Annotated in this window: 50 protein-coding genes and 2 riboswitches (2 of these 52 running past the window's edge); of the genes, 28 read left to right on the top strand and 22 right to left on the bottom strand. The window is 44.0% G+C overall.

What is annotated here, in order from left to right:
• A protein-coding gene (locus tag I8J31_RS02310; protein WP_199466598.1) for a type I glyceraldehyde-3-phosphate dehydrogenase crosses the window boundary here: on the bottom strand, nt 1–789 show its 5' portion. It extends 228 nt beyond the left edge of the window; 789 of the gene's 1,017 nt are visible here — the first part of the coding sequence; its start codon is at nt 787–789; its stop codon lies off the left edge, out of view.
• Between the two features lie 114 nt (nt 790–903).
• The gene (gene tkt, locus I8J31_RS02305) at nt 904–2,904 is read right to left on the bottom strand and encodes a transketolase (protein WP_199466597.1); all 2,001 of its coding nucleotides are present in this window, start codon (nt 2,902–2,904) and stop codon (nt 904–906) included.
• Nucleotides 2,905–3,123: 219 nt separating this feature from the next.
• Nucleotides 3,124–3,199: riboswitch (SAM riboswitch) on the top strand.
• A 78-nt stretch (nt 3,200–3,277) separates the two neighbouring features.
• Between tkt and metK the strand changes: the two genes are divergently transcribed.
• The 6 genes from metK to I8J31_RS02275 all read left to right on the top strand — a co-directional run bounded on the left by metK (nt 3,278) and on the right by I8J31_RS02275 (nt 9,471).
• Nucleotides 3,278–4,441 carry a methionine adenosyltransferase gene (metK, locus tag I8J31_RS02300; RefSeq protein ID WP_199466596.1) on the top strand — a complete coding sequence of 388 codons (1,164 nt, stop codon included), beginning with the start codon at nt 3,278–3,280 and terminating at the stop codon, nt 4,439–4,441.
• Between the two features lie 91 nt (nt 4,442–4,532).
• On the top strand, nt 4,533–5,264 hold the full coding sequence (locus I8J31_RS02295; protein WP_199466595.1) for a 16S rRNA (uracil(1498)-N(3))-methyltransferase: 732 nt from the start codon (nt 4,533–4,535) through the stop codon (nt 5,262–5,264).
• Between the two features lie 136 nt (nt 5,265–5,400).
• Nucleotides 5,401–6,906 (top strand): TolC family outer membrane protein, encoded by a 1,506-nt coding sequence (locus tag I8J31_RS02290; protein WP_199466593.1) that lies wholly within the window; start codon nt 5,401–5,403, stop codon nt 6,904–6,906.
• A complete protein-coding gene (locus tag I8J31_RS02285) occupies nt 6,900–7,526 on the top strand; it encodes an OmpA family protein (protein WP_233402533.1) in 627 nt (208 codons plus the stop codon). The genes I8J31_RS02290 and I8J31_RS02285 overlap by 7 nt, the downstream gene beginning before the upstream one ends.
• 129 nt (nt 7,527–7,655) lie before the next feature.
• Nucleotides 7,656–8,603 (top strand): glutathione synthase, encoded by a 948-nt coding sequence (gene gshB / locus I8J31_RS02280; RefSeq protein WP_199466591.1) that lies wholly within the window; start codon nt 7,656–7,658, stop codon nt 8,601–8,603.
• A 7-nt stretch (nt 8,604–8,610) separates the two neighbouring features.
• Nucleotides 8,611–9,471, top strand: coding sequence for an energy transducer TonB (locus I8J31_RS02275; RefSeq protein WP_199466589.1), 861 nt, complete (start codon nt 8,611–8,613; stop codon nt 9,469–9,471).
• Between the two features lie 66 nt (nt 9,472–9,537).
• On the opposite strand, the gene rpoH is transcribed toward I8J31_RS02275, so the two are convergent.
• The 4 genes from rpoH to ftsY all read right to left on the bottom strand — a co-directional run bounded on the left by rpoH (nt 9,538) and on the right by ftsY (nt 13,503).
• Nucleotides 9,538–10,404, bottom strand: a complete 867-nt coding sequence (gene rpoH, locus I8J31_RS02270; RefSeq protein WP_199466587.1) for an RNA polymerase sigma factor RpoH — start codon at nt 10,402–10,404, stop codon at nt 9,538–9,540.
• A gap of 129 nt (nt 10,405–10,533) precedes the next feature.
• On the bottom strand, nt 10,534–11,541 hold the full coding sequence (gene ftsX / locus I8J31_RS02265) for a permease-like cell division protein FtsX (protein WP_199466586.1): 1,008 nt from the start codon (nt 11,539–11,541) through the stop codon (nt 10,534–10,536).
• The gene (gene ftsE / locus I8J31_RS02260) at nt 11,542–12,213 is read right to left on the bottom strand and encodes a cell division ATP-binding protein FtsE (RefSeq protein ID WP_199466585.1); all 672 of its coding nucleotides are present in this window, start codon (nt 12,211–12,213) and stop codon (nt 11,542–11,544) included.
• 63 nt (nt 12,214–12,276) lie between these two features.
• Nucleotides 12,277–13,503 carry a signal recognition particle-docking protein FtsY gene (gene ftsY, locus I8J31_RS02255; RefSeq protein WP_199466584.1) on the bottom strand — a complete coding sequence of 409 codons (1,227 nt, stop codon included), beginning with the start codon at nt 13,501–13,503 and terminating at the stop codon, nt 12,277–12,279.
• 174 nt (nt 13,504–13,677) lie between these two features.
• Here ftsY and I8J31_RS02250 point away from each other — a divergent pair, with 174 nt between their 5' ends.
• The 11 genes from I8J31_RS02250 to I8J31_RS02200 all read left to right on the top strand — a co-directional run bounded on the left by I8J31_RS02250 (nt 13,678) and on the right by I8J31_RS02200 (nt 26,931).
• Nucleotides 13,678–14,979, top strand: coding sequence for an insulinase family protein (locus tag I8J31_RS02250; RefSeq protein ID WP_199466582.1), 1,302 nt, complete (start codon nt 13,678–13,680; stop codon nt 14,977–14,979).
• Nucleotides 14,976–15,611 (top strand): 16S rRNA (guanine(966)-N(2))-methyltransferase RsmD, encoded by a 636-nt coding sequence (gene rsmD, locus I8J31_RS02245; RefSeq protein ID WP_199466580.1) that lies wholly within the window; start codon nt 14,976–14,978, stop codon nt 15,609–15,611. Before I8J31_RS02250 ends, rsmD begins: the two co-directional genes overlap by 4 nt.
• A gap of 186 nt (nt 15,612–15,797) precedes the next feature.
• The gene (locus I8J31_RS02240; RefSeq protein WP_199466576.1) at nt 15,798–17,684 is read left to right on the top strand and encodes a methyl-accepting chemotaxis protein; all 1,887 of its coding nucleotides are present in this window, start codon (nt 15,798–15,800) and stop codon (nt 17,682–17,684) included.
• Nucleotides 17,685–17,946: 262 nt separating this feature from the next.
• A complete protein-coding gene (metX, locus tag I8J31_RS02235; RefSeq protein ID WP_199466575.1) occupies nt 17,947–19,116 on the top strand; it encodes a homoserine O-succinyltransferase MetX in 1,170 nt (389 codons plus the stop codon).
• Entirely contained in the window at nt 19,116–19,706 is a 591-nt protein-coding gene (gene metW, locus I8J31_RS02230) for a methionine biosynthesis protein MetW (protein WP_199466574.1), read from the top strand. Before metX ends, metW begins: the two co-directional genes overlap by 1 nt.
• 35 nt (nt 19,707–19,741) lie before the next feature.
• Nucleotides 19,742–20,347, top strand: a complete 606-nt coding sequence (rdgB, locus tag I8J31_RS02225; protein ID WP_199466573.1) for an RdgB/HAM1 family non-canonical purine NTP pyrophosphatase — start codon at nt 19,742–19,744, stop codon at nt 20,345–20,347.
• Nucleotides 20,344–21,513: a radical SAM family heme chaperone HemW gene (gene hemW, locus I8J31_RS02220; RefSeq protein ID WP_199466566.1), complete on the top strand. Its 1,170-nt coding sequence runs from the start codon at nt 20,344–20,346 to the stop codon at nt 21,511–21,513. Before rdgB ends, hemW begins: the two co-directional genes overlap by 4 nt.
• Nucleotides 21,514–21,906: 393 nt before the next feature.
• Nucleotides 21,907–23,493, top strand: coding sequence for a BCCT family transporter (locus tag I8J31_RS02215; RefSeq protein WP_199466561.1), 1,587 nt, complete (start codon nt 21,907–21,909; stop codon nt 23,491–23,493).
• 91 nt (nt 23,494–23,584) lie between these two features.
• A riboswitch (yybP-ykoY riboswitch) is annotated at nt 23,585–23,773 on the top strand.
• Nucleotides 23,774–23,780: 7 nt separating this feature from the next.
• On the top strand, nt 23,781–24,347 hold the full coding sequence (locus tag I8J31_RS02210) for a TMEM165/GDT1 family protein (RefSeq protein ID WP_199466560.1): 567 nt from the start codon (nt 23,781–23,783) through the stop codon (nt 24,345–24,347).
• A gap of 13 nt (nt 24,348–24,360) precedes the next feature.
• A complete protein-coding gene (locus I8J31_RS02205) occupies nt 24,361–26,217 on the top strand; it encodes a DUF294 nucleotidyltransferase-like domain-containing protein (protein ID WP_199466559.1) in 1,857 nt (618 codons plus the stop codon).
• Nucleotides 26,218–26,232: 15 nt separating this feature from the next.
• Entirely contained in the window at nt 26,233–26,931 is a 699-nt protein-coding gene (locus I8J31_RS02200) for a 3'-5' exonuclease (protein ID WP_233402531.1), read from the top strand.
• A 16-nt stretch (nt 26,932–26,947) separates the two neighbouring features.
• On the opposite strand, the gene I8J31_RS02195 is transcribed toward I8J31_RS02200, so the two are convergent.
• The 7 genes from I8J31_RS02195 to I8J31_RS02165 all read right to left on the bottom strand — a co-directional run bounded on the left by I8J31_RS02195 (nt 26,948) and on the right by I8J31_RS02165 (nt 36,045).
• Complete coding sequence (locus I8J31_RS02195) at nt 26,948–28,009, bottom strand: LacI family DNA-binding transcriptional regulator (protein ID WP_199466557.1); 1,062 nt, start codon at nt 28,007–28,009, stop codon at nt 26,948–26,950.
• Between the two features lie 102 nt (nt 28,010–28,111).
• Nucleotides 28,112–29,731, bottom strand: a complete 1,620-nt coding sequence (locus tag I8J31_RS02190; RefSeq protein ID WP_199466555.1) for an alpha-glucosidase family protein — start codon at nt 29,729–29,731, stop codon at nt 28,112–28,114.
• 97 nt (nt 29,732–29,828) lie between these two features.
• Nucleotides 29,829–30,929, bottom strand: a complete 1,101-nt coding sequence (locus I8J31_RS02185) for an ABC transporter ATP-binding protein (protein WP_199466553.1) — start codon at nt 30,927–30,929, stop codon at nt 29,829–29,831.
• 74 nt (nt 30,930–31,003) lie between these two features.
• Nucleotides 31,004–32,146 (bottom strand): carbohydrate ABC transporter permease, encoded by a 1,143-nt coding sequence (locus I8J31_RS02180; protein ID WP_199466551.1) that lies wholly within the window; start codon nt 32,144–32,146, stop codon nt 31,004–31,006.
• 1 nt (nt 32,147) lies between these two features.
• Nucleotides 32,148–33,158, bottom strand: a complete 1,011-nt coding sequence (locus tag I8J31_RS02175; RefSeq protein ID WP_199466549.1) for a carbohydrate ABC transporter permease — start codon at nt 33,156–33,158, stop codon at nt 32,148–32,150.
• Between the two features lie 114 nt (nt 33,159–33,272).
• Nucleotides 33,273–34,625, bottom strand: a complete 1,353-nt coding sequence (locus tag I8J31_RS02170) for an ABC transporter substrate-binding protein (RefSeq protein WP_199466547.1) — start codon at nt 34,623–34,625, stop codon at nt 33,273–33,275.
• Nucleotides 34,626–35,073: 448 nt separating this feature from the next.
• Entirely contained in the window at nt 35,074–36,045 is a 972-nt protein-coding gene (locus tag I8J31_RS02165; RefSeq protein WP_199466546.1) for a carbohydrate kinase family protein, read from the bottom strand.
• Nucleotides 36,046–36,282: 237 nt separating this feature from the next.
• Between I8J31_RS02165 and I8J31_RS02160 the strand changes: the two genes are divergently transcribed.
• The 7 genes from I8J31_RS02160 to ushA all read left to right on the top strand — a co-directional run bounded on the left by I8J31_RS02160 (nt 36,283) and on the right by ushA (nt 44,907).
• Entirely contained in the window at nt 36,283–37,017 is a 735-nt protein-coding gene (locus I8J31_RS02160) for a response regulator (RefSeq protein ID WP_199466544.1), read from the top strand.
• Nucleotides 37,007–38,470 carry an ATP-binding protein gene (locus tag I8J31_RS02155; RefSeq protein ID WP_199466542.1) on the top strand — a complete coding sequence of 488 codons (1,464 nt, stop codon included), beginning with the start codon at nt 37,007–37,009 and terminating at the stop codon, nt 38,468–38,470. Before I8J31_RS02160 ends, I8J31_RS02155 begins: the two co-directional genes overlap by 11 nt.
• 242 nt (nt 38,471–38,712) lie before the next feature.
• Entirely contained in the window at nt 38,713–39,960 is a 1,248-nt protein-coding gene (locus I8J31_RS02150; protein ID WP_199466541.1) for an ABC transporter substrate-binding protein, read from the top strand.
• Nucleotides 39,961–40,050: 90 nt separating this feature from the next.
• Nucleotides 40,051–40,980 (top strand): carbohydrate ABC transporter permease, encoded by a 930-nt coding sequence (locus tag I8J31_RS02145; RefSeq protein ID WP_199466540.1) that lies wholly within the window; start codon nt 40,051–40,053, stop codon nt 40,978–40,980.
• The gene (locus I8J31_RS02140) at nt 40,973–41,857 is read left to right on the top strand and encodes a carbohydrate ABC transporter permease (RefSeq protein WP_199466538.1); all 885 of its coding nucleotides are present in this window, start codon (nt 40,973–40,975) and stop codon (nt 41,855–41,857) included. The genes I8J31_RS02145 and I8J31_RS02140 overlap by 8 nt, the downstream gene beginning before the upstream one ends.
• Before the next feature lie 87 nt (nt 41,858–41,944).
• Nucleotides 41,945–43,054, top strand: a complete 1,110-nt coding sequence (locus tag I8J31_RS02135; RefSeq protein ID WP_199466536.1) for an ABC transporter ATP-binding protein — start codon at nt 41,945–41,947, stop codon at nt 43,052–43,054.
• Nucleotides 43,055–43,299: 245 nt separating this feature from the next.
• Nucleotides 43,300–44,907 carry a bifunctional UDP-sugar hydrolase/5'-nucleotidase UshA gene (gene ushA, locus I8J31_RS02130; RefSeq protein ID WP_199466534.1) on the top strand — a complete coding sequence of 536 codons (1,608 nt, stop codon included), beginning with the start codon at nt 43,300–43,302 and terminating at the stop codon, nt 44,905–44,907.
• Nucleotides 44,908–45,006: 99 nt separating this feature from the next.
• Here the strand turns inward: ushA and I8J31_RS02125 are convergent, their stop codons facing one another.
• Nucleotides 45,007–45,516: a hypothetical protein gene (locus tag I8J31_RS02125; protein ID WP_325101159.1), complete on the bottom strand. Its 510-nt coding sequence runs from the start codon at nt 45,514–45,516 to the stop codon at nt 45,007–45,009.
• A 212-nt stretch (nt 45,517–45,728) separates the two neighbouring features.
• Nucleotides 45,729–46,448, bottom strand: coding sequence for a ribonuclease PH (rph, locus tag I8J31_RS02120; protein ID WP_199466532.1), 720 nt, complete (start codon nt 46,446–46,448; stop codon nt 45,729–45,731).
• A gap of 148 nt (nt 46,449–46,596) precedes the next feature.
• Between rph and I8J31_RS02115 the strand changes: the two genes are divergently transcribed.
• From I8J31_RS02115 to I8J31_RS02100, 4 genes are all read left to right on the top strand, one after another.
• Nucleotides 46,597–47,463, top strand: a complete 867-nt coding sequence (locus I8J31_RS02115) for a YicC/YloC family endoribonuclease (protein ID WP_199466531.1) — start codon at nt 46,597–46,599, stop codon at nt 47,461–47,463.
• A gap of 69 nt (nt 47,464–47,532) precedes the next feature.
• Nucleotides 47,533–47,910 carry a type VII toxin-antitoxin system MntA family adenylyltransferase antitoxin gene (gene mntA / locus I8J31_RS02110; RefSeq protein ID WP_199466530.1) on the top strand — a complete coding sequence of 126 codons (378 nt, stop codon included), beginning with the start codon at nt 47,533–47,535 and terminating at the stop codon, nt 47,908–47,910.
• A complete protein-coding gene (gene hepT / locus I8J31_RS02105; protein ID WP_199466529.1) occupies nt 47,907–48,311 on the top strand; it encodes a type VII toxin-antitoxin system HepT family RNase toxin in 405 nt (134 codons plus the stop codon). The genes mntA and hepT overlap by 4 nt, the downstream gene beginning before the upstream one ends.
• 197 nt (nt 48,312–48,508) lie before the next feature.
• Nucleotides 48,509–49,822 carry an ATP-binding protein gene (locus I8J31_RS02100; protein WP_199466528.1) on the top strand — a complete coding sequence of 438 codons (1,314 nt, stop codon included), beginning with the start codon at nt 48,509–48,511 and terminating at the stop codon, nt 49,820–49,822.
• On the opposite strand, the gene I8J31_RS02095 is transcribed toward I8J31_RS02100, so the two are convergent.
• The 7 genes from I8J31_RS02095 to I8J31_RS02070 all read right to left on the bottom strand — a co-directional run.
• A complete protein-coding gene (locus I8J31_RS02095; protein WP_233402530.1) occupies nt 49,805–50,401 on the bottom strand; it encodes a virulence RhuM family protein in 597 nt (198 codons plus the stop codon). The two genes, I8J31_RS02100 and I8J31_RS02095, sit on opposite strands and share 18 nt — an antisense overlap.
• An 84-nt stretch (nt 50,402–50,485) precedes the next feature.
• The gene (locus I8J31_RS02090) at nt 50,486–51,847 is read right to left on the bottom strand and encodes a type II toxin-antitoxin system HipA family toxin (RefSeq protein ID WP_199466527.1); all 1,362 of its coding nucleotides are present in this window, start codon (nt 51,845–51,847) and stop codon (nt 50,486–50,488) included.
• On the bottom strand, nt 51,837–52,127 hold the full coding sequence (locus I8J31_RS02085; RefSeq protein WP_199466526.1) for a helix-turn-helix domain-containing protein: 291 nt from the start codon (nt 52,125–52,127) through the stop codon (nt 51,837–51,839). Before I8J31_RS02085 ends, I8J31_RS02090 begins: the two co-directional genes overlap by 11 nt.
• A 198-nt stretch (nt 52,128–52,325) precedes the next feature.
• Nucleotides 52,326–55,469 (bottom strand): DEAD/DEAH box helicase, encoded by a 3,144-nt coding sequence (locus tag I8J31_RS02080; RefSeq protein ID WP_199466525.1) that lies wholly within the window; start codon nt 55,467–55,469, stop codon nt 52,326–52,328.
• A 75-nt stretch (nt 55,470–55,544) separates the two neighbouring features.
• Nucleotides 55,545–56,426 carry a HEPN domain-containing protein gene (locus tag I8J31_RS02075; RefSeq protein ID WP_199466524.1) on the bottom strand — a complete coding sequence of 294 codons (882 nt, stop codon included), beginning with the start codon at nt 56,424–56,426 and terminating at the stop codon, nt 55,545–55,547.
• Nucleotides 56,427–56,476: 50 nt separating this feature from the next.
• On the bottom strand, nt 56,477–56,599 hold the full coding sequence (locus I8J31_RS20990; RefSeq protein WP_267905877.1) for a hypothetical protein: 123 nt from the start codon (nt 56,597–56,599) through the stop codon (nt 56,477–56,479).
• 351 nt (nt 56,600–56,950) lie between these two features.
• Nucleotides 56,951–57,671 carry the end of a hypothetical protein gene (locus I8J31_RS02070; RefSeq protein ID WP_199466523.1) on the bottom strand. It continues 854 nt past the right edge of the window, so the window shows 721 of its 1,575 coding nt (coding positions 855–1,575); its start codon lies off the right edge, out of view — the gene reads right to left on this strand; the stop codon is at nt 56,951–56,953.

Here is a 57,671-nt window from a genome sequence, read left to right as displayed (position 1 = left end):
TTGTGCGTTTATTTGTTCAACAGTGACATCAACCTCTGTACGTAACACAACATCGATCACAGATACATTCAACGTAGGCACCCTGATTGCGTTACACCCCATTTTTCCATCAAGCTCCGGCATCAATCGTGTGATACCTTTTGCTAATCCCGTATCCACAGGAATGATTGAACTTAATGCCGCACGGGTTAAACGCAAATCTTTAGTATGATAAGCATCAATTATCGGTTGATCATTCATCGCAGAATGAATCGTTTGTGTTGTTCCATGCAACACACCAGCAAAATTTTTTATCACGTCTAAAACAGGAATCAAACAGTTTGTCGTGCAGGATGCGGCGGAAACAATCGTATGCGTTTTCTCTATGTCATGCTGATTAAACCCATGAACAATCGTTGCATCTACATCCGCCGCCGCTGGCTGAGAAAGTAAGATTCTCGGCACTCCAGCGTCTAAATAAGCTTGAGCGCCATCTCGCCCTGAAAAGCTTCCTGAACATTCTAAAACCATATCTAAATCAAGAGAAGTCCAATCCAGCTCATCCGAGCGAACGCAAGAAAAACATAAAATATCATCGTCACCGATCACTAGAATATTGCCTCTAGTAACAACAGACCTAGGAAACCGGCCATGAGTTGTGTCATAGCGCGTTAGATAACTCATTGTCTCAATATCAGACAATTCATTAATTGCCACCACTTGAATGTGATCGCGATAGCCATTTTCATAAAGTGCTCGTAAAACCGAGCGCCCTATTCGGCCATAACCATTGATAGCGACTCGCAACATAGTCCTACTACTTCATCGCAAAGAAAAACGAGACAATCACCTCGTCGCCCTCTTAATAAATGAAAAAAGAGACATACAAATTGCACATCTCTTTTCTTATCTTATTGCAGAAAGTTATGCCGCTAAGATTTTTTCAGCGGTTTCAACAACATTCTCAACAGTGAAACCAAAGTGCTTAAGCAAATCACCACCGGGTGCCGATTCACCGAAGGTCGTCATACCAACCATAGCCCCTTCAAAGCCAACATATTTGTACCAGTAATCAACGTGAGCCGCTTCTATGGCAATACGCTTAGTTACATTACTCGGTAAAACAGACGCTTTATAAGCCGCATCCTGAGCATCAAACACACTCGTCGATGGCATAGAAACAACTCGTACTTTCTTACCTTTTGCACTTAACGCTTCAGCAGAAGCCATTGCTAAACCAATCTCAGATCCTGTTGCTAGCAAGATAATATCAGGAACTCCCGCACAATCTTGTAAAACATAGCCACCTTTCGCAACATTGGCTAACTGTTCAGCACTACGAGCTTGGGCTGATAGACCTTGACGACTGAAAACCAAAGACGTTGGTCCATCACGACGCTCAATTGCCGCTTTCCAAGCAACGGCCGTTTCAGCGGCATCACATGGACGCCATACAGACATATTGGGTGTCATACGTAAATTAGCTAACTGCTCAACTGGCTGGTGAGTTGGACCATCTTCGCCCTGACCAATAGAGTCATGGGTGTAAACAAAAATATTCTGGATTCCCATCAAGGCCGACATACGAACCGCATTACGTGCATATTCCATGAACATCATGAAGGTCGCACCATAATTAATGAAACCACCATGCAAAGATGCACCGTTCATAATGCCGCTCATACCAAACTCACGAACACCGTAGTAAACATAGTTACCTGCAGGATCGTTTTGAATGCCTTTAGAACCAGACCATAGAGTAAGGTTAGACCCAGCTAAATCAGCAGAGCCTCCTAGCAACTCAGGCAACATAGCACCAAAGGTACCGATGGCATTTTGCGATGCTTTACGACTGGCAATATTCTCACCTTTGTCTTGGCATTCTTGAATGAATGCTTGCGCTTTTGCTTCAAAGTCCGCAGGTAAGTCGCCCTTCATTACACGACGTTCAAATTCTGCCGCTAAGTCAGGGTAAGCAGACTGATATGACGCAAACGCACTATTCCATTCAGTCTCACGAGCAGCGCCAGCTTCTTTCGCATCCCAACCAGAATAAATATCAGCAGGAACTTCAAATGGCGCATGTTTCCAGCCAAGAAATTCGCGAGCGGCTGCAATTTCGGTATCCCCTAGAGGAGCACCATGACAATCATGGCTACCAGATTTGTTTGGTGATCCAAAACCGATAATAGTCTTACAGCAAATCAGTGTAGGTTTACTGGTTTCCGCTTTTGCCGCTTCAATTGCTGCTTTTATGGAGGCGGGATCATGACCATCCACATCTGCAATGACATGCCAACCATAAGACTCAAAACGCTTTGGTGTATCATCTGTAAACCAGCCTTCGACATGGCCATCAATAGAAATACCATTGTCATCCCAAAAGGCGACCAACTTACCTAAGCCTAGAGTACCAGCCAATGAGCAAGCTTCATGGGAAATACCTTCCATCAAACAACCATCGCCAAGGAAGCAATAGGTATTGTGATCAACCACATTATGACCGTCACGGTTAAACTGAGCCGCCAAGGTTTTTTCAGCAATAGCCATACCGACTGCGTTACTAATACCCGCGCCAAGTGGCCCAGTTGTTGTTTCTACACCATCGGTATAACCGTATTCTGGGTGCCCAGGGGTCTTAGAATGCAGCTGACGAAACTGTTTCAATTCACCAATTGGCAAGTTATAACCAGAAAGGTGTAATAACGAGTAAATCAGCATAGAACCATGACCGTTAGACAGAACAAAGCGGTCACGGTCGACCCATTTTGAATTGCTAGGGTTGTGCTTCAAAAAATCATTCCACAATACTTCAGCAATATCAGCCATCCCCATTGGAGCACCTGGATGACCTGAGTTAGCTTTTTGCACAGCATCCATACTCAAAGCGCGTATGGCGTTAGCAAGTTCTTTACGAGACGGCATTGTTATTCCACTCCTGATAGCTTAACGAACAATAAAAAGTCATTTTCCACCCTAATGGGTCCTTCTAGCAATCTTCAGTCAAAAGTTAACCCCAAGATTAGACAGAAAAATGAAACGACATAAGTTTGCACGATATCCTAGCAAAAAAGCAGGGTATTTACTCACTAATCTCTCTTAATTGGGTTGATATTTCACCAAAGGTAGTAGATCATTTACTGACTTAAAAACAGCGTCGATTTGTCTCGGCTTGCGGACGCTATATAAAATCAGCTAAACAGAAACATAATCACCTGTTTAGCTGACCCAAATGCTAAGCGGGTTTTTTTATACCTATTTAGCGCTTATCCATCATAAGTTGATAGAGGCTCTAAACATGTCAGAATATTCTTTATTTACTTCAGAATCTGTCTCTGAAGGCCACCCAGACAAGATTGCAGATCAAGTCTCTGATGCCATTCTAGATGCCATTCTAGAAAAAGACCCAGAAGCTCGCGTTGCCTGTGAAACGCTCGTGAAAACAGGCATGGTACTCGTTGCTGGCGAAGTTCGAACCAATGCTTGGGTTGATATCGAAGAAATTGCCCGTGGTGTTATCCGTGAAATCGGCTACAACAGCTCAGAGATGGGATTCGATTGGGAATCTTGCGCGGTCATGAATGCTATTGGTAAACAATCAGCCGAAATTGCCATGGGAGTTGACGAAGCAGAAGAACACGAACAAGGTGCAGGCGACCAAGGTCTGATGTTTGGCTTTGCTACCAACGAAACAGACGTATTGATGCCAGCTCCTATCACCTATGCCCACCGTTTAGTTCAGCGCCAAGCAGAAGTACGTAAAAGCGGTGCCTTAAACTTTCTACGTCCAGACGCAAAGAGCCAAGTTACTTTCCGCTACGACGAACATGGCAAGCCTTGTGCTATCGACGCAGTAGTTCTTTCTACACAACACAGTGCAGCCGTAAAACAAGCTGATCTTCGTGAAGCGGTTATGGAAGAAATCATCAAACCAGTTCTTCCTGCAGAATGGCTATCAAAAGAAACCAAATACTTCATCAACCCAACAGGCCAATTCATTATCGGTGGTCCAGTCGGTGATTGCGGCCTGACCGGTCGAAAAATTATTGTTGATACATACGGCGGCATGGCTCGTCATGGCGGCGGGGCTTTCTCTGGCAAAGACCCATCAAAAGTTGACCGCTCCGCCGCTTACGCTGGTCGTTATGTGGCGAAAAACATTGTTGCCTCCGGCCTTGCAGACAAATGTGAAATTCAGGTGTCCTATGCTATTGGCGTAGCTGAACCGACTTCTATCAGCATTAATACTTTTGGTACTGGGAAAATTAGCGACACCAAAATTGTTGAATTAGTACGTGATATCTTCGAGCTTCGCCCTGCGGGCTTGATCAAGATGCTGGATTTAAAACGCCCAATCTACTTACCTACTGCGGCTTATGGGCACTTCGGTCGTACCGGTGAAAACTTCACTTGGGAAAAAACAGACAAAGCAGACGCATTACGTAAAGCAGCTGGTTTATAATCTACTGACTTTTCGTTATAAAGCCTTCTTTTCAGCTAACGCAAAAGAAGGCTTTTTTATTTCTGTGGTTTTATTTTATATGAGGTAAGGCATGCGTATTCCAAGAATTTTTATTGATTCAGAACTCAGCGAAAACACTATAGTTGCCTTACCTGACTCTGCTTTTCAGCATCTATGTAAAGTATTACGTTTGAAATCTGACCACCCTATTCGGGTCTTTAATGGAAAAGGCGGTCAATTTCATGCTGTCTTGTGCGACGTCGAAAAACGCTCTGCGAACATTGCTATTTCTCACTTTGAATCACTGAATAATGAATCGCCAATAAAGGTAACAATAGGGCAAACCTTATCTCGTGGTGAACGCATGGATTACGCCATACAAAAATCCGTTGAAGCCGGCGTCTATGCTATTCAGCCTTTGTTCAGCGAACGCTGTGAAGTAAAACTACAAGAAAATCGTATAGAAAAGCGTATCCAACATTGGCAACAAATCGCCATCAGTGCTGCAGAACAGTGTGGCAGAGGAATAGTCCCGCATATTCATCCTCCAATCGGTTTAAAGGAATGGCTGATTAATTGTAGCGATATGTTAAAGTTTGCCCTGCACCATCATAGCCCAAAGCCCATCCATTCATTTTCATGCCCTACGAATAATCAAATCGCGTTATTAATTGGACCTGAAGGCGGGTTAACTGAAAATGAGGTAGAAGGCGCTAAAATACAGGGGTTTCATAGTATTTCCCTAGGGCCTAGAATACTCAGAACAGAAACGGCTCCTGTTATTGCTTTAAGCGTAATTAATAGCCTGTGGGGAGATATCTGATTTGAGCTCTATAATTAAGAAATAGAAAAATACGTTTCTTATCAATTTTTAGGCGCAATTCACATAACAACAACATACCCATTAATACAATGGCCCTAGTATCAAGCAATATAATACATTATAGGATCTATCGATCATGTTATACCGCACTTATCTAACCTGCGTCATTTCATTGGCTGGAGCCTTCATACTCCCCAATAGCTTGCAGGCCATGACATTGGAAGAAGCAACCTACATTGCTATTGAAAATAGTCCAACTGTCAGGGGAGCCATTGCCAAATACAGAGAGTCTAAAGCAAATGCTGAAACGACCCGACACTCAGGCTACTTCCCAAGTGTGGACCTCTCTGCAGGAGTAGGGCATGAAACGACTTATGCGGACGAAACAAGCTCTGATGATGTGAAGCTGACGAGAAGAGAATTAAGCCTATCGCTTAACCAGCCAATATTTAATGGCTTTTCCACAAAAAATGAAATTGAAAGGTTAAGGCATGAAGCTGAGGCTGACCGATGGGAAGCACTTATTTCCGTTGAAAATACGGCGCTGGAAGTCGCGCAGTCCTATGCTAATGTATTACGCTACCGTGAACTCGTTGCACTAGCAGACTTAAACCTAAGAACTCATCAGCGTATTTACAAACAAATCAAATTAAAAAGTGATACCGGTGTCGGCCGTAAATCTGATTTAAGCCAAATTACAGCGCGCCTTGCTAAAGCTCATGCCAACCACTTCGCTGCAATAAACAACCTTAGCGACGCAGAAAGTAACTACAAAAAAACCGTTGGTGAGCTCCCACCAAAAGACCTTATTTACCCAGTACCAGACCAAGATTTATTACCTCATAATTTAACGGACGCCATTAACCAGGCCCTTAAAAAGAACCCTGCTATTGAAGGCGCAAAATGGGATGTCGCAGCAACAAATAGCTTTATTGAAGCGACTAAAGGCAGTCTATATCCAACAGTGAATTTCACTCTAGAGCGCACGTGGAACAACAACATAGATGGTTCAGAAGGACCAAAAGAAGACTTGCTCGCCATGGTCAGGCTAAATTACAACCTTTATAGCGGCGGCTCATATAAACATCAAAAAACCGTCGCGGTTCAACAAAACGCCCAAACTTCTGAGATTCATCGCAACACTATCCGTGACACAGAATTAACGGTACGACTCGCGTGGGCGGCTTTTGAGGCTACGACAGGTCAAAAGAAGCATATACAACAATATGTTATTGCCACAAAAGAGTCTCAAGTCGCCTATGAAAAACAATTCCGCCTAGGACGCCGAACGCTATTAGACGTATTGGATAGTGAGAACGAGTTATTTCAAGCCCGCCAAGATTATGTGAATGCCGATTATGACGAGCTATTTTCTGAATTCCGTTTATTTAACGCAAAAGGCGAACTCATGCGCGCATTTCGCATTTTCCGCCCACAAATACTTGGCTTTGACGACGAATTTAACAACGATATCCCTCCTCCAGTATCAGGCCCAAGCGCAATTGAAGAACTTCAAGCAGCAGAATTCAATGCCATAGATATCGATTCTCCTGTAGACAATGCAGAGCCAAGCAAGCAAAATACCAAAGCACTAGAAAAAGAATTATTTATTGACGCTGATAAGGGATCTGGGTCTTGGTAATAGCTACTAGCTGGTTAATAATACTTTTAGCTATGGGACTGAGCTTATACCAACCCCATAGCGATACCTTGCTCAGTAATAGTTTATATGATCACCGCCCAGAAAATACTTCATTAAAAGATGATGACCATGATGGTGTAATCAACGCTCGGGACCACTGTGAATACACCCCTCTTGGCGCCAAAATAGATAACCTTGGCTGCCCTTCAACCAAAACACTGCTACTCTCCGTAGAACTCAAGGTTTTATTCGAATTCGGTAAAAGTGATATTAAACCTCGCTTTTATAGTGAAATAAAAAAGCTAGCGGACTTCTTACGCGCCAACCCGGGGAGTGATGCTGAGATAAATGGCCATACAGATGAGATTGGCAGCACCTCAGCAAACCTTAAGCTTTCGCAAGACAGAGCCAATGCAATATCTTCTATTTTAATAAACAGCTTTAAAATTCCCGCCAAACAAGTCATCGCCATTGGCCATGGTGAAACAAGCCCAATAGCCGATAATAGTACCCCTGAAGGTAGGGCAAAAAATCGCAGAGTCGTGGCAGAAGTCTTTGCCAAAAAAGTCATAGTTAACGAAAGGTGGAATATATATAGCGTGGACAAAAATATTCAATAAACACACAAAACTATATGTGATTTAAGGGTGTTTTTTCTTCTCACCGCCCCCATACTCTATAGCATCAAACTCTACTAACCGACTTTTCAAAATAACTGATAAGCCGCTTCTTATTTTAGGAATCGCCATATGACTATCAAACTTGGTATTGTTATGGATCCCATTGCATCCATTAACTATAAAAAAGACACTTCACTAGCTATGTTATGGGCCGCAGCAGAAAAAGGCTGGCAGTTGGTTTATATGGAACAAAAAGATCTATTTTTAGAGAATGGTAAAGCCTATGCGATGGCACGCCCACTCACTGTATACAAAGACCCAGCACATTTTTACGATCTCGGTGAAGAAAGCAGAATCCCAATGGGAGATTTAGATGTGATCTTAATGCGTAAAGATCCGCCATTCGATAGCGAATTTGTTTATAGCACCATGATCCTAGAACAGGCTGAACATGATGGTGCCATGGTAGTCAACAACCCAAGAAGCGTACGAGACTGCAATGAAAAGCTCTTTGCCACTCAATTTCCACAATGTTGCCCTCCCGTTCTAGTAACACGCCGAGCGGACCTGTTAAAATCTTTTCATAAAGAACATGGTGATGTGATTTTTAAACCACTAGATGGCATGGGCGGCACGTCCATTTTTCGCCTTAAGCCTGATGATTCAAACGTCAGTGTCATAATAGAAACCCTAACCAAACTGGGCAACGAACAAACGATGGCACAAAAATTTATTCCCGAGATTAAACAAGGTGATAAGCGTATTCTCGTGGTTAACGGGGAACCTATCCCATTCGCCTTAGCACGTATCCCTGCATCAGGAGAAACCAGAGGCAATTTAGCCGCTGGTGGACATGGTGAAGGTAGGCCATTAACCGACCGTGATCGTTGGATCTGTGATCAAGTCATTCCATCATTAAAAGAAAAGGGCCTGATGTTTGTCGGCCTAGATGTGATTGGCGATTACCTGACTGAAATAAATGTTACTAGCCCAACCTGCGTACGTGAGCTAGACACACAGTTTGAGCTCAACATTGCGATGACATTAATAGACTCCATCGAATTACGCCTTCAATAATGACTTCATGCGAATAATAGATAGGTTTTCCGTTGCCCTTTTTATCGCCATTAGCCTACATGTGCTAATGGTGATGACACTTGGCTTCGATTTTTCTCCACCTGCCGAAAAACCTAAAACTTTAGAAGTTACCCTAGTTCAGCACACCTCCAAAGCGCCTATTGAGGCCGACTTTATTGCCCAAGCCAATCAACAAGCAAGTGGTACAGAACTGAGAAAACAAAAACTCACAACCACAGAAACGGCCGAGTTTCTCTCTGACGAGATTCAAGAAATCACGTCGCCGGTCCAGCCCCAACTGGCCTCGGCGATACCTATTAATGAGCCGACTGTTCTAGCAACAAAGGAACAAGAATCTGTTCTAGAGGTCATTGATAATCCAGAGCAAGAACCAAAAACTTTGGAAGAGCAATTCCTCGGGGAAACTCAAATCCCAAGCCATTTGTCTAATGACATAGCAACACTGGAGGCGCTGCTCGATCAACAACGACAATCCTATGCAAAACGCCCTCGTATTCGACGTCTAACCTCGGTCTCAGCCAAAGCGGCAATAGATGCTCAGTACCTTGATGATTGGCGACGAAAAATTGAAAGAATAGGTAATATCCACTACCCAGAAGAAGCAAAACGTAATCATTTATACGGCGAATTGCGTTTAGCTGTCATCTTACAACCCAACGGTTATGTGGACGATATTGAAGTACTACACTCCTCCGGTGTTAGAGTCTTGGATGATGCCGCCATGCGTATCGTGCGTCTCGCTGAACCTTTCCAAGTCTTCCCTAAAGCACTCAAAAAAGATGTCGATATGCTTGAAATCATTCGGACTTGGCGATTTGTTCCCGGCAACCAATTACGCAGCCAGTAGGCATCATAAATTTGGGCATAAAAAAGCCCTCACATAGAGGGCTTTACTCATGCTTGCGGCTGATGATTAGTCAAATTGACCATCACCCATAGCAAGACGTATCTTCTTCATGGCATTTTTTTCAAGTTGACGAATACGTTCTGCCGATACGCCGTATTCATCAGCCAATTGGTGTAAAGTAGATTTACCTTCAGTCAACCAGCGCTGCACTAATATATTTCGGCTACGCTCATCAAGGTCCGCCATGGCTTCTTCAAGACGAGAGTTAGAATCAGCCTCCCAGTTACCATTTTCAAGTAAGGTTGCTGGGTCATAACGATGGTCTTCTAAATATTGAGAAGGCGCTTTAAAAGCACTGTCGTCATCGTCATCAGCAGACGCATCGAAGGTCATATCTGAAGAACTTAAACGGCCCTCCATTTGGCGTACTACTTCAGGTGTTACACCCAAATCACTCGCCACAGACTCGACTTCCGAATTGCTAAACCAAGACAAGGTTTTCTTAGCACTGCGTAGATTAAAAAACATCTTACGCTGAGCTTTAGTCGTCGCCACTTTCACGATGCGCCAGTTTTTCAGGATAAACTCATGAATTTCAGCTTTAATCCAATGCACAGCAAAAGACACCAAACGAACACCCACTTCAGGGTTGAAACGTTTTACCGCCTTCATCAGACCGACGTTACCTTCTTGGATCAAGTCGCCTTGAGCTAAACCGTAACCTGAGTAACTTTTCGCGATGTGTGCAACAAATCTTAAGTGCGACATAACCAATGTACGAGCCGCTTCAAGGTCTTCCTTGTAATAAAGACGCTCAGCTAAGGCTTTTTCTTCCTCAGCTGTCAAAATTGGAATTCTGCTAACGGCCTGCATGTATGACTCAAGGTTTTGACCTGGAATCATAATATCAGTTGGCTGGAGAGCTCTACCCATCTTTATTTCCACCTCTTATTGTTCATACTCTGTATGACAAAATACTATCAACTAAGTTCTGTTTTATGTGTGACATAAATGTGGATAAATCATGGCTATCGCCAAAAAGATGATTTATCCACTGCAGCCTCACTGCAATTCAATATTAGCAATATGTCGATTAACGGCAATCCAAGCCCCAATCACACCCACTAATGCGCTAATAGTTAAACATAAAACGACCTCATCTGCATTAAAAGTCTGCAACTGAAAACCACCTTGGTAAAGCTCTATTAGCCGTTCTACTGGGGCACTCACCCACCAGCTCAGCAAGAGAATACAAAGGCTAGCAAAAAAACCGCCCAACACACCGAACCAAAATCCCATATACAAAAAGGGTCGACGAATATAAGCATCTGTCGCGCCAACTAACTTCATTACCATAACTTCATCACGACGGCTTTCTACCGCCATACGAATGGTATTACCAACAATAAGCAGCACAGCAACGATCAACAATATAGACAAAGCATAGGCAAATCGCTGTCCAAAACTCAGTATATTGGCAAGGCGCTGTAACCATTGTGCATCTAATTCGGCGTACTCAACTTCTTTCTGAGAAGCCAACCCATCCCGTAACGCTTGTAAGCTGGCTAGTGAGTCCAGATCAACGGCTTGCTTGGGAATAACTCGTAATACAATAGGTAAAGGGTTCTCAGACAGAGAAGATAGAATTTGCTCGTAACCACTAGATCGCTCGAAATACCTTAACCCTTCTTCTTTTGATATATATTCAACTGACGCTACATCCGCCTGTGCAGAAATTCGATGGGACAAGGCCAATGCCTGAGTATCTTCCAATTGTGAAAATAAATACAAGGTAATAACCGACTGCTGCTCCCATTGATCAGTCACTGACTCGACATTTTTCAACAGTACATACAAACCGCCCGGTAAAGAAAGCGCAATGGCAATCACCATAATCGTCATCGCACTGGCTAGAGGGTAACCAACCAAACGAACGAAACTCTCTGTTAACGTTGCTTGATGTTGAAGTAAATATTTACTCAGGCTAAAAGAAGAACGCGAAGACCACTGATGCTTAGACACCTTTATGGATTCGCGGGTAGCCCCTCGCTGATTCGGCTTCTGTGACATCTAACCGAAGCCTCCATCATTAACCATCCGCCCTTGATTCAACGTCAGCACGCGATGTCGCATACGCGCAACCAAAGCCAAATCATGGCTGGCAACCAATACCGTCACCCCCACTCGATTAAACTCTTGAAACAAATTCATAATTTCGGTCGATAACTTAGGATCCAAGTTACCGGTAGGCTCATCGGCTAAAAGTAATTGTGGTTTATTCACAACAGCGCGAGCAATACCGATACGCTGTTGCTCGCCGCCAGAAAGTGCCATCGGATTGTATTTTTCTTTACCCAGCAAACCGACTTTATCAAGCGCAGCGCGAACACGTTTACCAATTTGCTGAGGGTCGGCACCACTCACCTGTAATGGCAGGGCAACATTATGAAAAACACTGCGATCCAACAACAACTGGTGATTTTGAAATACCACGCCAACACGACGGCGATGGGATGGAATAGCCCTGCGACTTAAGGTTCGTAGATCCACACCATCCACTAAAATTTGGCCTGAGGTTTGGCGTTCAATCATCATCATAAGCTTCATTAAGGTACTTTTACCCGCACCAGAATGACCAGTAAGAAACGCCATTTCACCTTCATGGAGGTGAAAGCTCACTTGCGACAAAGCCTCTTGACCACTATCGTATTTCTTACCTACTCGTTGAAATTCGATTTCCACGCTTGCCAAATATCCTTAAATAAAAGAAAGAAAGCCGATTACTCTTTTGCACAGCTAATAGTTTTACTCACTATCAAACAAGGCATCAACAAATTCTTTCGCAACAAAGGGTCGTAAGTCATCTATTTGCTCACCCACGCCGATATAACGGATGGGCAGACCAAATTGTTTAGCAATCGCGAAGATAATGCCACCCTTGGCTGTTCCATCAAGCTTCGTCAATGAAATACCACTTATGCCAACGGCTTCAGAGAATAATTTAGCTTGGCTAAGTGCATTTTGGCCAGTACCGGCATCAAGCACCAACATAACTTCATGGGGCGCTTCTACATCTAGTTTTTTCATCACCCGAACAACTTTTGACAGCTCGTTCATCAAATTGCTCTTATTCTGCAAACGCCCAGCCGTATCCGCAATAATCACATCCACGCCCTTGGCTTTAGCTGACTCTATCGCATCATAAATAACCGATGCTGAATCTGCACCAGTATGTTGAGCCACCACAGGAACATTATTGCGCTCTCCCCATACTTGTAGCTGCTCCACCGCTGCGGCACGGAAAGTATCACCAGCGGCCAACATGACGCTTTTGCCCTCTGCCTGATATTTTTTAGCCAACTTACCAATCGTCGTAGTCTTGCCTACGCCATTCACACCCACCATTAGAATAACAAACGGGCCTTCTTTACTAACAGGCTCTAAAGCTTTTTGTGAACCACTTAAAATGTCATTCATATCTGTTTTTAGACTAGCTAAAAGTGCATCCGCATCTTTCAGCTCCTTACGATTCAACTTTTCCGTTAAACCATTAATCAAAGCCTGAGTGGCATCAATACCAACATCCGCTACTAGCAATTGAGTTTCTAACTCTTCAAGTAAATCGGCATCTACCTTTTTACTACCCACAATAATGGAAGAGAGTCCGTCACCAAGACCACTACGAGTACGTGACAAGCCAGCTTTAACACGTTGCGACCAAGATAACGAAGGTTCAGGAGACGCTATCGAAGAAGCGATAGCAGCCGCACCTTCTAACTCACCGTCTTTCACTAAACTCATTTTATCATTTAACTGTTCAGCGGAAGACGCTTCTATCACCTCTTCCGATTCAAGACTTTCGGCCCCCTTTTCTTTCAATACATGAAGGTCCGCATTCATCTTTTTAACAAAGCGACGACGAAGTACAAAACCAGCAATCGCCATTAGCGTTCCTATCGCTATCGGAGCATAGCGAGCATATTCGCCAAGATAAGGTGTTAAAAAAGTAATGATTTGGTTAACAAATTCCATTAAATCGGTCTCTTTGTCTAGACTGATGCGATACACACCAGTGAAATGCTATGATTGAATACAGAGCCATTAACATAGGCACTTAAAGTGGTGATTTTATCATCATTCTTATTCGCAAACAGGCCTAGTTTCATGGAAAATTGCGTCTAACCATCACCATTATCAAGGTTGATTATGCCTGACAGTCAAAAGCCTCTCTTTAGCCGCCCTGTTTTAGCGGCCATTATGGTATTCAGCACCTTGGCTATCTGGGTACTAAACTTAACAGCACCCAACAGCAAATTGCCCACGCCAGCAATCGAAACCTGGGCATCCTCGTCGGGTATTCCTGTCATTTGGTTAACGCAAGATCAATGGAAAAAGAGTAACAAACTAGAATTACGCCTCGTATTCCACGCGCCAACAACAAACCCACAACTCACTAAAACCACCCTCGCAATATTAATGAGTGACTCACTCCCTCTAAGCACAGCATCAATCAATCAAAGACTTTCACCACTAGCGGCAAAAGTCGGCAGCGATTACAACAATGAGAACCAAACCATTGGCATCACCCTGAGTAACGAACCCAGATATCTAAAACCTACCTTATCTGTAATCACCGAATGGTTAAAAAAACCTGAATTCAAAACACGAACGTTTGAGCGTTTGCTGCATAGAAAAATGCATGGCGAATCAGAACGACACCAATTAGAACAGAGCTTATTTACTAACAATAATACTCAACAAAGCACGGCTCTTTCAGTGGCTCAAGTTCAAGCCTATTACCACAGTTTAAAAGCACACAGTGCCGCTATTTTTATCATAGGCCCAATGAATCAAGACATACAAAAAACAGTCAAAGGTATGATCGATAAGATCAGTGAAGATTTCCAACCTTCTACACAAACAAATAAGGTAGCAAGCCATGAAGCTGCTAGTGCAACCACAAAGCAGGGTAAAGGCAGCTTATGGCAAACTCGAAACGCTATTGCTCTAACTCCCTTAACCAACGTTAAAGACTGGATCAGCTTGCAACTTTGGGGGACTGACCTAGTGCAGTCACTTAATAAGCAAGAGGATGTAGACTTTACACAACTAAATCTCACACTCTCCCAACAACACCCTTGGGCTTGGTGGAATATTCAACATAGTAATGCTCTACTTGTTGAGCAAGCTTCTACGAAAAACTCAAACAAGACACTGAAAGCGAAAGACCTTATTTCTGTTGAACAGCTCCCCTCAGCCAATAACAAGGACACTTTTAACGCACTATTAGACACTTTTAAAAAGCAGCTTGAACAACAGACCTTGTCTCCCACATGGTGGAGTTATATCGCCACCCAAGTCACCTATAAAGATGGTCCGCTTACCCTACAAAATTTTGCCGACGGCTATAAAGAAGCCATTGACACCTACACCCAAGATGACTACAAAACAGCCATTCAGCGACTATTAAAAGTGTCATCCTATCAAGAGATTCAGGTTTACCAATGAGAAAAAACAACACCAGCCATGCCACTCTAAAGAGCAAAGCCAAAGCCTCAAAACTTCGTATAATTGCTGGCGAATGGCGCTCCCGACAACTGCCTGTTCCTGCTATAGAAGGTCTAAGACCAACACCTGATCGGGTTCGTGAAACCCTATTCAACTGGATAAATCACCAGATTCCAGGTGCAGTTTGTGGAGATTTATTTTGTGGTTCCGGTGCTTTAGGTTTAGAAGCACTTTCTCGAGGCGCAAAAAGTGTTCTTTTTGTGGATAACTCCCGTATTGTCACCCAACAAATGACCACGAACCTCACAACACTCGGAGCAAAAAATGCGGAAGTGGTTGCTCAAAATGCCGCCGTATTTTTAGAGACGGCCACGCCCCAAGCTCTCGACGTTATTTTCCTCGATCCCCCATTCCGAAAAGGTTGGCTAGCACAAATTATCCCCCTGCTAGAAAAAGGCTGGTTAGCTCCAAGATCTCTGGTTTACATTGAAATGGAAAAAGAAGCGAACCTCCCCGTTTTACCAAACCACTGGAGTCTTATAAAGGAAAAAAATGCAGGGCAACTCGTCTATCGATTATTTGAAGTTTCTCTGCCGATAGATCCCACTTTATGTGACCAAAAGAAGAGCTAATCTATTTTCACCACCACCCTAAACTGCACCATCTTCGTGCAAAACAGTGTTTTTTTTTATTTTCTTTAGAAGCGCACTTACAAAAATCAGCACTTTATGTTTCTAGCACGAAGCTTGCATACACAACACCAAACCGCCTTATTCTAGGCATACTTCAATACTTCCTTACACCGATATGGATGCTTTATGTTGTCGAATTTATCATTTAAAACCAAATTGCTTTCTTTACTGGCTACAGCCATTGCAGGCTTCATTATCGTTACTTTTGTTGCTATGGATGGCCTTGCATCACAACAACGTGCAAACAATCAGCTGCTAAATTTATCTAAAACTCAAGGCTCTAATGATCAACTTAGTATTAGTATGCTTGAGATCACAGATCACCTACGGTCTGTCTCGGAAAACAGCTATGAAGACTACTTAAAAAATGTGAATGAACAAATACAAAAAAATACCAACATAATTAATGCCAATGTCAGTAGAGCAAATAGCCCAGATTTAAAGCAGACCTTACAAGACACCCAAGCCAAGATAGATCAATACAGCAAAGCTCTGCTCAACCTAGTCAATAAACGCTATATTATCGGCTTTGACTCCAACTCCGGCCTACGTGGAAAAATCGGTCAACTTGGTTCTGAAATAACAACAGACATCAAAAAACTAAGCTTATTAAAACGAGAATTCACTAAGGTTCGACAGACAGAATCTAGCTATTTATTCGACCCATCAGAAAGCAACCTAGAAAAGCTCAACGTCAACATTGAAAACTTCAATACACGTATTGAGAATTTTGGGTTTCAAGATACCCATGGCAAAAAGATGAAACTGTACACCGAGGCGCTACTAAAATATGGCGAAGAATATACCTCACTAAATACAGTGGAAAATACTTTCAATGAGCAAAAAGAAGTTTTTATTCAAAATCAATTAACGACTGGACAGCTCATCCAAGAAAAAATAGAAGAGGCTGAAGCTGAAGCTGAAGAAAGTTCAACGAAAGCCAATAGAACACTACTCGCAGTAAGTATCGCAGTCACCTTGGCCGCCGCCCTATTAATGCTAAGTATTGGACAAAATGTAAAAAGCACCCTCAACCGTATTATCTTTGACCTAAATAAGGTTAAAGAAGGGAATATGACAGCGAAAGCCAAGGTCAATACCAAGCGTAATGATGAGTTCGATAAGTTAGGCGGTTCTCTCAATGAAATGACCCAAGGGCTAGGGGACGTGCTTCAAGATGTGATATCAACAACAGGAAATGTCGGTGACATGTCAACGGATCTTAATTCGGCAATCAGTGATATCACCAAAAACAATCTCTCCGTAAACCAGAGAACCAATTCCCTAGCACATGCAACAGACGATATTTCAAATCGCATCTCGCAATTATCTGATACAACAAACGCACTACAAAGTCACTCTAATGACACTTATGAATCAGCAAAAAGTGGTGCCGAGACGATCCGCCTAGTGTTAGATAGTTTGAAGGATACTGTCGATGTGGTCAATTTAACTGGGCAGCAACTAGAGGAATTAGGACAGCTTTCCACTGATATTGATAATGTCATCGGCATGATTAATGATCTTGCCAATCAAACGAACCTACTTGCTTTAAACGCCGCTATTGAAGCAGCACGAGCAGGTGAAGCAGGTAGAGGCTTTTCCGTAGTAGCCGACGAAGTAAGATCATTGGCTGAAAAAACCGTCGATGCAACCTCTAGAATCACGACAATTGTTAGCACCATACAATCTTCTACTCAAACAGCAATTGCGACTATGGAAAGTGGACAAAGCAACCTGAAAATTATTGAAGAAAATGGTGCCAAGGCTGAAGATGCCATGCGCAATATAGAAACCAAAGCCATGACCAGCTCTAACTCAGCAAGCTCAATGGCGACTGACATTCAAGATGTCGCCAGCACAGCGGTGCAAATGAATACAGAAACAGAGCAAATTGCCCAACAGCTTAATGAAGATACTCATTCTATTGATATCTTAGCTCAAAAAACCAAACTGATTCAGGAACTAACAGAGCAGCTCTCCGGCAAAACTCAAGTGTTCACCCTTTCATAAATATGCTCTTCACTCGTTTTTTCACTGCACCTTTCGTATTTAGACAACTAATACGAAAGGGGCTTCTCCCTCCCTATGAATGAAAATACAGCACAAAATAGTAAGCTAGTGTATAAGCTCGTTTTAACATAGTCCCATCAAGGCCAGTAGTTTTTCAGCGCCCTCTTGATGGTAATAGACGCAACCGCTAGACTGTGCTGCAAGATTACCCTCCCCTTCTTTATGGGAGTTCAATTACTTTTCATTAGGACAGTCAAAACCTATGTCGGACGCCATTCCAGTCGACTCTGTTGGTATTGTGACACCACAGATTGCGCTCTTTGAGACGCCTCTGGCGCTTTCTTGCGGTCAAGCCTTGTCGTCATACCAACTTATCTACGAGACTTACGGAACCCTTAACGAAAGAGCCTCCAACGCAATTTTGGTATGTCACGCATTAAGTGGTGACCATCATGCAGCAGGTTACCATACCATGGCTGATGGCTCTCGAGAGAGTAAACCCGGGTGGTGGGATTCGGCGATTGGACCGGGGAAAGCAATTGATACTAACCACTTCTTTGTAATCAGTCTTAACAACTTAGGTGGCTGCTGCGGTTCTACCGGGCCGACCAGTATCAACCCAGAGACCAAGCAAGTATGGGGGGCTGATTTCCCAATTGTCACAGTTGAAGATTGGGTAGAAAGTCAAGCTCGACTCGCAGATAAATTAGGCATCAAAACCTTCGCGGCCATCGTCGGAGGCAGCCTTGGTGGCATGCAAGTACTGGAATGGAGCATTCGTTTTCCAGATCGCATTAAAGCCGCTGTCGTCATTGCGTCCGCACCTAAATTATCTACACAAAACATCGCCTTTAATGAAGTAGCAAGACAATCTATTCGTCGTGATCCTGACTTCTTTAATGGTCAATATTTAGATAACAATACAGTGCCAACCAATGGTCTTGGGCTAGCTCGCATGCTTGGCCACATTACTTATTTATCTGGTGATGCCATGAACGCGAAGTTTGGGCGCCAAATGCGTCACGATAGTTACCAGTATAACTACGACATTGAATTCGAAGTAGAAAGCTACCTACGTTATCAAGGGGAAGCCTTTACTAAACGCTTCGATGCCAATACCTATATGTTGATGACCAAGACACTCGACTATTTTGACCCAGCAGCACGTGCCAATGGCAACTTAGCCGCTGTACTCAAACGAGCTCAATGCGAATTTTTATTGGTGTCTTTTACCACCGATTGGCGTTTCTCCCCTGAACGTAGTGAAGAAATAGTAAATGCGCTAATAAAAGCAGGTAAACAAGTTTCCTACGCCAAGATTACGTCGGAAGGCGGACATGACGCTTTTCTGTTTCCGATTCCTCGCTACATGACAGCGCTAAACACCTTTTTAACCCGCGTTGCCAACCGCTTAGCAACGGAGACGAACTAATGCGCTCTGACTTAGAATTGATCGATGAATGGATCCAACCAAATATACGCGTACTCGACTTGGCCTGTGGCCCCGGCGAACTGCTTCAGCATTTAATTGATAACAAGAAAATTAGCGGTTATGGACTAGAAATTGACCCTGACGATTTAAATACCTGTATTGAGAAAGGCGTTCCAGTTTTAGAGCAAAACATCGATGAAGGTCTGCAAAATTTTGAAGACCAGAGTTTTGACTTAGTTCTCATGACCCACGCCTTACAGCAATTCCGTCGTCCTGACCTTCTCATTGATGAAATGCTACGAATTGGCAAAGAATGCATTATCACTTTCCCGAACTTCGGACATTGGCGCAGTCGCCTTCATCTTGCGTTAAAAGGCCGCATGCCAGTTTCTGAATTCTTGCCATACAATTGGTATGACACACCCAATATTCACTTTTTCACGTTTCAAGATTTTGAACGTTTATGCCGTGAAAAAGACATCAAAGTTCTACGTTGGGCTGCAGTTGATGGGCACTTACGCGATCACTGGTGGATACGTTCCATGCCAAACCTATTCAGTGAAACGGCAATCTTTCACATTAGCCGTTAATCAACCTTACTACCGCACATAAAGAGGAGTTTACGATGAGCAAAACCATCGTTTTAGCCAGCAGCAATTCCGGGAAAATCCTCGAATTTAATGACTTACTAGGTTCAGTGGGCATTGAAGTTAAACCACAAAGCGACTTTAACGTAGAAGATGCCGAAGAAACCGGCTTAACCTTTATAGAAAATGCCATCCTAAAAGCACGTAACGCCTGCGCTCACACTGGCCTACCTGCTTTAGCAGACGACTCAGGCATCGAAGTAGACTATCTTAATGGCGCGCCCGGTATTTATTCCGCACGGTTTGCCGGAGAACATGGCAATAGTGCCGCTAATAATGCTTTATTGTTGGAAAAATTAGACGGCGTGCCTCAATTAGAGCGTACTGCACGTTTTCACTGCGTATTAGCTTATCTGCGCCACAAAGATGACCCAACACCTCAGGTTTTCCACGGTATTTGGGAAGGACGAATACTAGAGTCAATGGAAGGACAAGAAGGCTTTGGCTACGACCCTGTGTTTTATGTACCTGAATGCGGCTGTAGTGCAGCAAGCCTACCTAAAGAAGTGAAGAACCAACTCAGTCACCGCGCTAAAGCATTAAAACAATTGTTTGCGGTTTTTCAACAGGATAATGCCTTTTGAGTCTCCTGCTCCCACCACTGAGTCTCTATATTCACCTACCTTGGTGCGTTAAAAAGTGCCCCTACTGCGACTTCAACTCGCACCAAGCGGATCGTTTCGAACACCAAGGCAAACTGCCCGAAGAAGCTTACTTAGCTCAGCTACTTGCAGACCTAGAAGCCGACCTGCCCTACGTTGCAGGTCGTCCTATTCAAACCGCCTTTATTGGCGGTGGCACGCCCAGCTTAATGAGCGAAGATTTCTACTATCGGCTAATGGACGCTTTACGGGAAAAACTAGCATGGGTCGATAATGCTGAAATCACGATGGAAGCCAACCCCGGCACCTTTGAGCAAAATAAGTTTGCTCATTTTCGCCAAGCTGGTATTAACCGTCTGTCCATTGGCATTCAAAGTTTCCAGCCAAACCTGTTGAAAACCCTAGGAAGAATCCACAACCGTGAAGAAGCCATCCATGCTGTGGATAAGTCTCGCCTTGCAGGGTTCGACAATATCAATCTAGATTTGATGCACGGTTTGCCAGAACAAAGCTTAGAAATGGCATTAGAAGACTTATCATTAGCGATTGAGCTTAACCCTGAACACCTGTCTTGGTATCAACTCACCATAGAACCCAATACTGAATTTTTCCGTCGTCCACCCAGCTTGCCCGAAGACAATACCTTGTGGGGTATTCAAGATGCAGGGCAAAATCTACTCGCAAAACATGGCTATACTCAATACGAAGTATCTGCCAACTCAAAAGCAAACCGTCGGGCTGCACATAATTTGAACTACTGGCGCTTCGGAGATTACCTAGGAATTGGCGCAGGAGCTCATGGCAAGATCACCTTAAAAGATGGGCAAATATTTCGTACACGAAAGACTCGACACCCAAATCATTACCTAAACAATCTGCCTGAAGCACTTATTATTAAAGAAGCCATTGAACAAGAAGACCTACCCCTTGAATTCATGATGAATCGACTGCGTTTATTCGAAACCTTTGATTTACAAGACTATGAGGCCTACACCCATCAAAAACTGCCTACCCACCTAATAAAAGCCTGTGAAAACGGCCTACAACAAGGCTTATTAGATCCACACGAATGGCAACATAAGCGAGTAAAAACGACAAAAAAAGGTAAGCTTTTCCTTAACGATTTACTTGAGCTTTTCCTTCCTTAAAAAACTTGCTGGCTGACAATGGTTTGACATCTAACTAAATGCATGTGACCCTTGTTACGGTTAAAAATAGCGGTCATCCTTAATGGCCATTATTTTTAACCGCATGGCTGTGTAAAGATCTTAAACACATTAGTCTGTCGATATCTTTCTTCGCTTTTCACCAACCTATTTTTGTTTTGTAAATCGCATAAGCAGTAACCAGTGATTACATCTGGTGTTATGGCCTGTAGGAACAAAAATAACGACCGAAACAGAACACAATAGGTCGTATAAAGAACAAACATTCAAAGGAAATTCTTTTAGGGTTAAATAACAAAACTGTATAAAAAAACGCACACACGGATTTTCCATCAAGAAAAACTTAGGTGAAGTTCACTCATTCGGGAGAAGTTTATGAGCAATAAATCCCCTGACGCAAGTCGGGAAGAGTACAACACGTCATATAAGGTAGGACAAGATAATGTCCAATTCCTTGGTCTGGATGTCCACAATCCAGTTTTTGGTACCAGCGCCCTCATTATTTTTGCCTTCATCATTGGTAGTATTTGGTTTCCTGCCGATGCGAAAGAAATGCTAATGGGGGCAAGAGGCTGGTCAATCAATAACTTTGATTGGTTCTTTATGATATCTGGCAACCTCTTTGTTTTATTCTGTCTTGCCTTGATCTTCTTACCGATGGGGAAAATTCGCCTTGGTGGCAATCAAGCAAAACCAGAACATTCGACCATTACTTGGTTTTCTATGCTGTTTGCAGCGGGTATGGGTATAGGTCTAATGTTCTGGAGTGTGGCAGAACCTGTTGCTTATTACACTGGCTGGTACGGTACACCATTAAATGTGGCGGCTAATACGCCTGAAGCTGAAAGCCTCGCAATGGGTGCAACCATGTTCCATTGGGGCCTGCACCCTTGGGCTATTTATGCGGTTGTTGCCTTGTCCTTAGCCTTCTTTGCTTATAACAAAGGTTTGCCACTCACTATCCGTTCTGCTTTTTACCCACTATTTGGTGAAAAAGTATGGGGGATGATTGGTCACTTCATCGATATTTTAGCGGTTATCGCGACTATTTTTGGTCTTGCCACTTCGCTTGGCTTTGGTGCTCAACAAGCCACCAGCGGTTTAAATTTCTTGTTTGATATTCCCAACACCTTGACCACACAAATTGTCGTGATCTGTGCAGTCACTGCTGTTGCCATCATTTCGGTTGCTCGTGGTCTAGAAGGCGGTGTCAAACTGCTTAGTAATATAAACATGATCATTGCGGGCCTTCTAGCGCTGTTTATTGTCATCATAGGTAACACTGGCGCTATTTTTGGTGCAGTAGGAACCTTGTTACTCGGTTATATCGAAAATATCATTCCGCTAAGTAACTGGATTGGTCGTGAAGACGAAACCTTCTACCATGGTTGGACTGTCTTTTACTGGGCCTGGTGGATTTCTTGGTCGCCATTCGTTGGTATGTTTATCGCCCGCGTTTCCCGTGGCCGTACCGTACGTGAATTTTTGATCGCCGTGTTATTAGTACCAACATTAGTCTCTGTTATTTGGATGGCGATCTTTGGTGGTTCTGCCTTAGATCAAGTTCAAAACGGCGTTGGTGCTTTGGCTGGCGGTCTGACAGATGCGTCTTTAGCCATGTTCCAAATGTTTGGTAGCTTACCCCTGACCTCAGTCATTTCTTTCATTGGTATTGTCTTAGTCTTGGTCTTCTTTGTAACCTCATCAGACTCTGGCTCCTTGGTCATCGATGGCATTACTGCCGGTGGTAAAACTGATGCGCCTATGACTCAGCGTATTTTCTGGGCTGTGCTAGAAGGTATTATTGCGATTGCCTTGCTAGTTGGTGGTGGTTCAGACGCACTAGGTGCTATTCAGGCCGCAGCGATCACGATAGGTTTACCTTTCACCTTATTGATGCTCATTATGTGCCTCAGCTTGTATAAGGGTCTGCGTAGCGACTTACACTTGGTTGGTAAATAAAGCTATTGCAAAGCACTATTAGTACTTATTAAAAACAGCTCGCACGGTTCGCCATGCGGGTTGTTTTTTTTATGAAAGCCTTTTATGATCCCTACCACTCTTAGGGGAGTAATCTTCTTTGCACTTTGCAGAGATTCTTTGTCAACATAATTGGGCCTCAAGCTCGTGGCAAAGAAGTCCGAATTCGATTAAATCGATGGGATTGATGAGACTTAAGACAATAACTTGGCTCAGGTGGGCTCAGGTTCGTTGTCTTTTGTTTTACCGCCCACCTAGGACCCATCCAAATGGAAGCTTTTCTTACTTCGGTATCTACCGTTGCCCTCGCTGAAATGGGCGATAAAACTCAGCTATTGGCTTTATTTCTCGCTACGAGGTTTTCTTCTAAACTGTCTATTGTATTTGGCATCCTTGTCGCGACTTTACTCAACCATTTAATGTCCGCATGGTTTGGAGTCGAGGTGGCAAACTGGATTCCTATCAATTGGATTCATTGGGTTATAGGTTTAAGCTTTATCCTCGTAGGCTTATGGCTATTGATTCCCGACCAAGACCACAGCGAAGAAAATACAATGCTCAAGCACGGCGCTTTTATTGCAACCTTCCTGCTTTTTTTCATTGCAGAGATAGGTGACAAAACCCAAGTCGCCACCATTCTTCTCGGTGCACACTATGGCTCGGTTTGGCTCGTGCTACTGGGTTCCACTATCGGTATGATGCTCGCAAATGTTCCCGTGGTATTTGCTGGTAACTGGATCATGGAGCGCATCAATCCAAGCCGCACTCGTCAATTGGCCTGTCTACTTTTTCTTATTATGGGTATGGTGACAATAGTTCCCTCACTGCTGCAATAAATAGGCTTCTTATATGGAAATCGAATTAACGGAAATTCTCGAAGCTCTTTGCCAACATGCGCCCTTCAACGAGATTGCAGATGACCCTCAATTAGAAAATATGGTTGGAGAGACGGAAGTCCAGTACCTACGTGCTGGAGAATGGGTTATTGCTCCAAACACCCTCAATAACACCTTATTTTTTATTCGTAGTGGCGCGATTGAAGTATTGAACAAAGAAGAAAAACTGGTTCGTCGTATGAATGAAGGCGAATTATTTGGCTACGCTTCCCTATTACGTGGCGGAAAATCGGCTCAATCCATGCGTACCATAGAAGACAGCCTGTTATATCGCATTCCAGCCCGTTGGTTTCGTCAGTTATACGAAGAAAATGATAACTTTTCAGACTTTTTTGAGCTCACCCGCGAAGTACGTCTACGTGTCGCCATGGATTCACAAAGCTCAGATGTATCACTCATGACTTGCCCTGTGGTGAGCTTATTAAGACGACCTCCCATTAGCATCCATGCTGAAGCAAACATTCGCATGGCGGCACAAATCATGACAGAGAAGCGTGTATCTAGTCTGCTTATTACAGAAAACGATGAACTAGTAGGCATACTCACCGACCGAGACCTACGTACGCGCGCAGTAGCCAAAGGACTCGCTTATGACACACCAGTAGCCAATATCATGACCAATAACCCGCTCGTAATGGACAGTGGCGATTATGCTTCTGAGGCGGTGTTAAAAATGATGGCAAGAAACATCCACCACATTCCGATTATCAAAAACAACCGTCCTATCGGTGTCATCAGTACCGGAGACATTGTTCAAAAAGAAAGTCATGGTAGCGTTTATTTAATCAGCGACATCTTCAAGCAAACCAGTCTTGAAGGGTTGCAAGCCATCAGCGAAAAAATGACCCACACCTTCACCCAACTTGTGGTCGCGGATGCGAATACGCAAATGATAGGCAATGCCATGTCACATATAGGCACCGCCTTTGTGAAGCGTCTGCTGCAACTGGGTGAAGAAAAATTTGGCTCGGCTCCAGTGCCCTATTGCTTTATTGCTCTAGGTTCCCAAGCTCGAGAAGAGCAAACCATCAAAACCGATCAAGACAATGCACTGATTTTAAGCGATGTGTACGATGAAGAGCGACATGGAGAATATTTCAAAAACTTAAGCGACTGGGTATGCCAAAATCTCGATCAATGCGGCTATACGCTCTGTACTGGCGACATCATGGCATCAAACACTCGCTGGCGACAACCTCTCAAGATCTGGAAACAAAACTTCAGTGAGTGGATACAGAAACCTAAAGCGGAAGCCTTGCTACACCTTTCTATCTTCTTTGACCTACGTGGTATATACGGCGATAAAACACTGGCCGAGCAGCTAAATCAGCACATACGTCAAGACGCCCAACAGCACTCAGGCTTTTTGACCTTTATGGCACGCAACGCCAACCAAAGAAAACCGCCATTAGGCTTTTTCCGACAGTTCGTACTAGATGGTGAAGGAAAGCAATCACGAACCTTCAATTTAAAGGAAAGAGGCATCGCTCCTATCATCGACATTGTACGGGTCCATGCCCTCGCCTGTGGCAGTGATAAACTCAATACATTAGAACGCCTTGAAGACATAGAGGCCGCAGGCTTACTGCCCGATGGCCGTGCTAAAGACCTTGCACTGGCATTAGAAATGATTGGCATAGTACGGATTCGACATCAAAAAGATCAAATTGAAGCAGGAGAGGCTCCCAATAACCACGTCAATCCTGAACGTTTATCGTCTTTTGAGAAACGTCATCTAAGAGACGCTTTTCATATCGTCGCTCGACAACAGGAGTTTATAAAATTCCGCTATGCAGGGAAGCGCAGCTAGATGGAGAATTCCTTTTTGAGCACCAAAAGCCAACGCCCCCAAGACTGGCAAACGATGTTTGAAAAATGGGCGGAAGAGGCACCAAAAGGACCATTGAAAGATTATTATCTAGCAGGGATGATCTCTGAAAAAATACCATTACAAGACACGCCATTGCTGGCGTTAGATTTAGAAACAACGGGGTTAGATCCAAAGAAAGATGAAATCATTAGCCTAGGGTTAATCCCTTTTAATTCTCAAATCATTCGCTGCAATGGGGCCAAGTATTGGATGGCAAAACCTGAGCATTCGTTACACGCAGATTCTGTCACCATCCATGAGATCACTCACTCAGAATTAGCCAAAGCACCGCCGCTCAGCAGCATACTAGAAGGTGTGTTAAAAGCTCTGACCAAGCAAGTAGTCGTAGTACATTGCGTCGCAATTGAACGACAGTTTTTATTAGCAGCATCGATGGAGGTTTATGGTTACCCACTCTACTTCCCCGTTATCGATACTATGGGAATTGAGCGCCAAGTTCTCCATAAGCCTTGGTGGAAACGCTTCGGAAAACCACCATCATTGCGTTTAGATGCCAGCCGCCAGCGTTATCATTTGCCGCGTTACAAAGCTCATCACGCTTTAACCGATGCCCTGTCGTCAGCCGAACTACTACAGGCACAAATCGCTTATCACCTAGATCCTAAAGCCAGTATTTCCAACTATTGGATTTAATGACAATACCTTACTCTTAAATAAGCGAAGGACAGCTTTCTCGAATCACTAATTCTGTGTCTAACACCACATCTTTTGCTTCCTTAAGCCCAAGGAAAACCTCAGCGGCGACACGACCTTTTTCTACTGTCTGTTGATGCATAGTAGTAATGGAAGGATGGAAGTTTTCACTTTCAGATATACCATCAAAGCCTACTACCTGAAGATCTTCTGGAACACGCAACCCCATTTGTAACGCGGCTTGTACTGCGGCAATAGCGATAGCATCACTCATACACAAAAGTAATTGTGGGCGTTCTGCCATTCCTAATGCTTCGCGAGCAGCTTGATAAGCTAACTTATGGCTATTTACTGGAATATTCCAAATATGCTCAGAAGAAACCGACAAACCACTTTCTTTCAAAGCATCAAAATAGCCATGTAAACGCTGAATAGATATAGAAGCGGCCCGATCAAATAACTCATCGTCTCGAATTCGACATACACGATCTGTATCCAATAGACTCAAACCTAAAATAGCCACAGATTCTGGATTATGTTCCAAAGCATGGCGAGCAATAACATAGGCTCCATGATGGTTATCCACGTTAACCGACGTCGTACTCGGAATAAAGCTGTCAACAGTGATGATATTTTTATTTGGCATCAGCCAAGGAGCATTATTACATTGCTGAGGTTTATGACCATAAACAATAAAGCCATCTACCATGGAGGATTGCATACGGCTTTGTGCGTCTTGCTCAACTTCATCGGAAGACAACAGCAACATATTGTATTCATTCGCTTCAAATACTTCCGCCATGCCTTTTAAAAACTGGTTAGCAACCGGATCAGTCAAACTGTAGCTAAGGTCATCGGACAAGACGATTCCAACGATGCCCGTTCGGCCTGTGCGCAAGCTACGAGCAGCCGCATTCGGCCCAAAATAGCCCATTTTTTCACACTCGCTAAGAATATTTTCTCGCAAGCTAGCGGACAACTGATCTGGGCGATTAAAGGCATTAGAAATAGTTGCAGTAGAAACGTCTAAGCGTTCAGCAACATCTTTTAGTGTTAGTTTTTTTATATTTTTTCTCATACAAACACTCACAACATTCAAAGGTTCCAACAAGTACGAAAAAACAAACAAGCCGACTAACGCTTAACGTAAACCGGCTTGGTAGTACAAAATCCCAATAAATTAAGACAATCTCGCATAACAAGCTTGGTATGCAGGTAAAGTTAACGCTTGCCCTTCTAAATGGGACTCAAAACCATGGCCTTGTAACACTTCAGCAACATCACACTCCAATGTCGCACTTTGAGTTTGTGCCGTCATGTTAAGTACAACCAACATGCGCTTGCCTTGATACTCCCTCACTAACGTGATCAATTGTGGATTACCAACATCAAGTAAAGATAACTCGCCATTCACTAATTCAGGCTGTAATTGACGCCAATGGATAAGTTGACGCACCTTATGTAACAAGGCCTCTGGGTTCGCTTCTTGCTCCGCAACACTCAAGGGTAAATGGCGCGCATCAACCGGCAACCAAGGCTCTACTGTCGAAAACCCACCCTGTGCCGCGTTTTGCCACACCATAGGAGTACGGCAGCCATCACGGCCTTTAAAAACGGGCCATAAAGGAATGCCATAAGGGTCTTGAATGCGCTCAAAAGGCACTTCCGCTTCAGGTAAGCCAAGTTCTTCCCCTTGATACAAGCAAACGCTACCACGTAAAGACAAAATCAGCGCCATGGCAATTAATGGAAACGCGCTAGGATCTTCACTTTCGCCCCAACGGGTACTCGCGCGTACCACGTCATGATTCGACAAAGCCCAGCAAGGCCAGCCATCACCAACGATGTCATTCATATCCGCCAAGGTTTTGCGTATGTATTCCGGCGAATGAGGAGTATTCAAAAAATCGAAAGTATAAGCCATGTGTAACTTATTACCCCCCGAAGTATATTCCGCCATGCGCTGTAATGGAAAATCGTCACCCAATTCACCCACAGTTGTAGTGCCCGGGTATTCATCCATCATGGCACGCATGTCTTGCAAGAAACCTAAGTTTTCTGGACGACTCAAATCATACACATGGCGCTGATAGGTATACGGGTTATCATGGGGAGCCCCCATGGTTTTTGGCTCGCCTTCTGGCACAGGCGGATTATCTTCTAACCCTTCACTGTGGAAATAGAAGTTCACCGTGTCTAAACGGAAACCATCAACACCAAGCTCTAACCAAAAACGCATATTATCCAAATGCGCTTGACGCACCTCTGGATTATGGAAGTTCATATCTGGCTGAGACTCCAAGAAGTTGTGCAAATAATACTGCAAACGACGACTGTCCCATTTCCAAGCGCTTCCACCAAAGATAGATAACCAATTATTTGGTGGAGAACCATCAGGCTTAGGATCGGCCCACACATACCAGTCAGCTTTCGGATTTGTTTTGTCCTGACGACTTTCTTCAAACCAAGGGTGTACGTCAGCTGAATGGCTAATTACTTGGTCAATCATCACCTTAAGACCTAAATCATGGGAGCGATTTACCAAGGTTTTAAAATCAGCCAAGCTACCGAACATAGGGTCAATGTCGCAATAATCTGAAACATCGTACCCAAAGTCTTTCATTGGAGAAGTAAAGATAGGTGATAACCAAATAGCATCGACGCCTAGTGAAGCAACATAATCAAGCTTACTCGTAATACCCGCTAAATCACCTATGCCATCACCATCAGCATCCATAAAACTACGCGGATATATTTGATAAATTATCCCACCTTTCCACCAGTTCAGATTGGTTGTCATCAAGACTCTCCAAAAAAGATAAAACTAGGGGCAATGCCAAGCATTACCCCATTTAAAATTACGCTATAACCCAGATCTTCAAGCCTGTCTTAGCACGTTAGGCTTCACGCTTATAAGACTGCTCGTTCTCATCAAACAAATGCATTTTTTCAGGCCCTGCCGATAAGTGAACAATATCACCACGCTTAGTCGCTAATGTTCCTGCTTGCTTAGCAATCACCATATCTTCACAACCAGACACCTTCACATAAAGCAAAGTGGCTTCACCAAGAGATTCAACAAACGACACTTCACCAGACACAAAAGCTTCTTCTTTCGTGTCTACAACACCAACGTCTTCTGGACGGATCCCAAAAAAGGCCGCTTTAGATTGCTCACTAGACGCGGTGACAACAGGCGTTTGCACTGTCGACGTATCTGGTAAAGACACGGTGGTTTGATCTCCAGTTGCTTCCACCCGACAAGGAATAATGTTCATCGCGGGAGAACCAATAAACTTAGCAACGAAGACATTAGCAGGATGCTCATAGAGCTCGAGCGGTGAACCAACTTGCTCAATATTACCGCCAGACAATAAAACAATCCGATCCGCTAAAGTCATGGCTTCTACTTGATCATGAGTCACATAGATCATGGTCGAATCAGGCATGCTGTCTTTTAAATTGGCGATTTCCATACGAGTCGCGACACGTAGCGCCGCATCCAAGTTAGACAAAGGCTCATCAAACAAAAACACTTTAGGGCGACGCACAATCGCACGACCAATGGCAACACGCTGACGTTGACCACCAGATAACGCCTTAGGTAGACGATCCAAATAAGGCGTCAATTGCAGCATATCTGCCGCCTTACGCACTTGCTTATCGACGTCGTCTTTCTTCACCTTGGCAATTTGTAAGCTGAACGCCATGTTGTCGTATACCGTCATGTGTGGGTACAAAGCGTAGCTCTGGAACACCATAGCAATACCACGCAATGCAGGAGGAATGTCATTAACAACTTCCCCATCAATTTCAAGCGTACCAGCAGAGATTTCTTCAAGACCAGAAATCATCCGCAACAGGGTAGACTTACCACAGCCTGATGGCCCAACAAACACGATAAATTCGCCCTGTTTAATGTCTAAATTGATGTCTTTTAATACTTCTACATTATTGGAATAGATTTTTTTAACATGGGTTAATTTTACATCTGCCATGACTACACTTCCTCAATCTGAGTTCGTACCTTGGGTGGGGAGCAAAGCTCGACCCACCCACTTAGGTGTAAGGTTTATTTCACTGAGCCAGCCAGCAAGCCACGTACTAAATAACGCTGCAAGCCAAAGAAGACACAAACAGGGATAATGATGGTGATAAACGCCGAAGCTGTTAGAATTTCCCAGTTACCACCACGAGACCCTAATAGTTCACGCAATTGCCCTGTCAGCACCAAATGCTCCGCATCATTGCCAAGAAAGACCATGGCAATCAACAAATCATTCCAAACCCAAAGGAACTGGAAGATGGCAAAGGACGCCAAAGCTGGGAAAGACAGAGGTAAAACGATTTTGCGGAAAATATCAAAATCGGATGCGCCATCAACACGAGCCGACTCAATAATTTCACTTGGTAAGCCTGCTATATAGTTACGTAGTAAATAAATCGCCAATGGCAAACCAAACCCCGTATGCGCCAGCCAAATCCCCACATAGGTTTTCGACCCGACACCAAAGAACTCACCAATCAGATTATAACTTTTCAGCAAGGGAATCAGTGACATTTGCAAAGGTACAACCAACAAACCAACCACCGCAGCTAACAATAACGCACGCCCGGGAAAGCTCATCCAAGCAAGAGCATAGGCGGCAAACGCCGCCACCAAAATGGGAATAATGGTCGCTGGAATGGTCACTGTCAGTGAATTAATAAACGACTGCCCTAGCCCTTCCGCACTTAATACTTCACGATAGTTATCTAAAGTAAAGCGTGGCGGTGTTTCGGCCGTATAAAAAATACGACTGCTACGAGAACCTTTCCACTCCGTTGGTGAGGCAAAGGTATAATCCCCATTTTTCATGACCTGCAAAGTTTGGCCGCGCTTCAATTCAACCTTTGTACCGACATCAAAAGCATCAGGTTTTAAAGAACTAGAACCAAACTTAGTCACTTCACCGGGAGCACCGTCAAAGATATTGCCCTGAATGAGATACAAGCCACCTTCTAGAGTTTGAGTGGAAGGGTCATTAGCCCGAGTGACAAGCTGCTGCGTAGACGTAGATAAGGCTGTCCACCAGCCAGAAACAGACAGTTGATCTTTATCTCGAATAGACGAAATGAATAAACCCGCCGTCGGAATCGTCCACATAATCACGAGGAAAAGAACGGTCGCATGAACCAAATAGGTTAACGGGGTACGTTTTGATGATGTGATCATATTAACGACCCTCCATTTCTGCATTGGCACGTTTGATATTCCAAACCATAATAGGGATCACCAATACCATGATAACAATCGCGACTACTGCACCACGACCAAAGTCACCGCCACCACGGAACATCCAGTCAAACATTTGATTCGCCAACACCTGTGTTCCCCATTGGCCATTCGTCATCGCCAATACAATATCGAATACCTTGAGCACCAGAATCGTAATGGTGGTCCAAACAACGGCAATGGTTCCCCAAATTTGTGGCACCATGATTTTGAAAAATATTTGCACGCCGCTAGCGCCATCTAATACCGCCGCTTCGATGGTTTCATCAGGAATACCACGTAATGCTGCAGATAAAATCACCATGGCAAACCCCGTTTGAATCCACACCAAGATGATCATTAAAAAGAAATTATTCCAGAAAGGAATGGCAATCCAAGTTTGCGGCTCACCACCAAAGAAAACCACTAACGCATTCAACAAACCAATTTGGTCATCGCCGCCACTGCGATAATCATAAATGAACTTCCAAATAACCGAAGCACCGACAAAAGAAATCGCCATCGGCATAAAAATAAGGCTTTTTGCAATATTGCCCCACCAAATACGATCCGTCATGGTCGCAATAATGAGACCAAAAAAGGTCGCCGCTGTAGGAACAAAAACCAGCCATAGCATGTTATTACGGAAAGATTCAAAAAATTCATCACTGTGAAATAACCAAATATAATTGGAAAGACCAACAAACTCTTCACCCGAACGGCCAAAAAAGGACAAGCGAATAGAATCAATCACAGGATAAAACAAATAAAAGGTAAGTAGTAAAACCGCAGGCCCTAGAAATAACCATGGGCGAACCATATTGGCAATTCGCAAATTATGAGCAACGGTTTGTGCATTGCCTTTTTTTGTCGGGAAGATTTTGTCCAAGAGTGCATTTGAACCGTAAAAATACGCGGCACACCCTAAAACACCTAGAATCATGGTCAATAACGCAGAAGCGAGCTGTCCCATAGAAACTCCAAAATACATCGAATAGAGAGATGACCCATAAAGCCATTTATTATTTAACAAATGCTAAAAAGCGCCCGAGCAAGGCAAGCCTGCTCAGGCGCTGTTTTTAAAAGATTACTTCAACGCATTCCAAGTTTTTTGAATATCCTCGGCAACCGTTTTTGCATCCTTACCACTGGTGTAATCAACCATGCCAGTCCAAAATGAACCTGCACCAATCTTACCAGGCATCAGATCCGAGCCATCAAAGCGGAAAGTCGTTGCATAACGCAAGATTTCGCCTTGTTTTCTAGCAGCATCACTAGAGTAAAGCTCCGGATTAGCACCTAAATGAGCGGATAAGAATCCCGTTTGCGCCATCCATAATTCATGGGCAATCGGTGAGCGAAGGAATTCAATAAATTCACGAGCGCCTTTAGAATCATTGGTAATACTGACTAATGTTCCCGCGCCTAATACTGGGTTACCCAAGTTTTTAGAAGCATAAGACGGGAAGTAGAAGAAATCAGCATCTAAACCAAGCGTGGTACCTTCAGGGAAAAATGCTGGAATGAAAGAGGCTTGACGATGCATGTAACATTTTGGCGGTGATTGAAACAAACCTTTGGGGCTGTCACGGAAATCGGTAGATGCTACCGCACCCGCACCACCATCAACATAGGCATCATTACGAGCAAACCAACCAAACTCTTTGATAGCATCAACAATACGTGGGTCATCAAATTTCACATCATTGGTGACCCAACCATCATAAACCGCCGCAGGTTGAGTACGAAGCAACATATCTTCTACCCAGTCTGTTGCGGGCCAACCAGTTGCAGCCCCTGAACCCAGACCGATGCACCAAGGCGTACCGCCATCAGCAACAATCTGCTTCGTAAGATCTTTTAGATCTTCCATCGTTTCAGGAACATCGTAACCAGCATCCAAGAAGTTATCTGGTGAATACCAAACCAAAGACTTCAAGTCGGCACGATAGAAAACACCGTATAGATTATCGTCACCTTTAGAATCTTTAAAGGTCGCTAGATCTACCCAAGACTGACCCGCAGCGTAGTCTTTCTTAACGCCTTCCTTAACCTTATTGCTCAGTGGCGTAAGAGCGCCTTTAGAGGCTAAATCCGCTGCCAGACCAGGTTGAGGAAAAATAGAGATGTTAGGGGCACTACCCGCTTGGGTATCAATCACAATTTGTTGTTCAAAAGAATCTGAGCCAGAGTAATTGACTTTCGCGCCAGTGGCTTTTTCAAAGTAAGCAATTACACGCTCAAAGTTGGCTTTCTCATCGCCCATCCAAGGGCCAAATGCAGAAACCGTTTCGCCAGATAAATCGACAGATTTAAGCGCATCATAGCTCGCCCAATTAAATCGAGAATCTTCACCTGGAGTAAACATAAGATCTGCTGCGTAAACAGCATTTGTAGAAAGTGTCACGGCAACAGCCATAGACAATAGGGACTTTTTCATCATCGCTCCTTATCGGCTAATACGGACATACCATACTGCCTTTGTTGTTATTATCATAAGTCGATACAGGGTAAAACACTTCTTCTATAAGGATTAAGAAGATATTCGATTATTAACAATCACCCTCCATGGTTCAAGGTTTCGCACCCCTTAATATTATCTTAATTCGTTTTTATTTATAGTAGGGGCTGAGACAAATGCGAATTAAAAAACGCACCATAAAAACGAATAAAAAACAGCGGGCGATAAATTTTCAACGGAAATTCAGCAAGTTAAAGGGTTAAATGTGGAACACAGACACACAAAATATACTATTTTCTTGCACTTTTCTCTTCTTTATTCGGCTCAAAAAAAAACGCAGCATAGCCGCGTTTTCTTGAGTAAGCACCTCTTCTCTTAACCGTTTAACTTAATAAAAGGCCAATTGACTCCTGATCAACGATCAACATTAAAAACTCGTTAAACGCGCTGTAGCCTCAGCAAAAGAAGGCAAGGAGGGATAAGCCCCAAGCTTAGTCACCGAATCAGCACCACATGCGGCGGCAAATTTCACGATATTCATAAGTTCATCTTGAGATAAAACAACCAATGATTCACGATCACCACCTTGTTCTGCCAATTGATACAATAAACCACCGACAAAGGCATCACCCGCTGCGGTAGTGTCTTTCACCTCCACTTTCGGCGTAATCACTTCACCTTGTCCATGGGTGCGAGTAAAGAAACGAATAGCATTACCGCCATCCGTTAAGACAAACAAAGCAACGCCAGCGGCAAGCGATTCCTCGATTAAAGCAAAAGGATCTGCTGATAATGCAGCTAACTCTTCTAAACTCGCCTTAACCACATCACCACTTTGCATCCAATCGATTACCCGTTGAGTATCCACCTGGCCATTAGGCCAAAGATTGGTTCTTAAGTTCACATCAATACTAACAATCCAATTAGCTTCGCGAGCCATACGGACACCCGCTAACGTCGCCTGTGTAATGGATTCATCCGTTAAAGTATTAGAGCAAGTGTGAAAAACGCCCTTGTTGTCTGCAAACCAAGCAGAGTCAAAATCGGCCTCTTTGAATAAGATGTCCGCTGAAGGGCTACGGTAAAACTCAAAACTGCGCTCGCCGGTATTATCTAAACTAACAAAAGCCAAGGCCGTTTTTGCTTCTTTGGTCATCAACATGCAGCTGGTATTAACACCATAACTGTCTAAAGAATCTTTTAGAAAGTAACCAAAAGCATCCTCACCCACTTGACCGACAAAGTGACTATTACCACCTAAACGCGCAACGGCAACGGCAACATTAGCAGGTGCACCACCGGGAAACTTAGTAAAAGATTCAAGTTCACCCGTTTGGGTAGCACCGTTAGAAAGAAAGTCGATTAAGGCTTCGCCAAATGCCATCACTTTTGTCGTCATTGTTTTATGCTCGTTTTTACAGAAAGATAAATTGAGAACTCTACCCTAATTGACTTGCCAATACATAGAGCAAAGGTTTCGAATAAAAAGGTTAAGTGAAAAATTATGCAGCGCAGATTCAATTAAATCAATTTAATTTATTTAATCTCTTTTTTCAGCCTCTACGGAGGTCATTGGTCGACCTATGACTTTCTTGTTAGACTGAGCTCAATCAAATACCTTTCATCGAGAATAACAATGACCAAAGCGAAATGTATCTATGTGGTAGACGATGACGATGACATCCGTACCCTACTCAAAACTTATTTAGAAAAACACCAGTTCACCGTGCTAACCGCGGACTCAGGAGAGGCCTTTCTAGAGAATTTCAAACCTGAACAAGACGTAGACTTGGTTATTTTAGACATTATGTTACCGGGGCAAGATGGTTTCTCTGTGTGCCGTGCGCTAAGAACACAATCTCAGGTACCTGTTATTATGCTGACCGCTAATTCAGATGAAATGGATAGAATTATCGGTTTAGAAATCGGTGCTGACGATTACCTCGCTAAGCCTTTTAACCCACGAGAACTACTTGCACGCATCAAAGCGATCTTGCGCCGCATGGAACACAGCGAAGTAGTGGAACCTCCAGCCCTAGCACAACGTCTTTATCATTTTGCCCAATTTACTCTAGACACCTTATCGCGCGAATTGCATTTTCAAGATCAAAAAGAATCCTTATCTGGAGCCGATTACAATTTACTCATGTTATTTTTGAGCAGACCAGGAGAAGTGCTCACCCGTGAGCATATTGCAGAAAACACCCGTGGTCGCGACAGCGCCCCTTTAGACCGCTTTATTGACGTGCACGTCAGTCGGCTAAGACAACGTTTACACGAAGATGCACGCCACCCTCAATTGATCAAAACGGTCCGAGGCCAAGGCTATATTTTAACCGCCAACGTAGAAACTGCGGATTATGCCCATTAACGCATTAACAAAAGGCTCTCGGCTCAAGCGCTGGTCGCAGTCTTTCACTGGGCAGATCCTAATTATTATGGCGTTGGGCGTCGCCAGTGCCCAGTTCATCAGCACCACCATTTGGTTGCGCCAATTAGAATCCGATACAGAACAAAATGTTCGCGAAGTATCTAAGCACATGGCATTTCGCATTGCCGCAACGGTGAGTTACTTCACGTCTTTACCGCAAAACTATCGTCATATCGTCATTGATCAGCTGCAAGAAATGGGCGGCACACGATTTTTTGTCACCCTAAATAAAGAAGAAATCACCATAAACGCCCTGCCCGACTCAGACTTAAAAGGCATAGTAAAAAACGAAGTCCAGTCCACACTTGCTAAACAGCTCGGCATCAAAAACGCCAAAATTCAATTTTCCAGCCCAAGCGACCTACATGTTATTAACAACCAAACACTGCTAATGGATTTGCCAGAACGATGGGGACACCACAGCTTACTGGTCAAACCACTCACACCACCTATTATCATTATTCAAATTCCAATTAATGATAAAGATTGGCTATACCTAGCTAGCCTGATGCCTGACCCTTACTTTCTCAATAACTCCTCAGCACTCACCGGAGATCGTTTATTTTCCATGGCGATGTCGGTCATCACCGTCTTGTTACTTAGCATTCTCATTCTAAGAAGGATCACTCGCCCACTCGCCACACTCGCCCGGGCGGCAGAACGCTTTGGTCAAGGGGACTCAAAGCCCATAAAAGAAGTTGGCAGTATGGAAGTCCGTAATACCGCCAAAGCCTTCAACGACATGCAAATGCGCATACAGAGGTATTTAAATGATAGGGAGCGGCTGTTTGCTTCCATTTCCCATGACCTAAAAACCCCCATTACCCGCCTGCGTCTACGGGCAGAAATGCTCGATGAAGATGATATTCGTGATGCCATGATCCGCGACCTTGAAGACCTCGACATGCTGGTAAAAGGCGCCCTACAGAGCGTCAAAGAAACAGACATTCACGAAAATCGCATTGATATCAATATAGTAAGAATGCTCAAAGACATGCAAAGTACAGCAAATTTACACAGTACGACCCTCTCGGTACAAGGAGAGCTAAGATACCCCTACTTCGGCAAACCTTTGGCAATCAAGCGTTGCCTCGGTAACCTAGTCGACAATGCTTTGTACTACGGAAAAAACGCTACCGTGTTTATCGAGGACGATGAAGATGCTCTTTCTATTCGTATCTGCGACCAAGGTCCGGGCATTCCAATCGATAAAATAGATAAGGTCTTTCAACCCTATACTCGCCTCACACCAGACCATTCCGGTCACCCCGGTGGCATGGGCTTAGGCCTGAGTATTGCCCGCAATATCGCTCGTGCCCATGGTGGTGAAGTCACCCTTAGCAACCTGCCAGAAGGTGGGTTAGAAGCGACCATTTGGCTGCCAAGACATTAGGAAAGCAAACTCGGCCTTTCTTAAAATCACAGCCCCCAAGACCAAACTGAAATAAGATAATGCAAGACTTTGTTACAATAGGTTGCTCTACTTTACCCCTTTATGTGACCGCCTTTGCTAAATTCACTGACTCGTAGATGAGCTTAAGCTGATTTTCAGAAGCTCAAACGAAGTAGATAACGCAATATCAAACACCTCAGGGTATTTGATATGACGAAATAACAATAACAAAGGTTACTATCATGAAAAAAATTGCTTTCGGTTTAACCACGGTTGCGCTTTCTCTAGCGGCAGCAACCAGCCACGCAGGTGAAGTTGAAGTTCTACATTGGTGGACATCAGGTGGCGAAGCCGCTTCAATCAACGTTCTTAAACAAGAAATGGAAGCAGAAGGCCACACCTGGAAAGACTTCGCCGTAGCCGGCGGTGGTGGTGAGTCTGCCATGACAGTTCTTAAATCTCGCGCCATTGCAGGCAACCCTCCTTCTTCTGCACAAATCAAAGGCCCAACCATTCAAGAATGGGGCGATCTTGGTTTCCTAACCAACCTTGACGATGTGGCTAAAGCTGGCGAATGGGACGTAATTCTTCCTGGTGTTGTTAGCGAAACCATGAAGTACGACGGTCATTATGTTGCTGCACCAGTTAACGTACATCGTGTCAACTGGATGTGGGCAAACCCTGAAGTGTTCCGTAAATCTGGCGCGGCTATCCCAACCACATGGGATCAATTCATTGTCGAAGCGAAAAAAATCAAAGCCGCTGGCTTCACACCACTTGCTCACGGCGGTCAAGCTTGGCAAGATGCAACACTTTTTGAAGCCATTGCTCTAGCGAAAGGCGCGCGTTTCTACAACAGTGCTTTCCTTGGCTTGTCTGATAAAACCCTTCGTAGCCAAGACATGATTGATGTTTTCACCACCTTCAAGCAAATGCGTGAATTCGTTGATGACGGTTTCTCTGGCCGCGATTGGAACATCGCTACGTCTATGGTCATCAATGGCAATGCAGCAATGCAAATCATGGGTGACTGGGCGAAAGGTGAATTTACAGCCGCAGGTAAAAAAGCCGGCGTCGACTATGTTTGTTACCCGGCACCAGGGACCAGCGGGGCATTTACTTTCAACATCGATTCTCTCGCCATGTTTAAAGTAGAAGGAAAAGAAAAACAAGCGGCACAGAAAGACCTTGCTCGTTTGATTCTTGAGCCGACGTTCCAAGAAACCTTTAACTTGAACAAAGGCTCTATTCCTGCTCGTTTGAATATGCCTCGTGACAAGTTTGACTCTTGCGCACACTCTTCCATGGATGCTTTCCTAGCCAGCTCAACCACAGGCAAACTTGTACCAAGTATGGCCCATGGTATGGCAGTCAACTCTATGGTTCAGGGCGCTATCGTTGATGTCGTAACCAACTTCTTTAATACGCCGTCTATGACGCCAAAAGAAGGTGTTGATAAGCTAGCGCGCGCTGTTAAAGCAAGCATGTAATAACAAGTCACCTTAACAAGACTTGTGTAAAACACAGAGACTGGCTCAGTAGCCAGTCTCTTCTCTCTCCTCTATAGTGAAGCACCAACTATGAGCACTAAAACCGCCAATTCTGAGTCACAAAAGACTCGGGCCGGACGCCCTGCACGCCTAAGCTTGGCCGACTGGATGCCGAAAATTGTTATGGCACCAACGGTGATCATGACCCTAGTTTGTATATACGGCTATATGATCTGGACAGCCGTATTGTCTTTTACCAATTCTCGCATGCTGCCGTCTTATAAATTTGTCGGCCTAGATCAGTATGAACGCCTCTTCAACAATGACCGTTGGATGGTAGCATTAACCAATTTAGGCGTGTTCGGTAGCTTATTTATCGGTATCTGTTTGTTCCTTGGCGTCATGTTAGCCATTTTCTTGGATCAAAAAATTCGTGCCGAAGGCGCAATACGTACCATTTATCTTTACCCTATGGCGATCTCTTTCATCGTCACAGGTACCGCTTGGAAATGGCTGCTTAACCCAACCAACGGTCTAGAAAAGCTCATCATAGACATGGGGTTTGAAGACTTTAAATTCGACTGGTTAATCAACCCAGATATGGTGGTCTACTGTTTGGTTATTGCGGCTGTATGGCAAGCTTCTGGTTTCGTCATGGCCTTATTCCTAGCGGGTCTTCGTGGCGTCGATGGTGATTTAATTAAAGCCGCTCACCTTGATGGCGCAAGCACCTTTACCACGTATCGCCGCATTATTTTGCCCTCGTTGAAACCTGTTTTCTTCAGTGCACTGGTCATCTTGTCGCACATTGCGATTAAGAGTTTTGACTTGGTGCAAGCCTTAACCAATGGCGGCCCAGGTTATGCCTCCGAGTTGCCTGCAAACTTCATGTACACCTACACCTTTACCCGTAGCCAAATTGGTATGGGCTCAGCATCCGCCATGGTCATGCTAGGTTGCGTTCTGGCGATTTTGGTCCCTTATCTGTACTCAGAATTGCGAGGTGAACGCCATGAGTAATATTGCTAACAAGCGCCAAACCTCTGGCGTCGATAAAATCTTACGCGTGGCCTTATACACGGTACTGCTTATCATGGCGGCCGTCTATTTACTGCCCTTTATCGTGATGCTGATTACCTCATTAAAAGACGTTGAAGAAATTCGTACCGGCACTTTACTGTCTCTACCGGCTTCACTGCATTTTGACGCTTGGGCGAAAGCCTGGTCTGGTGCTTGTACTGGTAACAGTTGTGGTGGTATTTCGCCTTACTTCTTGAATTCGTTCCAGATCGTTATTCCTGCGGTGCTTATTTCGACCCTATTGGGCGCGATCAATGGTTATGTGATTTCTCTGTGGAAATTTCGTGGTAGCGACCTGTTCTTCGCCGCCTTGTTGGTAGGTTGTTTCATTCCTTTCCAAGTTATCTTGCTACCAATGGCCCGTACTTTGGGTTTATTAGGCATTGCAAATACGACAACGGGGTTGGTCTTTGTTCACGTAGTTTATGGGGTTGCCTTTACAACTCTGTTCTTCCGTAACTTCTACCAATCGATTCCGAGTGAACTCGTCAAAGCGGCACGTCTTGATGGCGCAGGCTTCTTTACCATTTTCTATCGCATTATTTTGCCCATATCGACCCCCATCATAGTGGTGACCATCATTTGGCAGTTCACGCAAATCTGGAACGACTTCCTATTTGGCGTGGCCTTCTCTGGCTTTGATACCCAGCCCGTCACTGTCGCTCTTAATAACTTGGTGAACACCAGTTTTGGCGGTAAAGAATACAACGTAGACATGGCCGCGGCGATTATCGCAGCGCTACCGACATTGGCCGTCTATGTGTTCGCAGGAAAATATTTCGTTCGCGGCTTAACCGCTGGCGCCGTAAAAGGTTAATGGCCGTTAAACAGCCTATGAACAGTACTCGCGCCTATTTATTTTTCATTGCGCGAGTCACTCAAACAACAGAATTTGGAGCAAAACATGGCAAGTCTAGTCATTGATAACGTAAAAAAGCGCTACGGCAGTGTGGAAGTCTTAAAAGGCATTAATATCTCGATTGAAGCAGGTGAATTCCTGATCTTAGTTGGACCATCGGGTTGTGGTAAATCCACGCTGATGAATTCCATCGCAGGTTTGGAAGATGTGACAGAAGGGCGCATTTTAATCGCCGATAACGATGTGACATACACCAGCCCAAAAGACCGTGATATTGCCATGGTATTCCAATCCTATGCCTTGTACCCGAACATGACGGTAGAGCAAAACATCTCTTTCGGTTTAGAAATGCGCAAAGTGCCAAAAGAAGAACGAGAAGCAGAAGTGCAGCGCGTTGCAGAAATGTTACAAATCAGCCATTTGCTGAATCGTAAACCCGGCCAACTGTCTGGTGGACAACGTCAGCGTGTTGCCATGGGACGTGCCCTAGCGCGTCGTCCTCAGCTTTACTTATTTGATGAACCGCTTTCTAACCTAGATGCCAAGCTACGCGTAGAAATGCGCACAGAGATCAAAAAACTGCATAAAAAACTGGGTACAACAATCGTTTACGTAACCCACGATCAAATTGAAGCCATGACCTTGGCTGACCGCATTGCCGTAATGAAAGATGGCGAAGTTCAGCAACTAGGTACACCACAGGAAATTTACGACAACCCAGAAAACCTGTTTGTTGCCGGCTTTATGGGCTCACCTGCGATGAACTTCATACCAGCGAAAGTTATCGAACAAAACGGCACGCCCATGTTGGAACTTGCAACCAGCGCGACTGTCGCCTTGCCCTTCCCAAAACCAGAGTCACTTGCGCCTCACCTAGGAAAAACCATCTTACTTGGCTTGCGTCCAGAAATGATCACCGAACCTCAGCCCCATAAAGAAGGCCAAGAGTTTGTTATCACCACGGATGTAGAGGTAGAAGTCACTGAACCTATGGGCGCGGACACCATGATTCTGACCCGTGTTAACGATGCTGAAATCAACTGTCGCTCTAATCCTGCGTACCCAGCAGAAGCCGGTTCAATCATTAAAATGATGTTTGATACATCCAAAGCCGTGGTGTTTGACCAAGCAACAGGCGAACGCTTGGATAAGTAAGCGATTTATACCTTTACCTACCGAACCATTTAACAATGCCGATCAAGAATTTATCTCTTGATCGGCATTTTTTTATAAAAACAGATCGAATCTTGCACAAATGGTCAATTTTTTTCCATAGTCTCTCGAACTTGTCACAAATATGAGATACATTTTCATAGCGATTATCGGAAGTGCTCCCTCATAAATGCACTCGATTAAAGAATCGACTAACTAAACAAATATTACACCCAAGGAATCAAACCATGAAATCAACACAGCGTTTTATCACGCACCTTGCTGTCTCTGGCGTTGTATTAGCCATTGCCGGCTGTTCAATGATGGGGCCAAAACAGCCTGACTGGAAAGTAGACGAAGAATATCGCGTCACTATTTTGCACACCAATGACCATCATGGTCGTTTCTGGCAAAACAGAAGAGGCGAATACGGCATGGCAGCACGTAAAACCTTGATAGACAACATCCGCGAAGAAGTCGCCCTAGAAGACGGCAACTCTTTGTTACTATCTGGCGGTGACATCAACACGGGGGTTCCTGAGTCGGACTTACAAGACGCAGAACCAGACTTCCGTGGCATGAACATGCTGAAATACGATGCCATGGCATTGGGTAACCATGAATTTGATAACCCAATCTCGGTATTGAAAAAGCAACACGACTGGGCAGGCTTCCCTTTCCTATCGGCCAACATCTTGGATAAGAAAACAGGCAAGCCCCTGTTTGATGCTTACAAAATTTTCCAAGTTGACGATCTAAAAGTGGCGGTTGTTGGTTTCACCACAGACGACACAGTTAAAATAGGTAACCCAGAATACCTTGAAGGCATCGAAATAAAATCCCCTATCGAAGTCGCAAAAACCTTGATTCCCAAACTACGTAAAGAAGCGGATCTTGTTATCGCGGTAACTCATATGGGTCACTACGACAATGGTAACCACGGTGGTAATGCACCAGGCGACGTCACCTTGGCTCGTACCGTTCCCGGTATCGATGTGATTGTCGGTGGTCACTCGCAAAACCCATTATTCAAACCTGATGAGCAAAGCGGCACCTTGATTCTACAAGCTCACGAGTGGGGCAAGTATGTTGGTCGTTTAGACTTTATCTACAAAAACGGCGCCATTGTTTGGTCTGAATACAAACTGATTCCGGTTAACTTGAAGAAAAAAGTCAAAGGCGCGGATGGCAAATCTAAGCGTGTCTTTATTGAAGACGAAATTGCGCAAGACCCTGACATGCTGGCCATGCTAACGCCTTTCCAAGAAAAAGGTCAGGAAGAGCTGAATGTCGAAATCGGCTTCTCAAATGGCGACTTCATCGGCGAACGTAAAGTTGTTCGTAGTCAAGAAACCAACCTAGGTAACTTAATTGCTCATGCCATGAAAGACAAAGTGAAGGCGGACATCGGCATCATGAACTCTGGCGGTATCCGTGATGACATGGAAAAAGGCGTGCTGACGTATAAGAGCGTATTGAAAGTTCAACCTTTCGGTAATGCGATTTCTTACGTAGACCTTAACGCCGCTGAATTAACCGACTACCTATCTGTTGTTGCCGCGAAGCAAGCGGGTACAGGTGCATTCGGTCAGTTCCAAGGCGTGTCTTTGACACTCAAAGGCGACAAGGCAACCAACATCATGGTGAACGGTCAGCCACTGGATGCCGGTAAAACTTACCGTGTTGCCGTCAACAGCTACGTTGCAACAGGTGGTGATGGTTACCCTAAAATCACCGACAAGCCTAGCTACGTCAACTCAGGCTATGTGGATGCCGATGTGTTAGTGGAATACATTCAAAACAACTCCCCACTTAAAGTCGAAGACTTTGCTGTGACGGGTGCGGTTAAACGCTAATCACGATCAGCTAAAACACGATTAAAAAGCCCCGATAGACAGCATGCTATCGGGGCTTTTTCATGGCTTAAACGATTAATAGGTTACACTAAAAAAGCCTCATTGCTTTTTATAACTCAACGTCCACGTCAGTGGCTTAGGCAGCTTTTCAGATTCTAACTTGGTGGTATAAAGCAATTCGTTATCGCTCACCTGCTGCCAAGTGTTGGTACGTATACCTCGCTCTGACTCTAGAATGGTGATCACAGAATCACTGGTTTCCTTAAAGGTTCCCATGATTTCGATCTCTTCGTCATCGACCTTAATTACTTCGCCTTGCGCAGTCACAGAAATGGTATCGGCCTCAATGTCATCACACTGCCACATGAATTGATCAGGCGTCGAACTCAGTTTCCAGTCTTGGCAGATTTGTGTTTGTTTTTTCAATACAGGACGCGCTAATGCACGAATGAAAAAGTTCATCTCTTTCACCACGCTTTCTACCGCTTCATCGAGTTGAGCTTGCGTGTTATCGGCATTTTGTAAATGCCATACACCATCAATATCAGCGGCAGCCGCATTCATGCTGATAGAAAGCGCCATCGCCATGGTTAATACCGTCTTTTTCACAAATCACCTCATTATTGTTGTTTTTATGCAGTGATTAAGTTTCGTACATGACATAAGTAAAACGCAAGAACAATTTAAGCAGAAATAACCAATACAAATATCAAAGAAAATAGGAAAGAAACGCCTACAAACAAAAACGCGCATAGACCAAAATGCCGATGCGCGAATAGCAAGCCAGAGCAGGCTTAAAAAGACAAAACCTTAAATGTTAATTATTGACCCAGTAACGCCACACGCTGTGCGTCCATAATTTCCGTAATACCCTTGCGCGCCACAGCCAACATGCCAGCCATTTGCTCATCGGTAAAGGCCGCACCTTCTGCAGTGCCTTGTACTTCAATGAAGCCACCTTGGTCATTCATGATCACATTCATATCGGTTTCGGCATTAGCGTCTTCTGGGTAATCCAAATCTAAAACAGGAACGCCTTTGTAAACGCCCACAGAAATCGCTGCGATTTGCGCAACAATCGGGCTTTCTTTTACCTTCTTCTTTTCAACCAACACACGCATAGCATCGGCCAAAGCAACAAAACCACCGGTAATAGACGCCGTACGCGTACCACCGTCGGCTTGAATCACATCGCAGTCAATCGTAATAGTATTTTCGCCAAGCTTTTTCAGATCCACCGCAGCGCGCAACGAACGACCGATCAAACGCTGGATCTCAACCGTACGGCCACCTTGCTTACCACGCGCCGCTTCACGATCCATACGGCTACCTGTAGAGCGAGGCAACATACCGTATTCTGCTGTGATCCAGCCTTGGCCTTTGCCTTTTAAGAAACGAGGAACACCATGAACCACGGTTGCAGTACAAATAACCTTAGTATCGCCACACTCAATTAAAACGGATCCTTCCGCGTGTTTAGTAAAGTTACGTGTAATTTTAAGAGGACGTAACTGATCTACTGCTCTGCCACTTGGACGCATACTTGCTCTCTCTATTGGTCGTCATAAAAGACGCAATTATAACGAACCCAAATAAAATTGCGCGCCCTTTCCCTGTGAAATACTTGTCTATGAGGTACACTAACGCCTTTATTTTTTTATCTCTTTATTCGATAGATAGGTAACCCTAATGACAGCAAGCATGACCGCATTTTCACGCCAAGAAGCCGTATACGACTGGGGCTCAATCAGCTGGGAAGTTCGCTCCGTAAACCAGCGTTACCTAGAGCCGAGCTTTCGCCTTCCTGAAAACTTCCGTGAGCTTGAATTTGCTTTTCGTGACGTGCTGCGCAAAAAACTCAACCGAGGCAAACTGGAATGCCAACTGCGCTTCCAAGCCGTCGATAAAGCCGCGACCAGCCTAACCATCAATACGGACAACGCCCAAGCCTTAGCCAACGCGGTTAGCGAACTGGGCACTTGGTTTAAAGACTTAAACCCAGCAGACCCGCTGGACATTCTAAAATGGCCGGGCATCTTAAGTGACGCTGGTACCGATGCGGAACTGATGAAAAAAGCCGTCATAGACCTGTTTAACAAAAGCGTGGAAGAACTCATCCAAGTGCGCCTGCGTGAAGGAGAACAGCTTGAACTCATCATCGAACAACGCCTAGACGCCATCGACGCCATCGTTGTAGAAGTACAAAGCAAACTGCCAGAGATCATCGCCGCGCAAAAGCAAAATCTCATCGACAAACTAGAAGCCGCCAAAGTTGACCTAGACCCCATGCGCGTTGAAGCGGAAATCGTATTACTGGCACAAAAAGCCGACGTCGCCGAAGAACTCGACCGACTCGCGACCCACACCAAAGAAGTACGCCGCCAGCTCAAACAAAAAGGCCCCATCGGCCGTCGCCTCGACTTTCTCATGCAAGAACTCAACCGCGAGGCTAATACGCTTTCCTCTAAATCCATCGTGGTGGAAACAACACAAAGCGCGGTGGAATTAAAGGTGTTGATTGAACAAATGAGAGAGCAGATTCAGAATATTGAGTAATAAGCTTGAAAAGCTTACATTTTAAGGCAAACTTTAGATAATAAATGAAGCACTGAATAGGTAAATAAGATGGTATTACAAGAGCAACTGAGCCAAGAAATCCGCTTGCTAATGCCCAATGCTAGGCTCATTTACCTGTTTGGTTCTCAAGCAAGCGGCCAAACTAACCAACACAGCGATATTGATATCGCGGTGTTGATGGCCCATAAAATAGACCCTATTGTACGCTTTGATATTCAGCAAACTCTCGCCATAAAATTCGACCAAGACATTGACCTTGTTGATCTTTTAAGCGCCTCCACCGTATTACAAAACCAAGTCATTCAACATGGCATTTGCCTTTTCGGAAGCCAAGAAGAGCAAGACAAATTTGAAATGCAGGTTCTTTCCATGTATCAGCGTTTAAACACAGAAAGAGCAAACATCTTAAAGGGCTACTCAAAATGAACGATGCCATCATTAACAAGCTTGCCGCCATTGAACGTTGCCTAAAACGCATACAAGACGTTTACCAAGAATCAAAAGATCACTTTGAAACAGACTACACCAGTCAAGATTCTATTATCCTGAATTTACAAAGGGCCTGTGAAGCCTGTATCGATGTCGCTAACATTATCAACAAGCACCATAAAACAGGTGTGCCGCAAAGTGGCAGAGACAGCTTTGAATTGATGAAAAAAGCGGGGTTATTGTCTGCACCATTGTCCGAAAACCTGCAAAAAATGGTCGGTCTTAGAAACATCGCCGTGCATGATTACCAAACGCTCAACCTAGAAATAGTCAAACATGTAGTGGAAAACAAACTTCATGAATTCACAGACTTTATTGAAGAGGTGAAGGGCCTTTAATAGCCATTAAGTTGATCTGGTTTAATGTTACTCTGACCCGATTTATTCGAATATTGAGTGATATTTTAAGCAACACCAGAAGGAAATCTACACTTTCATGCGCATAAATATGTAAATTGTCTCATTTTTATGCGCATAAAAATGTAAAGTGAGTTATGTTATAGGCCGTTAACAATCTTAATTGGCGAGAAATGACAATGCAGCGTACCTTACTGAACGCCCTAATAGCATGGAAAAACCAACCTGTGCGCAAGCCATTATTGATCGATGGTGCAAGACAAACTGGTAAAACCTATCTGCTACAAGAGTTGTTTGGTAACACCTTTACCAACATCCTTCGTATCGACTTTCTTGAAAATCCCACCTACAAAGAAGCGTTCAACGGCTCACTGTCACCTGATGAGCTATTAATGAACATTGAGCTGTTGACCAATCAGGCGTTTAACCCAGAAACCGATCTGCTGATATTAGATGAGATAGGCGAATGTGAACGCGCCGTTACCTCACTAAAGTATTTTGCTGAAAAAGCACCTTCCTATTTTGTCGCGGCAAGCGGCTCAAACATTGGTTTGCTCAACACCTTTCCTGTTGGCAAGGTAGAACAATACAATTTACGACCGCTGACCTTCCAAGAATTTATTTACGCATCCAACGAGCAAGCACTGATCAAAGCATTTGATAGCCAAGCAAGCACACCGGCGGTGCACACTAAATTGATGGATAAACTAACCGACTACTTTTTTACCGGTGGTATGCCGGAAGCCGTTTCTGCTTGGTATCAGTTTAAAGATTCAAGCATTTTAGAGCGGGTTGAAAAAGTCACAAAAATTCATGCCGATTTAGTTGAAGGTTATCGCCGCGATTTTGGTAAGTACGCAGGTAAGGTGGACGCCACACTGATTGAATCTGTGTTTAATAGCATTCCAGCGCAGCTATCACTTGTCAGCGATGAGTCCGTTAAACGTTTTAAATTTAAGCATGTGCATGAGCGGAAATCTCGTTATAGCGACTTTGAAACCGCCATCCATTGGCTTAACTGCTGCCGCTTATCCTTGCCGAATTACCCTATCGAAGGGTTGCCGAAATCACCTCTGGCGGCCTATAAAAAAGACAATATGGTCAAGCTTTTTTTGTTTGATGTAGGCCTACTCAATCATATGCTGGGTAGCAGTTATAAGGAGATCAAACATCAAAACTACGAATACAAAGGGTATGTGGCAGAAAACTTTGTGCAACAAGAACTCACCGCCATTGGCGTTAACCCAAGTTATTCATGGAATGACGCCCGCGCCGAAATCGAATTTATTCTGGCGACAGATAAGGGAGAAATTGTTCCAGTTGAAGTAAAAAGTGGCAAACGTACAAGAGCTAAATCGCTGGCATCCTACATTGAAAAATGCTCACCAAATAAAACCTTTAAGTTAACTGGCACACAAGGTTCATCAGCACTTGAGCAGACCAATATCGTGATGCCGTTGTATTTCACCCAGTATTTACCACAGAGATGGTAAAATGCAGTTTGTTTTGTACCGTCGCGAAAAACGTTTACGTGGTCGGTGCGCTCTTATTGTAATCAATACTGGTGGCGTAAATGTCGGTGATCTTCTGGTAAAACGCCGTTCAGAAAGACGAATTTCACGAATTTCTTCCAGCAAGTGTTCAAAGTAATCTTCGCCCAGAAAACTGCCATTCTCCATGCGTGCTTTATCAATCACATAACCCTTGATAGCAAACTCACGCAACACCTGAGTCGCCCACTGACGGAACTGCGTGGCTCGCACAGAATTAACGCGATAACCCACAGAGATAATGGCATCTAGATTGTAATGCTGCGTATTATAATTTTTACCGTCAGAAGCAGTTATCCGAAATTTCCGGATAACTGCTTCTTCATTGAGTTCGGCTGACTGAAAGATATTTTTTAAATGCTCACTCACCGTTCGCACATCAACATCAAACAACTCGGCCATGAGTTTTTGAGTCAGCCAAACAGACTCTTCTTCATAACGCGCCTCTATGCTCTGCTCACCGGATTGCCCAGTAAAGATCAAAAACTCAGCGGTGCTATTACGGATCAATTTAGTGGGCATAGTTCTCTCAACATCTTTATCTACTCGCATATTTGTCTTAATGCTAGGTTATCTTAAACATACGCAATCTTTAACAAACGTTACCTAAACAAGAAGTGCCGCGTTTTCTTGCTTGCGTTGAGCAAGTATTTTCTCTATCGCTAATATGGTTGTCTTGCTGATAGCTTGTTGCTCAGCAAGGTATGCAAACTGGCTAATAGCCTCCACCACTTCTTGAATACATTGCTGCGCTTCCTTCCAAGTAGCGAAGCCTGCACTGGCTGCCAGCTTTTGCATCACTTTGAGTGGCGGCGCTTTGCCGTATCCAGCAAAGGCAGTAGCGTGTTCATTAAAGGGATGAGGGCTGAAGGTCACATCGTAAAAAGGGGCGAGTTGCCAACTACCATCATCGCCTTGTAAAAAGGCCCAGTTTTTACTGTGGTCATCTTGGTTAGCTGCAAATAAGTTAAAGATTGCACGGCGAAATTGAAGTTGCCCAGCTGCAGGTGACTTACACAACTGGCGACTGGCTTTAATGAGGTCGCTATAATCTAAGCTAGGGCTGCGAAAGTCAGCGTCGAATAGGCCACAGGCACTGTGCATATGTAAGCGTCCTGCACTTTGTGAATGATGATCATCCACATGAATGAGCCGCTCTTGTCTATTAGGTAAGTAATCAAAACGCTTTAGTGCTAGCCAAGCTTTTGCACCACTGTTTGTTGGTGCTTCAATTAACTGCCAAATCGGTGGTTGGCATTTTGCTTGCTCAGCCATTTGTAAATAAACCGCTTCACACAAACCTTCTTCATGGCCCAATGCCAAGTTCTTCGAAGTAAACTTCACCAACCATGCTTCATCACCAGCCTGTGCATAAGTGCGGCATTGCGTCGCGTCTCCAGCAGGCATATAGATTTGTGCTTTAGGCCGAGCACCACCGGAGCTTCCGACTGCGACCAAAGTTGCTAACACTTCCTGAGTGCTACTATCTAAATCGTCCGTCTCTTTATAGTCAAGCACGGATTGGTCAAACAAGGTTTGTGCTTCTAAGCCGAGTGTTGTCAAATCAATATCGGGTCGCTGACCTAATGAAAGCTCTGACACAGGCGTAAAGGACAACGCCCCCATTCCTTGCTGCCCAACAAAAGCCAGCCGATCCATCGCTGTCACTTGCGCAGGCAAAATACCTTGTTGGCGGAACACACGGTCTTGCAACAACAACCCCCAACCATCGGGAAGGCTATCTCCAAAAACACCATGAATACCCAGATGTGGTTCTTTCGGTGCCTGCTGTAATTGCCTGTCCGCTTGTAAAGTAAAAGGGGATAAGTTGCCAAACTTGCTTATATAATTTTCGTCGTACTGAAAGAACACCCCTTGGCGGTTTTGAGCCAATACGCCCACCGATACCATTTCACCCGTTGTGAGAGTGCGTTGAACATTCAGTTTTTGAATGGATTTAAAACTCATCTTTTAGCACCTCTTCTATACTGGTCGGTAAAGAGGGATGATCTGTACTTGCTTGTGTCAGCAGGTAAAGCCGGTCAAGTGAATCCAACGATTGCCATAAAAGCAGCAGCTGGCGCAATGAAATTTGTCCTGTGAGTTCAAACTTTTTTATGGTCGAAGCAGGTACACAACTGCGCTGGGCAAGCGCCTCTCGCGATAGCTTCTCTTGTTTGCGTAAGCCACGCAGATGAGTAGCAAAAGCTTGGCTAACATCTGTGTCATCTAACAGTGAAAATTTCATACACAACCTAATTGGATACAATAATATCCATTATAGTCATATTTCTCTATATATGGATACTACTGTATCCATTATCATGCACATAACAAAAACTCAGCGGTGCTATTGCGGATTAGTTTGGTGGTCATGAGTTTTCTCAAAGTTCTTATAGGTATCTACTTGCCCTGATTTTTCGTTTCTTAAAAAATGATGGATAAACTACCCCACAGCCAACTTCGCAGCTTGTTTCCACATAAAGCTTGGCATAGCTTGCTGTAGCCGCCATGTGATACTCATTGGCTGGCTACCAGTATGAGACACGTATTTCACTTCGCCAAAGTTAACAAAACCCATCGTGCGGCCATTCTCGTCTTTGCTTTGTTCTCGAACAAACAAGAAGATTCGCTTTCCATTTTTATTCTGTTCAATGTAACTCAAACCCTTTCCTTTATCAGGCCTAGCGCTATTCTGAGATTGCCAATGAAATAAATGCTCGTTGATAGCATAGTCGTGATACATAGTCGTCGGGGAAAACTGCTTTTCACTCTTGTTAAGTGTAACGAACAACATCTCAATGTTATCGGCTTTAATTTCTAAAACACCTTCCCGAGCAGAAGAACGCTTTTCAAATGTTGAAGCGCCAAAGCCCACTAATATCTGCTCACGTGTGTAGCGAGCATGAGAGTTTAATGGATTAACCTTCATATTTAGCATGGGGAACTCTTGATGATGGATGCGGTTTATCAAAATAGTTAACACATCCAGCAACTCAGCTCTAAGAGACTCATCATCAAGCGCCTTGAGGCTTACTTGCAGTGAAGAAAAATCCATTTCAACACCGCTTTTCTGCCAAAAATCGTAATGACACATGAGTGCCATTCGTTTATCTAACTTGGCATTTAACACAAATTTATTCTGGCATAGCTCTCGTAAAAAACTCAAATAGCGGTACGAATCGCAAACCAAAAATCGTGTATCAATTGCTCGTTTATATACCGTTTGCAACTCAACATTCTCCGGTTCCCGTACTTCATGTGCATTTGCTTCGTTTACCAAAGCAGTCCAACTACTTTTCTTATAAATATCTTCAAGACTAACTTGAGGATAAATTTTGAGGAAGTTTTCCAAGGATAAAGACAGTGTAGAGTTCTGCTCAAATTGCCGGATCATGCCTAAAAGGCGTAAACGGTTCACACTAGCTTGACGAATATTCTGTAGCACCAACTCTTGCGTGCGCTTAGTTAACTCAATACGACAACCTAATGGTGCATGAGGGAAGTCTTGCTGAATCTCAGTACTAATTGATTGATTCGTCTTCCCAATTAACGAGCGAAATTTATGCGAAAAATCATACTCTGCCCGTGAATTACCAACAAAGTCCAAGACAGTGCAACACTCTTTCCCATCCGATAATCGTAAGCCTCGCCCTAACTGCTGAAGAAAAATCGTCAGACTTTCTGTTGGTCGTAAAAACAGTAAAGTATCTACTTCGGGAATATCGATACCTTCGTTAAATATATCCACTACGAATAAAATATTAATCTGACCAGAACGCAGCAATTGCTGTTTAGCTTGGCGCTCTTGGCTATTGTCTGATGTTAAAATATCGCACGATAAACCTTTAAGTAAAAACTGCTTACACATATAGCTCGCATGCTCTTTACTAACGCAAAAAGCTAACGCTCTAATCCGACTTCCATGGGTCACTATTTCATGCAAGCTCTGATAAATACGATCAACACGTTGTTGATTATGAGTATATAGATTAGTTAATTGTGCAATATCGTAGCGACCATTGCGCCAGCTAATCACTCTTAAATCCGTGTCATCATCAATAGCAAAATATTGAAATGGACATAAATGACGATGATTTATCGCTTCAGGAAGGCGAAGTTCAGCAGCAATCACACCGCAAAAATCTCTCAAAATATCCGAGCCATCATGTCGTTCTGGTGTGGCAGTTAACCCAAGTAGAATCTTAGGTTTAAAAGCGGCAAGTATTCCCCGATAGCTCGGTGCAGCAATATGATGCACCTCATCAATCACAACATAATCATAATAGGCAGTGTCTAAGCGTAAATTGTCGAGCTGATTATTCAGAGTTTGCACTGACACAAAAAGCTGTTTGTAATGATCTGGCGTAATACCATTGACCCATAATTCACCAAACTGGCTATTCCTCAGCACACCTCGATAGGCAAACAAGGCTTGCCTTAAAATTTCTTCACGGTGAGCCACGAATAAAAAAGTAGCATTAGGTTTTTCTTTTAAAAAACGGTAAAAATCAAACGCCGAAATCAGTGTTTTTCCTGTTCCTGTCGCAGCAACAACAAGGTTTCTCCATCGTTGATGTACGCTACGCTCAACTAACAATTGCTCAAGGATTTCTTGCTGATGTACGAAGGGTTTTATATCAAAATAATGTTGTGATAGGTCATCGCTAACTACGCGAGCCAGCTTTAAAGCTTTATGAAGCTTTTGCTGGCTCTCTATTTTCCCATCAAACAATTCAAATTCGTCTGATTGCCAATAAGTATCAAAGGTACTAAGAGACTTATTGATAATATGCGGTATTTCTTGAGACGTGATTTTTAAGTTCCACTCAAGACCACTTGTCAGTGCAGAATGCGACAGATTAGAAGAACCTATATAACCCGTATGAAACGAGGTATCGCGTAGGAATAAATAACTTTTCGCATGCAAACGTTCTTGTTTAGTATTGTAGCTAAGCTTTACTTCTGTATTGGGTAGACTTGCCAAAAACTCTACCGCTTTCGCATCTGTTGCTCCCATGTACGACGTTGTGATAATTTTGAGCTCTCGGCCACTTCGAGTAAACTCCTCAAGCTCCCGTCTAAAAATGCGAATGCCAGTCCACTTGATAAAGGACACCAACCAGTAGATTTTATCGGCGGAGAGAATTTCTCTTTTCAGTTCAGATTCAAGAGATAACCCAGCATTGCTCCCACAAAAAAGCTCACTTTGAGCCAATCCGGTTAGGGGAAAAATGTCTTTGGTATATTGCTTCAGATTCGCCGCAATAGGATTTTCTAATTCATACAAGGCAGTAAGAATTCTGCCTCGACAATCAAGCAGGTTTTCATCAATGAAATCATCGTCTTGAAGTCTCTCCTTAAGCCACAACATTAATTGGTTAGCAAAGTGGATTTGTTCTTGCAGCTGATCATCACCAGATGGAATGGAATTTACCGCGAACTCCAAAATACGACTCAAAAATCGAGAAAGCCAAACGCCCGCCTCACTAGCTTCAAGCTGTCGCTCACCAATATAAAAGGATTGTTTATCTAACCGCGAAGAAATCAGCTGAGTGATCAACTGTTCATAAATGCCAACTTGCTGCATAGGTGACTCATAATCCTTTGAATGATGTAAATGTATCTAGACTATTAAAACAGGAAGACCAATTAAAGCCCCCCGTCAACTACTCCCCAACCTCTCTAAGCAAACCTTCTCCACCAGCCCTTTAAGCTCAGTGACTTGTTTGGCTAGGTAGTCAAGTTCTTCTTCAGTGATTTCGTAGTGTTCGGAATAGCGGGCGTCTATGTAGGCCCGTTGCAGGCGGCGGAAGCTTCGGCGGTTGAATTTGTTGCCCATGGGGAAGATGTCGGCGAAGGCGATGTCTTGGTTGGCGCAGTAGTGTTTGAGTTTTTCTATGTTGTGGGTTTTCGGCAGGTAGTTGGTGCACACTAATAGAGTGCAGGATAAAAAACGTTCCGTAGCTTGATGAAGCATAAAAGCAGCTTCCGCGATGTCACCATCCTTAAAGAAGTTGTGAAAGCCTTTCAGAAACGTAGAAGCGCTTTTAAACCATTGATTGTAGTGCTTCTGGGCGATCTCGCGGTGTTCGTCTGCGGTCAAGTCCCCCGGTAGCACCAGATCTTTCTTACTGTCGTTATAGAGTAAAATGCCTTGTTCACGTATGTCTTTGAAGAAGTACTGGCCCTGTTTCAGCCAGTCGTTCACTTCGATCAGGGTGTGGACGATCAAACCCAGTGGGGCACTTTTGACTTTGCGGTCTATGCGTTCTTCCGCTCGCATCCACATTAGGTCTTCTTCCAGTAAATAAGCCTGATTGACGATCACCAGAATGTCGTAATCCGACACATAGCCATTCGGCACATCATTTACCCAACCGCCCTTGGCGTGGCTGCCAAAGAGGATGATTTTCTGAATGCGCGAGTCTTTCTTGCTGCCTTGTTTTGCCACTGTGTGTTCTTCCAGCGTATCGCGTAGGATCAAAGAGATCTGCGCAAGCTCCTGCTGTTTGTACTCGGGAAGATGGTCCAATGAGGTTTTCATTTTTACCCTTAGCGTCCTTTTGAATTCACGGAAGTAGGAAGAACAATGGGTTAGTCTGGCGGGAAGCGACAAAAATGTCCATGCTTTGTCTTATTCGAATAGGTATTCAAAACCGCTTTCACTATTAATAAGGTGCGTTTCACATCAAGCCGTTGAATGAGCGCAAGAGCCATTGCTCAACACCTCTTCAATAACGTGGGCATGATGGCTGCATTGCTTTTGTTCTGCGTTAAGGCAAGAAATCGCGATAGATCGTCTAACCAAAGCAGCCATAGCTGGCGAAAGAACATTGGCTCGGTTACGAGCTTTTTGATGGTCGGAGCCTTAACACCACTATGCGCTGTACCATGTCAGGCACTATCTCAACCTATTGGATAAGCTGCTAATTGTTGATCCGCCCATCATCGAGCCCTCAAAACATCAGCCTTGGAAGGGTTAACTAAAAATAAGACAAAGGGCTTATAACGCTGAGAAATTAATTTTCACATTATTTAATAGCAGCATTCTAATTCCCGCTCTGTTTGCTATATTTTAATAATGGCTTGTTTAGTCAACGATGTTGCTTTTTCACCTAATGAAGTCTTTTCGTGATCCACTAAACTGTCAATTGACTCTAAGCCTGTTTTCGTTTCTAGCTCGCTTTCTACCCCTTCGAGGCGGTCTTTTTCTGCTTCAAAACGAGCTTTTTCATGATCCACTAAACTGTCAATTGGCTCTAAGTCTGTTTTCGTTTCTAGCTCGCTTTTTGTCCCTTCGAGACGATCTTTTTCTGCTTCAAACCGAGCTTTTTCGTGATCCACTAAACTGTGAATTGGCTCTAAGTCTGTTTTCGTTTCTAGCTCGCTTTTTGTCCCTTCGAGACGATCTTTTTCTGCTTCAAACCGAGCTTTTTCGTGATCCACTAAACTGTCAATTGGCTCTAAGTCTGTTTTCGTTTCTAGCTCGCTTTTTGCCCCTTCGAGGCGGTCTTTTTCTACTTCAAAACGAGCTTTTTCATGATCCACATCCACCATTCCGTCAATGGATACCAAGTCTTTTTTCGCTTCTAGCTCGCTTTTTACCCCTTCGAGGCGATCTTTTACCGTTTTGACATGGTCTTTTTCCGCGTCAAACCGAGCTTTTTCGTGGTCCATCACATTTTTGATTGGCGCGAAGCCTTTTTCCAGTTCAATTCGGTCTTTCTTGGTAGTCTGTATAACGCCTTCGACCTCTGAATATAATTTATTCATCGGAATTATCTTTATG

It is taken from the genome of Marinomonas transparens, assembly GCF_016463975.1.
GTDB classification, from domain to species: domain Bacteria; phylum Pseudomonadota; class Gammaproteobacteria; order Pseudomonadales; family Marinomonadaceae; genus Marinomonas; species Marinomonas transparens.
This window is presented reverse-complemented; position numbering and strand designations above follow the sequence as displayed.

Coding starts and splice junctions, on each gene's coding strand:
- I8J31_RS02180 (WP_199466551.1), bottom strand. CDS start 32,146: ATGATCACATCATCAAAACGTACCCCGTTAACCTATTTGGTTCATGCG.
- I8J31_RS02250 (WP_199466582.1), top strand. CDS start 13,678: ATGCCTGACAGTCAAAAGCCTCTCTTTAGCCGCCCTGTTTTAGCGGCC.
- metX (WP_199466575.1), top strand. CDS start 17,947: ATGTCGGACGCCATTCCAGTCGACTCTGTTGGTATTGTGACACCACAG.
- I8J31_RS02160 (WP_199466544.1), top strand. CDS start 36,283: ATGACCAAAGCGAAATGTATCTATGTGGTAGACGATGACGATGACATC.
- I8J31_RS02085 (WP_199466526.1), bottom strand. CDS start 52,127: ATGAAATTTTCACTGTTAGATGACACAGATGTTAGCCAAGCTTTTGCT.
- I8J31_RS02295 (WP_199466595.1), top strand. CDS start 4,533: ATGCGTATTCCAAGAATTTTTATTGATTCAGAACTCAGCGAAAACACT.
- metW (WP_199466574.1), top strand. CDS start 19,116: ATGCGCTCTGACTTAGAATTGATCGATGAATGGATCCAACCAAATATA.
- I8J31_RS02100 (WP_199466528.1), top strand. CDS start 48,509: ATGCAGCGTACCTTACTGAACGCCCTAATAGCATGGAAAAACCAACCT.
- I8J31_RS02075 (WP_199466524.1), bottom strand. CDS start 56,426: ATGAAAACCTCATTGGACCATCTTCCCGAGTACAAACAGCAGGAGCTT.
- I8J31_RS02155 (WP_199466542.1), top strand. CDS start 37,007: ATGCCCATTAACGCATTAACAAAAGGCTCTCGGCTCAAGCGCTGGTCG.
- I8J31_RS02145 (WP_199466540.1), top strand. CDS start 40,051: ATGAGCACTAAAACCGCCAATTCTGAGTCACAAAAGACTCGGGCCGGA.
- ftsX (WP_199466586.1), bottom strand. CDS start 11,541: ATGTCACAGAAGCCGAATCAGCGAGGGGCTACCCGCGAATCCATAAAG.
- I8J31_RS02165 (WP_199466546.1), bottom strand. CDS start 36,045: ATGACGACAAAAGTGATGGCATTTGGCGAAGCCTTAATCGACTTTCTT.
- mntA (WP_199466530.1), top strand. CDS start 47,533: ATGGTATTACAAGAGCAACTGAGCCAAGAAATCCGCTTGCTAATGCCC.
- I8J31_RS02275 (WP_199466589.1), top strand. CDS start 8,611: ATGCGAATAATAGATAGGTTTTCCGTTGCCCTTTTTATCGCCATTAGC.
- I8J31_RS02090 (WP_199466527.1), bottom strand. CDS start 51,847: ATGAGTTTTAAATCCATTCAAAAACTGAATGTTCAACGCACTCTCACA.
- I8J31_RS02150 (WP_199466541.1), top strand. CDS start 38,713: ATGAAAAAAATTGCTTTCGGTTTAACCACGGTTGCGCTTTCTCTAGCG.
- I8J31_RS02095 (WP_233402530.1), bottom strand. CDS start 50,401: ATGCCCACTAAATTGATCCGTAATAGCACCGCTGAGTTTTTGATCTTT.
- rph (WP_199466532.1), bottom strand. CDS start 46,448: ATGCGTCCAAGTGGCAGAGCAGTAGATCAGTTACGTCCTCTTAAAATT.
- I8J31_RS02215 (WP_199466561.1), top strand. CDS start 21,907: ATGAGCAATAAATCCCCTGACGCAAGTCGGGAAGAGTACAACACGTCA.
- ushA (WP_199466534.1), top strand. CDS start 43,300: ATGAAATCAACACAGCGTTTTATCACGCACCTTGCTGTCTCTGGCGTT.
- I8J31_RS02205 (WP_199466559.1), top strand. CDS start 24,361: ATGGAAATCGAATTAACGGAAATTCTCGAAGCTCTTTGCCAACATGCG.
- I8J31_RS02240 (WP_199466576.1), top strand. CDS start 15,798: ATGTTGTCGAATTTATCATTTAAAACCAAATTGCTTTCTTTACTGGCT.
- I8J31_RS20990 (WP_267905877.1), bottom strand. CDS start 56,599: ATGGCTCTTGCGCTCATTCAACGGCTTGATGTGAAACGCACCTTATTA.
- I8J31_RS02290 (WP_199466593.1), top strand. CDS start 5,401: ATGTTATACCGCACTTATCTAACCTGCGTCATTTCATTGGCTGGAGCC.
- rdgB (WP_199466573.1), top strand. CDS start 19,742: ATGAGCAAAACCATCGTTTTAGCCAGCAGCAATTCCGGGAAAATCCTC.
- I8J31_RS02190 (WP_199466555.1), bottom strand. CDS start 29,731: ATGACAACCAATCTGAACTGGTGGAAAGGTGGGATAATTTATCAAATA.
- I8J31_RS02185 (WP_199466553.1), bottom strand. CDS start 30,929: ATGGCAGATGTAAAATTAACCCATGTTAAAAAAATCTATTCCAATAAT.
- I8J31_RS02195 (WP_199466557.1), bottom strand. CDS start 28,009: ATGAGAAAAAATATAAAAAAACTAACACTAAAAGATGTTGCTGAACGC.
- I8J31_RS02210 (WP_199466560.1), top strand. CDS start 23,781: ATGGAAGCTTTTCTTACTTCGGTATCTACCGTTGCCCTCGCTGAAATG.
- tkt (WP_199466597.1), bottom strand. CDS start 2,904: ATGCCGTCTCGTAAAGAACTTGCTAACGCCATACGCGCTTTGAGTATG.
- rsmD (WP_199466580.1), top strand. CDS start 14,976: ATGAGAAAAAACAACACCAGCCATGCCACTCTAAAGAGCAAAGCCAAA.
- I8J31_RS02170 (WP_199466547.1), bottom strand. CDS start 34,625: ATGAAAAAGTCCCTATTGTCTATGGCTGTTGCCGTGACACTTTCTACA.
- I8J31_RS02115 (WP_199466531.1), top strand. CDS start 46,597: ATGACAGCAAGCATGACCGCATTTTCACGCCAAGAAGCCGTATACGAC.
- rpoH (WP_199466587.1), bottom strand. CDS start 10,404: ATGGGTAGAGCTCTCCAGCCAACTGATATTATGATTCCAGGTCAAAAC.
- I8J31_RS02140 (WP_199466538.1), top strand. CDS start 40,973: ATGAGTAATATTGCTAACAAGCGCCAAACCTCTGGCGTCGATAAAATC.
- hepT (WP_199466529.1), top strand. CDS start 47,907: ATGAACGATGCCATCATTAACAAGCTTGCCGCCATTGAACGTTGCCTA.
- metK (WP_199466596.1), top strand. CDS start 3,278: ATGTCAGAATATTCTTTATTTACTTCAGAATCTGTCTCTGAAGGCCAC.
- ftsY (WP_199466584.1), bottom strand. CDS start 13,503: ATGGAATTTGTTAACCAAATCATTACTTTTTTAACACCTTATCTTGGC.
- I8J31_RS02080 (WP_199466525.1), bottom strand. CDS start 55,469: ATGCAGCAAGTTGGCATTTATGAACAGTTGATCACTCAGCTGATTTCT.
- I8J31_RS02175 (WP_199466549.1), bottom strand. CDS start 33,158: ATGGGACAGCTCGCTTCTGCGTTATTGACCATGATTCTAGGTGTTTTA.
- gshB (WP_199466591.1), top strand. CDS start 7,656: ATGACTATCAAACTTGGTATTGTTATGGATCCCATTGCATCCATTAAC.
- I8J31_RS02135 (WP_199466536.1), top strand. CDS start 41,945: ATGGCAAGTCTAGTCATTGATAACGTAAAAAAGCGCTACGGCAGTGTG.